Here is a 56,858-nt window from a genome sequence, read left to right as displayed (position 1 = left end):
CTGTAGGTCAACCATGCTTTCGCCGAAGGGGGTCACGCTGTGTGATCCCGTCAGGCAGCGAGGCGTTGTGTCCGCCGGTTCGGATGGTGTGAGCGGTGCAGGTGCTTCAGGTGCAGATCGAGGTGGGGGCCGACCCCTCGGAAGTGGGGCGGGCCCGTCGGTGGGCGCGGTCGCGGCTCGCCGGGTGCGGGATAGGGCTCGACGAGCCCCTGGCCGAGACGCTGATCCTGCTGATCTCGGAGCTGGTCACCAACGCCGTGGTGCACACCGGCTGTCCGGCCGTCCTGCGGATGCTCCTGCCGGGCGCCGCGAGCCCCGCCGGACGGGCGCTGGACGCCCGGCCCGGCACGGTCCGGGTCGAGGTGGCCGACATCAGCGCCCGGCCGCCGGCGCGGCGGTGGGCCGAGGGCGGTGACACGGGAGGCAGGGGGCTGGAGTTGGTGGACGGACTCGCCGACCGCTGGGGCTGGCAGCGCGAGGGCACCGGCAAGCGCGTCTGGTGCGAGGTCGACCGCGGCGGCCCCTGCTGGAGTAGTGCTTTCGAGCCACAACACGCCGCGACAAATCGGGCGTAGTCGACAAAGTCCAGACCAGGTGTTGACGTGAAGTGGTCACGTGATCACCCTTGGATGCAGCGATTCGTTGCGAGGGGACGTCGAGAGGTCCGGCTGTCCTGGGCTGCCTTGGCGAGTGCGGGTCGCGATCCGGCGCGACGACAGGGCTGAGGCGCCGGAGCTGGTTGGCGGCGCACGGTGCCGTGCTCGGGGTGCGCATCTGTGCGCCGCCGCCCACCCGTTGCCCCGGGAGTCTGCCCGCGCCCGGGCGCCGTCGTCAGAAGATCGCCACAGGCGCCACGGGTGTTCCCGTCCCGCCGACGAACGGCTCCGGCATGGCCGCCAGGAAGAAGGCGTAGCGCCGCTCTTCCGCGCATACGGCGGAGAGTTCCTCGAGATTCCAGTTCTGGCCCTGCGGCATCCCCATCTCCACCAGATCGAGCGCGTGTACGGGCATCCAGAGGTCCGTGATCTCCGGCGGGAAGATCTCGAACGTGAGGGTGTCGTTGGCGACGGCGGCCACGTCCCGGGCGTGGAACCACTCGGGCGTGCGGATCGACAGACCGGGGGAGGGGTGGGCGTACGCGTGCTTGTCGCCGGCCAGGAACCGCTGGATCTGCCCTGTTCTGACGAGCACGATGTCGCCCGGCCGGACCGCGACCCGGGCCATCTCCTCCGCCGCCTCCAGGTCCTCGGGCGTGACGGCGTGGTCGCCGTCGAGCCGGTCCACGCCCCTGGCGCGGGCGACGTCGAGCAGTACGCCGCGCGAGACGATGTGCCCGGCCTTCTCCACGCCGTTGAAGGCCGAGCGGCTCTGGGCGGTGATCGATTCCGCCGGGCGGCCGTTGTAGAGCTTCCCGCTGTGGGAGACGTGCGAGAGCCCGTCCCAGTGGGTACCGGCCTGCAGCCCCATGGTCACGATGTCGTCGCTGGTGGCGACGGTGCCCGGCCCGAACAGCTCCACGTTGATCGCCACCATGGTGTGCAGCGGGTTGATCCTGCCCGGGATCACGCCCGTCTGGACGCCGTCCTGGTGCAGGGGCAGCGCGAGTGGTACCCGCTTGCCGACCGTCACGGTCGCGGCGGCCTCGCGCACCACCTCGTCGGTGATGAGGTTGAGCGTGCCTATCTCGTCACCCTCGCCCCAACGACCCCAGTTGTTAAGTCGTTTGGCCAGTTCGTAGAAATCGGACGGCAGCGGCATGGATGTCCTCCCGGATGGCGGCTGTGCGGCTCCGCCGCGGCTTCGGCCGCGGGGCTTGTGCTCGCGCCCGTGCTGCCCAAAAATCTAACGGACCGTCAGAAACCGCGGGAGGGGGCCACGCCGTGGGGAACTTCTTGGCAGGCAAGGTGATCGCCGTCACCGGCGCCGGACGGGGGATCGGCAGGGCGGTCGCCCTTGCCTGCGCCGCCGAGGGTGCCCGGGTCGTCGTCAACGACTACGGGGTGTCCGTGGCGGGCGAGGAGCCCTCGAGCGAGATCGCCACCGCCGTCGCCAAGGAGATCGAGGCCCTCGGAGGCGAGGCCACGGCCGTCGCGGACGACGTCTCCACCATGGCCGGAGGCGGGCGGATCGTGGACACGGCGATCGCCCGGTACGGCCGCCTCGACGGCGTCGTCTGCGGAGCGGGCATCCTCCGCGAGCGCATGATCTTCAATATGACCGAAGAGGAATGGGACTCGGTCATCGCCACCCACCTGAAGGGCACCTTCACCGTCTTCCGCGCCGCCTCCGCCGTGATGCGCCGGCAGCGCTCCGGCACCCTCATCGGCTTCACCAGCGGCAACCACCAGGGAAGCGTGTCCCAGGCCAACTACGCCTCGGCCAAGGGCGGGATCATCTCCCTCGTCCGCAGCGCCGCCCTGGGCCTCCACAAGTACGGCGTCACCGCCAACTGCGTCGCGCCCGTGGCCCGCACCCGGATGTCCGCCGGCGTCCCCATGGAACTCAAGGAGATCGGCGAGCCCGAGGACGTGGCTCCCCTGGTCGTCTACCTGCTCGGCGACCGCGCCCGGGAGCAGGGCGTCACCGGCCAGGTCTACACCGTCGCCGGCCCCAAGATCGCCGTCTGGGCCCAGCCCCGCGAACTGCGCGCCGCCTACGCCGAGGGCCGCTGGACCCCCGAACGGATCGCCGAGGCCCTCCCGGAGACCATCGGCGTCGACCCGATGCCCCTGCTGGACCGGCTCCGGGACATGGCCGACGCGGCCGCCGCCGGCCGGCGCCCCAACGCGTGACGCGGCGGACCGCGAAGGGAGGGGCGCGACGCCATGGACTTCGCATTCGGGCCGGAGGACGAGGCCTTCCGCCAGGAGGCCCGGACCTGGCTGGCCGAGCACCTGCCCGGCCACACGGCCCGGCACCGGGACGATGACGGGCACCCCGCGCCCGGCCGCGCGTGGGAACGCGAACTCGGCACCGGAGGCTGGATCGGCCTCGGCTGGAGCCCCCACCGCGGCACCCACGGCAACCGCACGGCCTCCCTGACCCGGCAGGTCGTCTGGGCCGAGGAATACGCCCGCGCCGGAGCGCCCGCCCGCCTCGGCCACCTGGGCGAGAACCTCCTGGCGCCCACCCTCCTCGCCCACGGCGACGACGCCCAGTGCGCCCGCTTCCTCCCCGCCATCGCCCGCGGCGAGGAGATCTGGTGCCAGGGCTACAGCGAACCCGGCGCGGGCTCGGACCTCGCCGGTGTCCGGACCACCGCCACACGCGCCGACGGCGGACGCGTCTACCGGATCGACGGGCAGAAGATCTGGACCTCCCTCGCCCACGAGGCCGACTGGTGCTTCGTCCTCGCACGCACCACCAAGGGCTCACGGCGCCACCACGGACTCTCCTTCCTCCTCGTGCCGATGGACCAGCCCGGCCGCGTCGAGGTCCGGCCGATCCGCCAGCTGACCGGGACCGCCGACTTCAACGAGGTGTTCTTCGACGGCGCCGAGGCCGGCGCCGAACACCTCGTCGGAGGGGAGGGCGACGGCTGGCGGATCGCCCTGGGGCTCCTCGCCAGGGAACGCGGAGTGTCCACCCTCGTCCAGCAGATCGGCTTCGCGGCCGAACTGGCGCGAGTGGTCCGCCTGGCCGTGGAGACCGGCGCCGCAGAGGAGCCGGCGGTACGGGACCGGCTCGTACGGCAATGGGCCGAACTCCAGGTCATGCGCTGGAACGCCCTGCGGACCCTGGGGGCCGCGGACACCCCCGGGGCGCCCAGCGTCGCCAAGCTGCTGTGGGGCGGCTGGCACCAGCGGCTCGGCGAACTGGCGATGCGAGTGCGCGGCGCCCCCGCCACCCTGGGGCCGGACCCCTGGAGCGCCGACAGCCCGTACCGGCTGGACACCCTGCAACGCCTGTTCCTCTTCAGCCGAGCCGACACCATCTACGGCGGCTCGGACGAGATCCAGCGCAACATCATCGCCGAGCGCGTACTCGGTCTGCCCAAGGAGGCACGGACATGACGGAGTACGGGCACTGGATCGCCGGCGCCTGGCGCGCGCCGGAAAAAGGGCACTATCCAGTTGTCAATCCGGCGACCGAGAAGGTCGTCGGGGAGGCCCCGGAGTCGACTCCCGCCGAAGTCGCCGACGCCGTGGCCGCCGCGCGGGCCGCGCAGGACGGCTGGTCCCGTACACGACCGCGCGAGCGCGCGGCCGTACTGGACCGGATCGCTGATCTGATCACCGAGCGGAGCGAGGAGCTCGCGCCCCTCCTCCAGGCCGAGACCGGCGCGACGACACGCGTCACCTCGGCCATGCAACTCCCCACCGCCGCCGAACGCTTCCACCGGTACGCGCGGGGCGCGACGGAACCGCACGTCGTCCCGCTCGCGCCACGCCCCGTCAGGGCGAGCCCCCTCGCACCCGGCGGCCTGCTCGGCGCCGCCGCGGTGCGCCGCCCCGTGGGCGTCGTCGGCTGTATCACCTCCTACAACTTCCCTCTCGTCAATCTCGCGGGCAAGGTCGCGCCCGCCCTGGCCATGGGCAACGCGGTCGTCGCGAAGCCGGCGCCGCAGGACCCGCTCTGCTGCCTGGAGCTGGGCCCGTTGTGCCGCGAGGCCGGGCTTCCCGACGGGGTGTTCAACGTGGTCACCGGCTCGGGCGCGGGAGCCGGGGAGGCGCTCGTGGCGCACCCCGGCGTCGACATGATCAGCTTCACCGGTTCCAGCGCGGTGGGAAAGAAGATCGCCGAGGCCGCGGGGAGGTCGATGAAGCGCACCCTGATGGAGCTGGGCGGCAAGGGCGCGGCCATCGTCCTGGAGGACGCCGACGAAGCGGTGGTCACGTCGGCGGTCGGGGCGGTCGGTTCGGTCTGGTCCTTCCACAGTGGGCAGATCTGCACGGCGCCGACCCGACTGCTCGTCCACCGGTCGCTGTACGAGCGGGTCGTCGCCGGTCTCAGACACTACGCCGGGTCACTGATCGTCGGGGACCCTGTGGATAACTCCACGACCGTGGGCCCGTTGATCTCCGCCGAGCAGCGCGACCGCGTCGAGGCCCACATCGCCGGGGCCCGTGACCAGGGCGCCCGCATCGTCGTCGGCGGCACGCGCCCCGCCGTCCGCCCGGGGTTCTACGTCGCCCCCACCCTCATCACCGACGTCACCCCCGACATGGCCGTGGCGCGCGAGGAGATCTTCGGCCCCGTCGTGGTCGTGCTCGTCTTCGACGACGAGGACGAGGCGGTCCGTATCGCCAACGGCACCGCGTACGGCCTCCACGACTACGTCTTCAGCGCCGACGCCGGCCGCGCCTGGGCCCTCGCCGCCCGGCTCCGCAGCGGAAACGTCGGCGTGAACACCGTCCAGCGGCATCCCGAGACGCCCTTCGGCGGGTTCAAGGAGAGCGGGATCGGCCGCGACGGCGGCTCGTTCGCCCTCGACGCGTACAGCGAACTCCAGTCGGTCGTCTGGCCGTCCTGAGCCCTGCCCCGGAGAGGATCACCACTGATGAGAGGCGTCATCTTCGACGGCGAGCGGCCGCGTTTCGTCGACGACCTGGAGGTACGGGACCCGGGCCCCGGCGAGGTGCTCGTCGCCGTCGCCGCGGCCGGCCTCTGCCACAGCGATCTCGCGGTCGTCGACGGCACCATCCCGCATCCCCTCCCCGTGGTCCTCGGGCACGAGGGCGCGGGCGTGGTCGAGGCCGTCGGACCGGGCGTCGCGCACGTCTCACCCGGCGATCACGTCGCTCTGTCCACTCTGGCCTCCTGCGGCGCCTGCGCCGACTGCGACCGGGGGCGGCCGGCCATGTGCCGCGCCGCCTTCGGCAGGCCCGGCAGGCCCTTCCGGCGGAACGGGGAGAGGCTGTTCCACTTCGCGGCCACGTCCGTCTTCGCCGAGCGGACGGTCGTCAAGGCCGTCCAGGCCGTCAGGATTCCCGACGACGTCCCGCTGGTCCCGGCGGCCCTCCTCGGCTGCGGAGTCCTGACCGGCGTCGGCGCGGTACTCAACCGTGCCCGCGTGGGCCAGGGCGAGTCCGTCCTCGTCATCGGGGCGGGCGGGGTCGGCCTCAACGTGCTGCAGGGGGCCCGGATCGCCGGTGCCGCCCCGATCGTCGCCGTCGACGCCCATCCCGCGAAGGAGAAGACGGCCCGGCTCCTCGGCGCCACGCACTTCGTCCACGCCTCCGCCGGCCGCGACGTCCTCGCCGCCGTCCGGGAGGTCCTGCCCGCCGGAGCCGACCACGCCTTCGAATGCGTCGGCGACGTCCGGCTCGTCCGGCAAGCCGTGGACCTCCTCGGGCGGCACGGCCAGGCGGTCCTCCTGGGCGTGCCGCCCCTTGGCGCGGAGGCGTCGTTCCCGGTCTCGTCCCTCTATCTGGACAAGTCGATCCTGGGCTGCCGCTACGGCTCGTCCCGGCCGCAGCACGACATCGCGCTCTACGCCCGGCTGTACCGGGAGGGTCGCCTGATGCTCGACGAACTCGTCGGCCGGATCCATCCCGTCGAGGAGTTCGCGCAGGCCATGGACGACATGAACAACCATGCGGTGGCCCGGGGCGTCCTCTCCTTCGACCGGTGAGCCGGTCGTCCTCCATGTGATCCCCGCCGTGGGTCTTGCGCGGGCCGTCGCCTGAGTGTGGGGTTGGCCCGTGCCTTTCGTGCCGTTCAGGCCCGGATCCAGGCCAAGCCGGAACGGAACCTCGCGGCCTCTGGGGGAATCATTCTTGGAGAGAGGGGCTGACATGACACAGCAGGCTGAGCCGCACCCGATAGCGGAAGAGGCACCGGACGAGGCGACGGACGCCGTGTCCGGGCCGTGCTGCGGAGCGCCGCACCGGGCGCCGCGCGACGACGGGTTCGGCGCCGCGTTCTGCGCCTCGATGGCCACGCTCTGCGCGGAGATCGTCGTCGCCGCGACGGCCGCTGTGCTCGTCCTTCTCTCCCGGGAGCACGACGGGCTCCCCAAGGGACCCCTCCTGATCGCCGCCGTGGCCCTCGGTGCCCTGCTGCTGACCGTGCTGCTCAGCGGCTTCGTCACCGCGGCCGCCGTCATGCCCGCGCTGACGCTGGCCCGGCGGACGGCACGCGCCCGGAAGCGGAGCGACAGCGCGCTGTGGACCGCCGGGGCCGCGACCGCCGTCGCCGCGGCGGCCGTCGTCGTGTTCGGCGGCGTGGCCGCGCTCGGCAGCCTCTCCCTCGCGCGGCCGCTCAGCTACCCCATCTGGTGGGGTGCCCTCACGGTCGCACTGGTACCCGCCGCCTTGGCCGGCCGGGCGGCCGCCCGCAAGGTCCGTGAAAGCCGGTCCGGCAGCGTGGCCCGCCGGGTGACGCGTGACGGACTGCTGGCCTGGCTGGTCGTCGGCGTGCTCGGCGCCGGGGCGTACGGCACGGGCCTGGTGAGCGTGTACGAGCCGCCGCGCCTGACCAGGTCGGACCTCGCCGGCACCTGGACGGACGGCCGCGGCGGCACGGTCAAGCTGGACTCGGACGGCAACGCGATCGCCGAGGGGCTCGACAACTTCATCTGGGACGGCACGGGCAAGGACCGGCCCAAGGACTGCGACGGCTCCGGCACCTGGACGCCGGTCAAGGACGGCGGCCGGGTACAGGGCGTCTCCATGCGGATCAGCTCCTGCGAGCTGTCCCGCGACTGGAGCGTCATCGGCACGGAGAAGGAGCCGCGGATCTTCCACGAGATCGGCAAGCCCGGCTCCGGCAAGCGCTACGTGCTGACGAAGGTGGTCAAGCACAAGAAAAGGCACCGGGAGAAGTGACCGCAGGGGCGCGACAGGGCGGACGCGCCCGTCAGGGGCGGGACGCCCGCTCGTCGTACGTCCCGAACGCGTCGAAGGTGCCGAAGCCGCTCCGGTGGAACAGCAGGGGACCCGCGCTCGCCGCGTTCTCGTCCTCCCCCAGGGCCGCCACACGCCCCACGACGATGAGGTGGTCCCCGGCCGTGTGCACCGCGTGGATCACACAGTCGACCCAGGCGGGCACGCCCTCGATCCTGGGCGAACCGGTCGCCGGGGCGGGCGTGTGGGGAACTCCGGCGAACTTGTCGGCCGTTTGCGCGCCGCTCACCGCGAAACCTCGGCAGAGGGTTCCTTGCCCGGAGCCCAGGATGTTGACGCAGAAGACCCCCGCGCGGGCCACGCGGGGCCAGGTCGTGGACGTACGGCCCACCATGAAGACGACCAGGGGCGGGTCGAGGGACAGCGAGGCGAACGACTGACAGGCGAAGCCCGCCGGAGGCTCGCCGTCCGCTCCGGGCGCCGTGATCACGGTGACTCCGCTGGCGAAATGCCCCAGCACCGTCCGGAAGTCCTCCGTGTGCGGCGGAGGAGGTTCGTCCGCTCGTACGGCCCGCAAGGCCGGGCGGGGGAGCGGCTGAAGGCGCGGGGCGGCCGGGGCGGGTGAGCCGGCCGATCGCAGATAGCGCAGGGCGACGTCCGCCATACCGGCGTGTCCCATCATGGCCCCCATTGAAACTGATGGTGTGTGAGATCGGTACCCCGTGCGCGGGAGCCGGTGGCCATGGCGGTCACCGCCCGCGGAACGCGGGGCTCCGGCGTTCGAGGAAGGCGACGAGGCCCTCGGCCGCGTCCGCCGTCGTGGCGTTGATCTCCTGCGCGGCCGCCTCGGCGGCGAACGCCGTGCCGCGATCGGCGTCGAGCGAGGCGTTGACGAGCTGTTTCGTCAGGGCGAGGGCACGGGTCGGGCCGTCGGCGAGCCGCCGGGCCCACGCCCGTGCCATCTCGTCCAGTTCCTTGTCCGCGACGACGCGGTTGACCAGGCCGAAACGTTCCGCCTCGGTGGCGGAGAGCGCGTCGCCGAAGAACATCAGCTCCTTCGCCCGGCGCGGACCCACGAGGCGGGCCAGCAGGTACGCGCCGCCGCCGTCGGGGACCAGACCCCGGCGGACGAACACCTCGAGGAAACGGGCCGATTCCGCCGCCAGGACCAGGTCGCAGGCGAACGCGAGATGCGCGCCGAGCCCGGCGGCCGTGCCGTTCACGGCCGCGATCACGGGCTTCTCGCAGTCCAGCACCGCGCCGATGAGCCGCTGTGCGCCGTCCCGGATCGTCCGGGCCACATCGCCGGGGGCGCGGTCGGTGAGGGCCGTTCCCGGCACCGTCCGCAGGTCGGCGCCCGCGCAGAAACCCGGGCCGGTGCCGGTGAGGACCACGGCCCGGACGGCCGGGTCGGCCGAGGCCCGCGCGAAGTGGGAAATCAAGTGTTCGCGCTGGTCAGGGGTGATGGCGTTGAGTGCCTGGGGCCGGTTGAGGGTCAGCCACGCCACCCCGTTGTCAGTGGTGTGCAGTACCAATGACTCAGCGGATCCGGTGGACGCGGCGGACCCGTCCGGTTCGCCGCGTCCACCGGGCCCGGGGGATGTCTCACGGGGGGAGAGCGTCATGGGGGAGCTCCTTGTCCTACGGGCGGCCGGGCGCGGCCCGGCCGCGCGGGGTGCGGCGGTGATGCCCGATGCCTCAACGGCAGACGGCCAGCGCGTCGAGGGCCACGGCGCCCTGTCCGCGCTCCAGCACCACGAGCGGGTTGACGTCCAGCCCGGCGAGGCCGTCGCCCAGCTCCAGGGCCATGCGCTGGACGCGCAGGACGGTCTCGACGAGGGCGTCCACATCGGCCGGGGGAGCCCCCCGGACGCCGTCCAGCAGGGCCCGCCCGCGCAGTTCGCCGAGCATGGCCCGCGCGTGGTCCTCGCCGAACGGTGGCACGCGTACGGCGGTGTCGTCCAGGACCTCCACCAGGACGCCGCCCAGGCCCACCGTCACGGTGGGGCCGAAGAGGGGGTCGCGGGTGATGCCGACGGTCATCTCGACGCCCTGGTCGACGAGCTGGCAGACGAGCACTCCGTCCAGTGGCAGTCCCTCGTAGCGGGCGATCTCGGTCAGCTCCCGGTAGGTGTCGCGGACCTGGCTGGCCGAGGTCAGCCTGATCCGCACCAGGCCGAGCTCCGACTTGTGGCCGAGTCGCGGCCCCGAGGCCTTCATGACCACGGGATAGCCGATCTGGCCGGCCGCCCGGACGGCCGCGGCGGCGCTGGTCACCAGCTGTTCCCGGGGTACGCGTATGCCGTACGCGCGCAGGAGCTGTTTCGCCGCGTGCTCGCTCAGTTGCTCGCCCGGGCGCAGCAGCGCCCGCGCCTTGCGGGCGGACGGGGACAGGGTGCGCGGGGCGTCGTCGAAGGGGGAGCGGTAGCCGTCGGTGAAGCGGTGGTGGTCGAGGTAGGCGCGGACGGCGGTGACGCAGTTGGCGAACGTGCGGAAGGTGGCCACGCGCGAGGAGCCGAGGAGGGTGGTGCGATAGGCGTCCTCGGTGCCGACGGGCGAGCCCCACACCACGCACACGAGTTTGTCGGTCTTCTCCGCCGCGTCCACGAGGTCCCGTGCGAGCCGGTCGCTCAGGGGCGGGAAGGGGCCGGTGATCGGGCAGACGAGGACGCCGACGGACGGGTCGGCGAGGATCGCGTCGATGATCTTCGGGCCGCGCCAGTCACCGACGGGATGGCCGCCGTTGTCGACGGGGTTGGCCACGCTCAGATAGCCGGGGATCCACTGGTGGAGTTCGTTCTGCTTCGCGGTGGAGAGGAGGGGCAGGTCGAGGCCGGCCGCGGAGGCGAGGTCGGCGAAGTGGGCTCCCGTGCCACCGGAGATCGAATACACGGCGACGCCCTGGGCGCGCGGCGGGCGGGCGCGGGCGAGGAGGGCCGCGGTGTCCTGGAGCTCGTCCAGGCCGTTCACGCGGATCACGCCGTACTGCCGCATGGCCGCGTCCACCACGTCGTCCGCGCCGGTGAGCTTGCCGGTGTGGGTGGCGGCGGTGCGGGCGCCCGTCTCGGTCCGGCCGACCTTGACCATGACCACGGGCACCTTGTGGCGGGCGGCCCGGTCGGCGGCGAGCAGGAACGCGCGGCCGTCCTTGAGCCCTTCCACATAGGCGGCGATGGCGCCGACCTCGGGCCGGGTGGCGAAGTAGGAGAGGAAGTCGGCGCACTCCAGGTCCGCCTCGTTGCCGGTCGGCGCCCAGTGGGAGAGCCGGATGCCCAGCTCCTGGAGGGCGAAGACGGGCCGGCCCTGGTGGCCTGACTGGGTGATCAGGGCGATGGCGGGGCCGTCGAGGTCGTCGCGGAAGCGCTCGAAGGCGTTCAGGTTGGTGTTCGGGCCGAGCAGCCGGGTGCCGGAGCCCTGGAGCGCGGCGGTGAGCCGGGCCTGGGCGGTGGCGCCCTCGGTGCCCGTCTCGGCGAAGCCGGAGGCGAAGACGACGGCGAACCGGGGCCGGGTCTCCTTGAGTTCCTCGAGCACGGGGGCCGGGTCGCCGACGAGCAGGACGGCGAGGTCGATCCGCTCGGGGAGATCGCGGACGGAGGCGTGGCAGGGGAGGCCGAACACGGTCGTGCGGGTGGGGTGCACGGGGTGGACGCGGGCGCCGACACGCCCGGCCCAGTCGATGAGTTGGCGGGTGATGGCGGTGTTGGGCCTGCCCTCGGTCTCGGAGGCGCCGATGACGGCCATGGTCCGGGGGCGGAAGAGCCGGTCGAGGTCGGGGACGTCCGAGGAGAGGGGGCGCCCGCTGACGTCGGTGTCCTCGCCGGTGGTGGTCGTGCCATGGACAGCAGGGCCGGGGTGGCGGCCGCAGGCCGTCACCCGGGCGGGACGGGAGGTGGTGGTGAGTGTGCCGTGAGTAGATCCGAGCATCGTTCTCGCCCACTCCTGCTCAATGGCCGATAAGCTGACGGTAAGTCAGATTACTGAGCTGATGGTCCATCAGGAACAGGGTGTGCACCGGAACGATCGGAACGTGGAGGGAAGGAGTACCCCTTGACGCGACCGGCGAGAGCGGATGTGCCGGAGATCGACGACTTCACGCGCCCCTACTGGGACGCCGCGGCAGAGGGACGGCTGTTGATACGCCGCTGCCGCGCGGCCGGGTGCGGGCGGGCGCACCACTACCCACGGGAGTTCTGTCCGCACTGCTGGAGCGCGGACGCGGGCTGGGAGGAGGCGGGCGGGGGCGCGACGCTCTACACCTGGTCCGTCGTCCACCGGAACGACCTGCCGCCCTTCGGCTCGCGCCTGCCGTACGCGGCCGCCGTGGTCGACCTGGACGAGGGGCCGCGCATGACGACCGAGGTGGTCGACTGCCCCGAGGGGGAGCTGAGGATCGGCATGCGGCTGCGGGTGGCCTACCGGCGGCTGCCCGACGCCGGGGTGGTGGTGCCGGTCTTCCGCCCGGAGGGGGTGGCTGGGCCGGATAGGACGGCTGGGCCGGAGGGGGTGGGCGGGTAGTCCGTCGGTCTGGCAGGTTATTCGCGGGCGAGGACGACCGTCCCCGATGAGCAGAACCAGCCTCCCGTCCCCGAGGCGACGGCGAGCCGGGGAGGGCGGCCGTGGGCCCTGCGCACCTGGCGGGCCTCCTCCGCCTCGCCGCGCAACTGCCGTACGGCCTCGACCAGGAGGAACAGGCCGCGCATGCCCGGGTGGCAGGCGGAGAGGCCACCGCCGTCCGTGTTGACGGGCAGCTCGCCGCCGATGGTCAGCCTGCCCTTCGCCGCGAACGCGCCGCCCTCGCCCTTGGCGCAGAAGCCCAGGTCCTCCAGCGTCACGAGGGTCATATAGGTGAAGGCGTCGTAGAGCTCCGCCACCTCGATCTCCTGGGGTGTCACGCCCGCGCGCGCGAAGGCCTTCCGGCCGGAGAGCGCGGCCGGGGTGACGGTGAAGTCCTCCCAGGCGGACATCGTCGCGTGCGAGACGGCGGTTCCGGCGCCCAGTACCCACACGGGAGGCTTCGCCGTGTCCGGCACGTACTCCTCCGCGGCCAGCAGGACGGCGCACCCTCCGTCGGAGCGTACGCAGCAGTGCAGCGTGGTGAAGGGATCGGCGACCATCGGTCCGCCGAGGACGTCGTCGACCGTGAGGGGGGAGCGGTACAGGGCGTACGGGTTGTGAAAGGCGTTGGCGCGGGTTTGAACGGCGATGTCCGCCAACTGTTCCAGCGTGGTGCCGTACTCGTACATATGGCGGCGTGCGGCCATCGCGTACTTGGCGATGAGGGTGTGCCCGTACGGTGCCTCGAACTGGGCGGGGCCGCGCGTGCCGAAGGACAGGGCGGCGGTGCGCCGGCCGGCCTTGATGTCGGCGCGGGCGGTGGAGCCGTAGACGAGGAGCACGACCTCGGCGTGCCCCTGGGCGATGGCGTCGGCGGCGTGTGCGGCCATGACCTCCCAGGTCGCCCCGCCGACCGAGGTCGAGTCCACCCAGGAGGGCCGCAGCCCCAGGTATTCCGCGACCTCCACGGGCGCGAGCGTGCCGAGTCCGGCGGAGGCGAAGCCGTCGATCAGCGATCTGTCGAGTCCGGAGTCGGCGAGGGCGCGGCGGGCGGCCTGGGCGTGCAGTGCGTAGGGCGTGACCGCGTCGAGACGACCGCAGTCCGAGAGGGCGACGCCGACGACAGCGGCCTTGCGCGTGCCTGGGGTCATAAACCTGACGGTACATCAGATAAGGGTCCGCGCGGTCTGGGAAAGCGTGGCGGCCCTCTTTAATATGACGCCTCGTCAGTCAGGAGGTGGCTCTGTCGATGGACGCCGCGTTCAGTGACGAACAGGAAGAGATCCGCCGCACGTTGCGCGAGGTGCTGGCCAAGCACGCGGGCATGGCCGAGGTCAGGGCGGCGGTGCTGACCCCGGCCGGTCATGACACGGACCTGTGGCGGCGGCTCGCCGAGCGGCCGGGGCTGCCCGGCCTGGCCGTCGAGCGGCGGTACGGAGGGGCCGGTTGCGGCCTGCTGGAGCTGGCCCTGGCCTGCGAGGAGGCCGGACGGGTGCTCATGCCTTCGCCCCTGCTGGCCACGTCCGCCATGACCGTCCCCCTGATCGCCGCCCTGGGCACGCGAGAGCAGCGGGACGATCTGCTGCCGCGCTTGGCCTCCGGCGAGCTGACCGGGACGCTCGTCGTCCCCCGCGGCACGCTGTCGGCCGCGCTCGGGCTGACCGGGCCGGGCCCCGTAGACCGTTCGCGGGAGGGCGGTCGGTCGCGTATCGACGACGGGCCTTGGGACGGCGACTGGGCGGGCGGTGGTCGGGCGGGCGGGGTGCAGGCCCGGCGTTCCGGTGACGGCTGGCGGCTCTACGGGGAGGCCCCCCAGGTGCTCGACGGGCACAGCGCGGGTCTGCTGCTGGTCGCCGCGCGCACCGGAGGCTACGCCGACGCCCGCACCCTGCTCTTCGTCGTACGGCCCGCGACGGCCTCCGGGGTGACGCGGACCAGGCTGACCTCGCTGGACGAGACACGTCCCCAGGCCCGTGTCGAGCTCCGGGACACCGAGGCGGAGCCGCTCGGGCCGCCCGGTTCCCGTATGCGGGGGGCGCCGGCCGAGGTGGGCGCCGGGGTGGCGGCCGTCCTCGCGGCCGAGGCGGTGGGGGCGGCGGACCGGGCGCTGGAGCGAACGGTCGGGTACGCGCGCGTGCGTGAACAGTTCGGCAGGCCGATCGGCTCTTTCCAGGCGGTCAAGCACCGGCTGGCGGACCTGTACGTCGCCGTGGAGGCCGCCCGTTCCGCGGCCTACTACGCGGCGTGGTCCGGGCGGCCCGCCGTGGCGGGTCTCGCGCTCACGCAGGCGCTGGAGACCGCCAGGAGGGTCTCCGGTGAGGCCGTGCAGCTGCACGGCGGCATCGGGGTGACCTGGGAGCACGAGGCACAGCTGTACTTCAAACGAGCGGCTTCGGACGAGCTTCTGTTCGGCCCGGTGGACCGGCTGCGGGCCCGGGCGGCCGAGACGGCCGGGCTGTTCGACACGACAGGGCCGTTTGGCGTTCCGGGAGAGAGGGAAGCGGTGGTGTTGTGATGGCGACGGTCGAACGCCTCGTACAGAGAATCTCCTCGACCCGGTCGTTCGCGCGATTCGCTCCGCATGTCGTTCCGTCGCTCGACCGCGCGGTGCACCGGCTGACGGGCGGCAAGGTGCTGCTGAGCACCCGCCTGCTGCCGAGCTGTCTGCTGACCTCCACAGGCGCGAAGAGCGGCCTCTCCCGCAGGACGCCGCTCGCGTGCATGCCCCTGAAGGACGAGGACGGAACGGTCGGTGCCTGGATCCTCGTCGGCAGCAATTTCGGCCGCCCCGGGCATCCCGCCTGGTCGGCCAACCTGCTGAAGCACCCGGACGTCGTGATCAGCTGGAAGGGTCAGGAGATCCCGGTGCGCGCGCGGCTGCTGAAGGGCGCGGAACGGGGGGCCATGTGGTCGGCGGTGGTGAGGTTCTGGCCGCCGTACGCCCGCTACCAGGCGCGCGTGGAGCGGGAGATCCGGCTCTTCCGGCTGGAACGGCGGTAGCGGCGGCGACGACGCCGGGACCCTTCGCGGGAATGCGGCACGGCTGGGGCCGCCCGGGCTCGATGGCCCGGGCGGCCCCAGCCGCCACGATGACAGGACATGCGAAGGGCGGGCGACCTTGACGTGCCGGCACGTTCGAAGTGCCCGCACGCTGCGGGAACGCGGCGAGGAGCGCGGCACGCGGACGGGCCGGGTGGCCGCGGCGGGCGCGCGGTCGCTACTTGGTCGGCTTCTTGCCGGTGATGCCCAGGTGGACGATGAGGGCGAGGTTCGGCTTGAGCTCGGCCTGCTTGACTCCCCAGCTCTGGAAGCCCTTCTGGTGGGAGGCCACCGCGGCGAGCATGGCGACGAGCGAGCCCGCGACGGCCGCCGGGTTGAGGTCCTTGTCCACCTTCCCCTTGGACTGGAGCTCCTTGACGGAGTCCGTAAGGGAGTTGGTGACGGCGTTGAGGATCTTCATGCGGATCTTGTAGAACCGCTTGTCGCCCTCGGCCGCGCCCAGGTCCACGACACGAAGGATCGCGTCGTGTTTGCGCCAGAAGCCGAGGAAGCCGTCGACCAGTTCTTCGGCCGCCTGCCAGCCGGACTTGCCGACCCAGGAACGGCCCGCGACGAGATCGGTGAGCGTCGCGCCTTCCTTCGCCATTTCCTCGGCGATTTCGAGGACGGCGCCCTCGACGTCGGGGAAGTACTGGTAGAAGGTCGCCGGAGAAGTGCCGGCCCGGCGGGCGACATCGATGACCTTGACATCGCGGTAGGGCGAGGAGCTGAGCATTTCGCTGAGGCAGTCGAGCAGCTTCTGCCGCGTCGCCTGACCGCGCCGACCGGCCACGCGGCCGTCGACGGTGCGTACTTGTCCTGTCATGCCGTCAGCTTACCGAGGGGTGATCGGAGCGCGATTCGGCCGCATGCAAATGGGGGCAGGGGTGCGCGAAGGTATGTCATCGCAGGTCAGACGGTGTTGGAAGGGGGGACGGGAGAGCCGGACCGGATTGGCCCGTACCGGTGAATTGTCCTATCAACAAGCTGTGGACGGAGAAGCCGACGGCTCCGATTTCCGGTTATCCACAGGCCGAGCGAGATCGGCGATCTGCCTCTACCGTGGCTGCCAGAACACTCCGCGTAGCAGACGTCCCGCCCGCACGCGCGGAACCCGACCGCGCGGAAGGAGCCGCACCATGAGCGCAGCCACGGAAGCATTCCGCGAAGGCGCGCCGTGCTGGGCGGACGTCATGCTCGCAGATGTGGAAGCCGGCAAGCGCTTCTACGGCGGACTTCTCGGCTGGACATTCGAGGACAGCGGGGGCGAGTACGGGCACTACACCCACGCATTCCACGACGGGAAGAACGTCGCCGCGCTGGCACCCAAGCCGGACGGCCGGTTCCCGACGGCCTGGTCGATCTATTTCGCCTCCCATGACGCGGTGGCCACCGCGGACCGGATCAGGGCGGCCGGCGGGCAGATCTTCATGGGCCCGATGCCTATCGGTCCGTTCGGCACGATGCTGATGGCCGCCGACCCCGGCGGGGCCGCCTTCGGCGTCTGGGAGGCCGGCAGCCACCGGGGCTTCGAGAAGCGCGGTGAGCCGGGCTCGTACGGCTGGGCCGAGGTGTACACGTGGGACGCCCCGGCGGTCGATCCCTTCTACGAGGCGGTCTTCGGTTTCACCACGCACGACGTGAGCGAGGAGGCGGGCATCGAATTCGCCGTCTGGACGCCCGCCGGAACCCCGGGCACCCCGGAGAACGCGGTCGCGGGCAGAGCCGTCATGGACGAGCGGTTCCCCCGGGAGATGCCCGCGCACTTCCTCGCCTACTTCGTCGTCGAGGACTGCGACGCGGTGGTGCGCGAGGCGCTCCGGCTGCACGGGCGGGTGCGCAGGGAGCCGCAGGACACGCCGTACGGACGGTTCGCCGTTCTCGCCGACGACCAGGGTGCCGACTTCGCCGTGATCGACGTCGCGCACCCGGCGCCGGGATAGCCGACGGGCCCGGGAGCGCTGCGGAGCAGCAGGTGAGAGGGGTCGTTCCGCATGGCGGGGGATATGGCCCCATATGGCGGAGACACGGCGAAGCGCGCCCCGGGTTCGCAACCGAGGGCTTCGCCAGGAAGAATCTGGGGTGCGTACCCCGGGATAATTTCGCGGAGAGACGCTGCACGGGGCTGGAACCCTTCAAGCCCCCACGGGGAGGTGGCAGGTCAGTGGTGGAGCAGCTTACGCAGCACGACCCGAGACGGATCGGCCCGTTCGAGGTGCTCGGCCGACTCGGTGCCGGCGGCATGGGGCTGGTCTATCTCGCCCGCTCGGCGTCCGGCCGACGGGTGGCGATCAAGACGGTGCGCACGGAGCTCGCGGAGGACCAGCTCTTCCGCGTCCGCTTCACCCGTGAGGTGGAAGCGGCCCGTGCGGTCAGCGGCTTCTACACCGCCGCCGTCGTCGACGCCGACCCCAGGGCGGCCGTGCCCTGGCTGGCCACCGCCTATGTGCCCGCCCCCTCGCTCGAGGAGATCATCACCGAGTGCGGGCCGCTGCCGGCCCAGGCGGTGCGCTGGCTGGCCGCGGGCGTCGCGGAGGCGCTCCAGTCCATCCACGGCGCCGGGCTCGTCCACCGGGACCTCAAGCCGTCGAACGTGCTCGTGGTGGAGGACGGGCCGAGGGTCATCGACTTCGGCATCGCCTCGGGCGTCTCCAACACCCGGCTGACCATGACCAACGTCGCCGTCGGCACGCCCGCCTATATGTCGCCCGAGCAGGCGCGCGACTCCCGGAGCGTCACCGGGGCCAGCGACATCTTCTCCCTCGGCTCCACCCTGGTCTTCGCGGCGACCGGGCACGCCCCCTTCCACGGCGTCAACCCGGTCGAGACCGTGTTCATGCTGCTCAGGGAGGGGCCCGACCTGAGCGGGCTGCCGGACGAGCTCCGGCCCCTGATCGACTCCTGCATGCAGATGGCCGCCGAGAACCGGCCGAGCCCCGCCGACCTCCAGTCGCAGCTCGCCCCCCATCTGTTCGCCTCCGGCGGGGGCGACGACAGCGGCACGGCGTCGGCCTGGCTGCCCGACAACGCCGTCACCCTGATCGAGCAGCGCCGCGCGGGGCACCGCCCCACCGCGAAGGGCACCGGCGCGGCCGGCCGCGCCCGTCAGGCCGTCCCGCCCCGGCCCGCCGAGCCTCCGGCGCCGGAGCCCGTGGCCGCCTACGAGCCGCACGGCGGCCACAGCGGTCCCGGCGGTCACAGCGGCCCCGGCTGGAGCGACGGGCGCGCGGGTACCGGCACGCCCGACCCGCGCGGCGGGCTGAGCGGACCGCACAGCGTCAGGGCGGTGGCCGGTGCCGGAGCCGTCGCGCACGGGCGCCACGCCGGCGCGCCGTCCGCTTCCGAAGGGGCCATCCGGCTGGCCGGGTCGCAGGTGCCGATCGGCCCGGGCCCGAGGGTCGCCGACGCCCGGGACCCGCACGCGGGCACCGGCGCGGGCGCCACCACGGGGTGGGTCCGCCCCCCGGCCGGCGCGTCGGCCGCGGCCGTCCCCAGCCAGCCTCCGGTGGCCGCCCCCGCCCCCGACGGCGGGGCCACCGTGCAGGCGGATCAGGGCCGCTGGCGGCCGTGGCGGTTCCGGATGTCCAACGACGTCTGGGGCACCCCCGTCGTCTCCGGCGACCTGCTGTACGTCACGTCGTTCGAGGTACACGCCCTCGATGTGGCCAGCGGACGACGGCAGTTCAAGACCCGGGACGTGGCCTGGGCGATGGCCGTCGCCGATGGCCGCATACACGCCTCCGACGGTCCCACGCTGTACGCGCTCGACGCCTCCGACGGCACCGAGCGGTGGCGGCTGTCCACGGACGGCTGGGTCTACTCCCTCAAGGCCGACCGGGGCACCGTCGTCACCGGTACGCGCGGCGGGGGAGTCCAGGCGTGGGAGGCCGCCAACGGCGAGCTCCTGTGGGAGATGAACGGCGCCCAGGCCGACTTCGAGACCCCCGACTGCGGGCCCTTCGTCCACGACGGCACGGTGTACGTCTGGTCCGACGCGCGGCTGCGCGCGCTCGAGGCCCGTACGGGCGCGGAGCGCTGGTCGTACCCGGTGGGCGACGCGGCCTCGTGCGGCGGTGTGCCCGTACGGCTGCTGCCCGCGCCGGACGGCGTCGTCTATGTCGCGGCCGGCACGCGCGTGCTCGCCATCGACGTGGCGCGGGGGGACGTGCGCTGGCGCTTCGAGGCGCCCGCGGTCTTCCTGAGCCCGCCCGCCTTCGCCCCCGGCCCCGCCGTGACCGGTGGTGGCGTCTACATCGCCGACTACCTGGGCACCGTCTACGCCCTGGACGCGGCCACCGGCCGCGACCGCTGGCGCATCGCCACGGAGGCCCGGCAGACCACGGAGCCGGTGCTGGTCTCCGCGGGGTCGGTCCACCTGGGCAGCGGTGGCGCGCTCTACACGCTGGACGCGGTCACGGGCACGCCGAAGTGGCGCTTCGCGGCGGGCGGCGACATCATCGGCACGCCCGTCGTCGCCGACGGGCGGGTGCACTTCGGCTCCGCCGACCACTGTCTGTACACGGTGGACGCGGCGGGCGGCCAGCTGCGCTGGAAGCTCGCCACGGGCGGGGAGATCACGGGGTCGCCGGTGGCGGCGGGCGGGGTCGTCTACGCGTGCAGCAAGGACCGGTGCGTTTACGCGTTGGACGCGGGGAAGGGTACGGGGCACGTTCGGCGCTGACGCGCCGTTGTGCCCCCTAGGCACCCTGTTCGGGTGCGGGTCCGGTGGTCCGGTTGCGCCCACCCGTCCCGCCCTACGGGACGATTGCCCGCAACCTACCGCACCCGATGGTTCCGGGTGCGGCTGGTGAAGTGCTCGGCCTGTTCTGCGGGGGCGAGGTTCCCCAGTGCTATCAGGTGCTGGGCCAGCGACTCCGTATGGGATCTCGTCGGCTCCCTCGTCGACCACAAGGCGCGGACCGTGCCCTGGACCGGGTCGGGTGGGTAGGAAGCGATGACAGCCGCCGCGCGCAGGGCCGCCGCCGTGGCCTCTCCTGGCGGGGTCAGCTCCGAGACCAGGCCGATCTCATGGGCGCGGCGTGCCGAGAGGCGTTCGGCCGTGCCCATCAGCGCCGTCCGCGCGGCCTCGCCGAAAGGCATGAGCTGCGCCATGTACGCGGCCTCGTAGGCGCTGACCATCCCGTACGACGTGTGCGGGTCGAAGAATGTCGCGTTCTCGGCGGCGATGATGAACTCCGCCTCCCCCAGCAGGTAGAAGGCGCCCCCGCACGCCATGCCGCCCACCGCCGCGATGACGGGCTTCCACAGGTCGGCGGCCTTGGGGCCGACGGCGCGCAGCGGGTCGTCCAGGGAGTACGGGGAGCCCGGCTGGGGGACGTCGGCGGAGCGGTCGATGCCCGTGCAGAAGGCCCGGTCACCGGCGCCGGTCAGCACGATGGCGCGGACGTCGTCGTCGCGGCGGAACTCCGCCCAGAGGCCCTTGAGGCGCGTGGCTGTGGCGAGGTCGATGGCGTTGTGCCGCTCGGGCCGGTCGAGGGTGACGAGCGCTACGCCGTTCGGGCGGCGTTCGGTGCGGACGGTCATGGGCGCTCCAGCAGCCAGCGCGGCACGGTGACCCCGGGCGCGAGTTCGGCGAAGGCCACCCTGACCGGCGCCCCGACGCGCAGCCGGGACGGGTCGACGGAGTCGAGCGCGGCGTCCGGCGCGGCGACGAGGTTGCCGACGAGACGGATGCCGGGGGCGTCGGCGAGCTCCACGACGACGACGTTGTACGGGGCCTGATCGGCGTAGGCGGGCAGCAGCGGCGGGTGGGGCAGGACGTACGACCAGATCCGGCCGCGCCCGGAGACGCGGTGCCATTCGCCGACGAAGGACTGGCAGCGCGGGCAGCAGGGCCGGGGCGGGAAGCGGAGCCGGTGGCAGTCCGCGCAGGCCTGGACGCGCAGCTCGCCACGGGCGGCGAACTCCCAGAACGGGCGCCCGTCCTCGTCCTGGACGGGCAGCAGGAGGCCGTTGTCAGTGGTGCCCTGCATGATGGAGGACATGAGCACTCAACTCCTCAGCAGAAGTGCCGAAGTGGGGACGCCCTCGCCTGCCGTGACCAGGCAGGTCGCCGCGCCCGGCACCTGTGCCGTGGAGGTGCCGCGGAGCTGTCTGACCCCTTCGTTGATGAGGTTGAAGCCATGGACGTAGGCCTCGCTGAGACCGCCGCCGCCGGTGTTGAGGGGGAGCCGGCCACCGAGTTCGAGCGCGCCGCCCTCCGAGAAGGCCGCGCCCTCTCCGCGTCCGCAGAAGCCATAGCCCTCCAGGGACAGGGGGATCAGCGGGGTGAACGCGTCGTAGATCTGGGCGACATGGATGTCCTGGGGGCCGAAGTCCGCCGTCTTCCACAGCTGCCGGGCGGCGGTCCAGGACGGGCCGGACAGGGGGTCGTCCGTCCAGTAGTTGACCATGCCGTGGTGCTGGGCGGGCAGCCCCTGGGCGGCGGAGTGCACATAGACCGGGGTGGCGCGGCAGTCGCGGGCGCGTTCCGCGGCCACGACGACGCAGGCCAACGCACCGTCCGTCTCCAGGCAGTTGTCGAAGAGACAGAGGGGATCGCTGACCCAGCGGGAGGTCATATACATCTCGCGTGTCAGCGGCCGTTCGTACATCACGGCGGCGGGGTTCTGGTTGGCGCGGTTGCGGCAGGCCAGGGCGACGTTGAAGAAATGGTCGCGGGTGGCGCCGTACTCGTGCATATAGCGGCGGGCGAGCATCGCGATCTCGTCCACGGGGCGGAGTAGGCCGTACGGGCGGGTCCACTGCGCCGGGGTGGGGAGCTGCGTCCGGGTGTCCCGCCAGGGGCGCGGGCCGGAGCCGCGCTTGCGGGAGCGCCAGGCGACGCCGACGGTCGCCTGTCCCGTGGCGATCGCGGCGGCGAGGTGGGCGACGGTCGCGCAGGAGCCGCCCCCGCCGTAGCCGACGCGGGAGAAGAAGGTGACGTCCCCGGCGCCGATGGCCTTGGCGACCTCGACCTCGTCGGTGGTCTCCATGGTGTACGAGGCGAAGGCGTCGACCTGGGAGGGGGAGAGGCCGGCGTCGTCCAGCGCGGCGAGGACGGCGCGGCACGCCAAGGTTTTCTCGGATTCGGGGAGTTGTCGGGCGAAGGGGGTCTGGCCGATGCCGACGATCGCGGTGGTGTCCTTGAGCGTTGCCGTCATCGCCGCCTCCGTGCTGTCGATGCTGACAGCGCGGAAGGCTATCGCTAATCTGACGAAGCGTCAGCCCGCTGGTGGTGCGCCGGGATGGCCGGCGCGAAGCCGGGGACGGCAGGGGGAGGGCGTGCGATGCGTGGTGACCTGGAATTCGTCTCGATACCCCGGCTCGTCCGGATGGCCGCCGAGCGGTACGCCGCCCGTGAGGCCGTCGTCGAGGGCCGCACCCGGATTACCTACCGGCAGCTCGGCGAGCGTGTCGGGCGGGCCACGGCCGCGTGCGTGGCCGCCGGGGTGGAGGCGGGCGACCGGGTCGCGATCTGGGCGCCGAACAGTCTGGACTGGATCGTCGCCGCCCTCGGCGCGGTCGGCGCCGGCGCGGTGCTGGTGCCGGTCAACACCCGCTTCAAGGGCGCCGAGACGGTACAGGTGCTGGAGCGCACCCGGGCCCGGCTGCTCTTCGTCACGGGCACCTTCCTCGGCACGTCCTATGTGGCGGCACTGCGCGGTGCCGCGCGGGGGGAGCGGCACGGGACGGACGGCACCGCGCCCGGTCCCGGTCCCGGCCCTGGTCCCGGCCCTGGTCCCGGCCCTGGTTCCGGTCCTCGCCCCGGGACCGGCGGCGTGGCAGCGGCGCGGGCCGCCGCCACCGGCCAGTGGCCAGACGCCACCGGCGGACGGCCTGCCGTCACCGGCGAGTGGCCTGACGCCACCGCCGAGCGGCCTGCCGTCAGCAGCGAGCTGCCTGACGCCACCGCCAGTCGGCCTGCCGTCACCGGCGAACGGTCCGCTGCCACCGCCGCGCGGTCCGGCGCGCCGGGGGCCGGGCGGGGGCCGTTGCCCGGGTTGCCGCTGTTGCGGGACGTCGTCGTCCTGGCCGACGACGCCCCGGCCGACTTCCGGACGTGGAAGGAGTTCCTCGCCGCCGGGGACGGTGTGCCCGCCCGGACGGTACGGGCCCGGGCCGACGCCATACCCTCCGCGGCGCCCTCGGACATCCTCTTCACCTCGGGCACCACGGGCGAGCCCAAAGGGGCCGTCATCACCCATGGGCAGACGCTGCGCACGTTCGCCGTCTGGAGCGAGCTGGCCGGGCTGCGGGAAGGAGACCGCTATCTGATCGTCAACCCGTTCTTCCACACCTTCGGCTACAAGGCGGGCGTCATCGCCTGTCTGATGCGGGGCGCCACGATGGTGCCGCAGCCCGTCTTCGCGGCGGAGACGGTGCTGGCCCGGATCGCCGCCGAGCGGATCACGGTCCTGCCCGGGCCGCCGACGCTCCACCAGTCGCTCCTGGACCACCCCGACCGGGCGGCGTACGACCTGTCGTCGCTGCGGGTGGTGGTGACGGGCGCGGCCATGGTGCCCCGGCGGCTGATCGACCGGCTCCGCGGCGAGCTGGGCATAGCCACCGTGCTCACCGCCTACGGGATGAGCGAGGCGACGGGCGTCGTCACGATGTGCCGGCGCGGCGACCCTCCGGAGGTCGTCGCGGGCACCTCGGGCCGGGCCATCCCGGGCACCGAGGTCAAGGTGGCGGGTCCCGACGGGCGGGCGCGGGCGGCCGGTGTGCCCGGGGAGATCATGGTCCGTGGCCCCCAGGTGATGTCCGGCTACTTCGAGGACCCGGCCGCCACGGCACGGGCCCTCGACGCCGAGGGCTGGCTGCACACCGGTGACGTGGGCGTGCTGGACGCGCGGGGCAATCTGCGGGTCACCGACCGGCTGAAGGACATGTTTGTCGTCGGCGGCTTCAACGCCTACCCGGCGGAGATCGAGCGGGTCCTGGCGCGGCACCCGGGGATAGCCGAGGTCGCGGTGGTCGGTGTGCCGGACGGCCGGCTCGGCGAGGTCGGCAAGGCGTTCGCGGTCCGCCGGGCGGGTACCGGGGACGCGGTCACGGCGGACGGTCTGATCGCCTGGGCGCGCCGCGAGATGGCGAACTACAAGGTGCCACGCGAGGTGGAGTTCGTCCGGGAGCTGCCGCGCAACGCCTCCGGGAAGGTGCTCAAGGGGTTGCTGCGGCGCCGGGCGGAATAACCGGGCGGACTGAGCGGAACAGCGGGAGCGATGCGGCGGGCGCGGCGCGGCGCGGCCGGGAGTGACGCGGGCGGTGGGCATGGGGCGCGGCGCGGCCCGGGGTGCGGCCGTGGCCGTCCACCGGAGGTCTCCGGCCGCGCTCGGCCGCCATCGCCTGCCGTTGCCTGCCGTCGGCCGCACCCCCTGGCCCGCGCGCCGGGCTCCGCCCCGGGCGACCCGGGCGGTCCGAGCGCCGGGGCTCAGCGGCGGCTCGGCTCCGGGCCGGAGGCGTGGTCGTCCCCGACCAGCGTGCCGCCCGACGCGTGGTCGTCCAGGATCAGCGGGTTGTCCGAGGCGTGGTCGTCCAGGATCAGGGGGCTGTCGGACGCGTGGTCGTCGAGGAACCGGGGGCTGACCGAGGCGTGGTCGTCCCCGACCAGGGGGGCGCCGGACGCGTGGTCGTCCCCGATCAGCGTGGTGCCGGAGGCGTGGTCGTCGAGGAACCGGGGAGCGGTCGACGCGTGGTCGTCGTGGACCCGCAGGACGTGCGCCGGCCGGGCGCGCAGCGCCGCGGGGCCGGAGGCGTGGTCGTCGGCGGCCGCCGGTACCGAGCCGAGGACCGCCGCCGCGGCGGCGAGGCCGAGTATGGCGAACGTCTGCTTCCCGCGCTTCCCGTAATTCCCGCGCGCCGTCGGGGTGGTCTTGGTGCGGATGCGGATCATGGTGGCTCCTCTGATCGGGGGTTGCCGTGCGTGGGTCGGTGGTGCTGTGCCGGAGAACGTACCGGCGGGTTGCCGTGAAGTACGGGTGTTCGGGCGGAAAACTCATGGAATCGGGGAATCCCCCGCCGAAGGACGTATCCGCCTCTGGACGCCCGCACCCGTGGCAGGACGAAAGGCAGACGAAAGGCAGGGACCGGGGCCGACGGCTCCCCCTCCGTGCCGTCGGCTCCGGCCCCTGCCTCTCCCACCCGGGTCCCCCACCGGACTGTCCCCCGTCAAGTGCTCCGCGAGGCGGTGTCGTTCCCCCGTGTCCGCCTCGTCGGCGCGTTCGCCGGTTCCCCCGTCGGTCGCCCACGCCCCCCGTGGGTTCCCGCCGCCGGACAGCCCGCCCCCTCGGTTCCCCCGGAGGACCCTGGGCTCCGGGAGCTTCCGGCCGATGTCTGGCGGAAGCTCCCCATGCGCGATGTGCTCAGAGTGGTGCTGTTCGAGGTGGTGCTGTTCGAGGTGGTGCTGTTCGAGGTGGTGCTTCTCGGTACGGCGCTGTTCCCTCAGTACCGCGTTCAGTACCGCATTCAGTACCGCGTTCTCAGAACGGCTTCTCGATCGTGGCGTGGTCGTCCATGGCCATGAACTTCGGCGGGTTCGTGGCGTGGTCGTCCATCGTCACGAACTTCGGCGGGTTGGTCGCGTGGTCGTCCATCGCGACCACCGCCGGAGTGTCCGTCGCGTGGTCGTCCTGCGGCGTGGCCGGCACGCCGGCCAGCTTCCGTGCGGTGAGCGGCGCCCCCGTGGCGTGGTCGTCCTGCGGCGTTGCCGCTATGGGCGAGTTGAGATTGCTGTCGTCGCTCATGATGCTGTCTCCCGTTGGCACTGCGAGTCGTTGGGACGGTCAGGGATCGCAGAACCCGCCCGGCGACTCCCCCGAGGGCCGCCGGACGGGTTGTGAGGGCTGCTCGCCCTGAGGTGAAGGTCTCACCTACGACCCGCCTGCCCCCCGACGCGACGGATCGACATCCCTTAGATTGACGGGTCACGATAAACGATCGATGAACGGGCACGTAAGCGGCCTAGTTCCGCTTGTTTGTGACGTCCGGTAAGGCGGTAAGCCCGCACGGAACGGCCCCTCCGGATACGCCGGAATGCCTCACTCCGGCAGCCTGTCACCCGCCGCCGCGCAGGCGCTCCACGCCCGTGGGTACGCCTTCGGGCCCCCATGGACTCCCGCACCCCGCTGGGGAAATCTACGCCGCCGCGGCAGGCGTCAGCAGGTCCCGTACGTCGGCGGCCTCCGCCGAGCCCAGCGCCTCGTAGATGGCCAGTGCCTCCGTCCAGCAGGCGTGCGCGCGTCCCTGCTGCCCGAGCGCGTCCAGGGAGCGGCCCAGCACGGTGAGGATGTTGCCGCGCCGCCACTCGCCGCCGATGCCCCGTACCTGGACCAGCGCCTGCTCGGCGTAGGAGGCCGCCTGGGCGTGCCGGCGGGTGGCGAGGTAGAGCTCGGCCATCCGGTAGAGGGTCATGCCCTCCCACAGCCGCTGCCGGTTGTCGTGGAAGACCGGCAGGGCCTCGGCGAGCCGGCCCAGGGCCTCCTCGTAGCGCCCGGCGCGGCTGAGCGCGAGCCCGTAGGCGTAGAGGCCGTTGGCGAGCCGCCAGGAGACGTTGACCTCGCGGTAGAGCGCCAGGGCCTGCTCGGCGAGGCGGACGGCCGACTGGGTGCGGCCGGTCTCCTGGTGGACCCGGGAGAGGTTGCTCAGCGCGCTGGCCTCGCCCGGGCGGTTGCCGTCGGCGCGGAAGGCGCTGAGCGCCTGGCCGATGTGGGCCTCGGCGTCCTCGTAGCGGTGCTCGTAGATGGCGATGATGCCGCGGTTGTTGGAGGCGTAGCAGCAGGGGATGGGGTCCGCGCAGGAGCGCCCCAGCAGCACGGCGTGCCGCGCCTGCTCCTCGGCGTGCCCGAACCGGCCCGCGATGCTGTGGGCGTGCGTCAGCACGGTCCGCGCGCGGCCCTCGGCCCGGAGGTCGCCGGCTTCCTGGGCGGCGGCCAGCAGGGCGGACGCCGCCTGCTCGTACTGGCGGGAGTCGGCTCCGGACTCGGCGAGGTCCTTCGCGGCCAGCAGCAGGTCGACCGCGCGCCGCAGGGTGTCGCCGGTGGCGCTCGCGTGCTGGCGCACGCAGGCGAGCAGGCAGCCGGCCTCGGCGAACAGCCAGTCGCCGGCGGCCGTGCGGTCGGTGAAGGTCAGGCCCGGGTGGGTGGTGGGCGTCAGGTGGGCGAGCAGCTGGTCGCCGGGGCGCTCCAGGACGTACACCCCGGCGGCCGTCGCCAGGTAGAAGTCCAGCAGGCGGGACATGGCGGCGTCGCGTTCGGCGGGCGGCTGCTCGTCGCGCTCGGCGCAGGCGCGGGCGTAGAGGCGGACGAGGTCGTGGAAGCGGTAGCGGCCCGGCGCGGCGGATTCCAGGAGCGAGGTGTCGACGAGGGACTCCAGCAGCTCCTCGGTGGCGTCGGGGCCCAGGTCGAGGACGGCCGCCGCGGCGGCCAGGGAGATGTCGGGCCCGTCGGCGAGGCCGAGGAGGCGGAAGGCGCGGGCCTGGCCGGGCTCGAGCTGGCCGTAGCCGAGCTCGAAGGTGGCCTTGACGGCGAGGTCGCCGGCGCGGAGCTCGTCCAGGCGGCGGCGTTCGTCGGCGAGCTTGCGGGCGAGGACGGAGACGGTCCAGGTGCGGCGGGCGGCGAGGCGGGAGGCGGCGATGCGGATGGCGAGCGGCAGGAAGCCGCAGGCGGCCACGACGTCCATGGCGGCGTCCCGCTCGGCGCTGACGCGCTCGGAGCCGACGATCCGGGTGAACAGGACGAGCGCTTCCTCGGGGCTCATCACGTCCAGGTCGACGAGGTGGGCGCCGGCGAGGTCGACCATGCGGACGCGGCTGGTGACGAGCGCGGCGCAGCCCTCGTTGCCGGGCAGCAGCGGGCGGACCTGGGCGGCGTCGCGCGCGTTGTCCAGCAGGGTCAGTACGCGGCGCCCGTCGAGCGTGGAGCGGAACAGGGCGGCGCGCTCCTCCATCCCGTCCGGAATAGCGGAATCCGGGATTCCGAGGGCGCGGAGGAAGGACCCCAGCACGGCCTCCGGCTCGGCGACCACGGGCCCCGCGCCCTGGAGGTCGACATAGAGCTGGCCGTCGGGGAAGTGGTGCCGGGCGGCGTGCGCGACGTGCACGGCGAGCGTCGTCTTGCCGACGCCGCCGATGCCCGCGACGGCGGAGACCGCCATCACGCTGCCCTCCGCCGTGGCCAGCTGGTCGCCCAGCTCCTGGACGAAGGAGGCGCGCCCGGTGAAGTCCGGGACGGTCGCGGGCAGCTGCGCGGGCCGGATGAAGGTGGGGCCGAGGCTGGGACGGTCGCCCGCGGGGTGGACGTTGAGCTCGGTGTCGGCGTTGAGGATGCGCTGCTGGAGCTCGGAGAGCTCGGAGCAGGGGTCGACGCCCAGCTCGTCGGCGAGCAGCCGGCGGGTGTCGGCGTAGACGGCGAGGGCCTCGGCCTGGCGGCCGCTGCGGTAGAGGGCAAGCATCAGGAGCTCGCGCAGCCGCTCGCGCAGCGGGTAGGCGGCGGTCAGCGCGGTGAGCTCGGAGACGGCCTCGGCGTGCCCGCCGACCTCCAGGTCCACGTCGAGGCGGGTCTCCAGGAGCGTGAGGTGCCACTCCTCCAGCCGGGCGCGCTGGGTGTCGGCGTACGGGCCGGACAGCCCGGCCAGCGGCTCGCCGTCCCACAGGGCCAGGGCCTGGTTCATCAGGTCGCGGGCGCGGAAGCGGTCGCCGCTCGCCCGGGCCTTCTCCGCGTCGGCGGCAAGGCGTTCGGCCTCGTCCGCGTCCAGGCCGCCGTCGGTGACCCGTATCGCGTAGCCGCCCGCCTCGCTGACCAGGGCGTCCGCGTCCGGACCGAAGGCCTTCCGCAGCCGGGAGGCGTAGGTGCGCAGGGCCGCCAGGGCGGCGTGCGGGGGCTCCTCGCCCCACAGGGCGTCGACGAGCTCGGGCGCGGTGGCCGTGCGCCCGCCGCGCAGCAGCAGGGCGGCCAGCAGCGCCCGCTGCTGGGGTGAACCGGTGTTCAGCGCTTCGTCGCCGCGCCAGGCGCGGACGGGCCCGAGCACGGTGAAGCGCAGCGCCTGCCCGTGCCCTGTATCCCCGGCCATGGTGACCCCCTGCCTGTCCTGCTCGGTCGCACCGGCCAGTCTGCCTTGTTCAGGGCTGCTACGTCAGCAGGGGTCCGGCCCTCTCTGCACGGTCCGCGAGCGCCCGGGCACGGGCCGGATCCGCCCTGTCCTGACGAACCGTCAGTTCGGCGCTACGGTGTCGGCCATGGTGAGCTTCCCCAAGATAATCTCGGTGGACGACCACACAGTGGAACCCTCCGACGTCTGGCGGAACCGGTTACCGGCGAAATTCCACGGCGTCGGGCCACGCATCGTGAGGGCCCCGGTGAAGGGCATGACCTTCGAGGGAGGGCGCTTCGCGCCCGTCATGGGCACCCCGGGTGACGACGGCCCGGAAGCGGACTGGTGGGTCTATGAGGATTTGTGCCGTCCTCTCACGCGGCTTGATACCGCCGTCGGATGCTCCAGGGACGAGGTCAGGCTGGAAGGGATCACCTACGGACGGATGCGGCCGGGCTCCTACAGCGTGCCCGACCGGCTGGCCGACATGGACCTCAATCACGTCCAGTCCGCGCTCTGCTTCCCCACCTTCCCCCGCTTCTGCGGCCAGACCTTCGCCGAGGCCGCCGACCGGGAGCTGGCCCTGCTGTGCGTACGGGCCTACAACGACTGGATGGTCGACGAATGGTGCGGCCCCGAGGCGCACGGGCGCCTGATCCCGCTGGCGATCGTGCCGCTGTGGGACGCGGAGCTCGCCGCCGCCGAGGTGCGGCGCAACGCCGCGCGCGGCGTGCGCGCCGTCTGCTTCTCCGAGATCCCGCCACATCTGGGCCTGCCGTCCGTCCACAGCGACGCCTGGGACCCGTTCCTGCGCGCCTGCGAGGAGACCGGCACCGTCCTCGCCATGCACATCGGCTCCTCCTCCCGGATGCCCTCCACGTCGGCCGACGCTCCGCCCGCCGTGAGCTCCGTCCTCACCTTCGGCAACTGCTGCTTCTCGCTGGCCGACTGGCTGATGTCCGGCAAGCTCGACCGTTTCCCCGGCCTGCGCCTGATGTACGCGGAGGGGCAGATCGGCTGGATCCCGTACGTCCTGGAGCGCGCGGACACGGTGTGGGAGGAGAACCGCGGCTGGGGCGGCGTCGCGGACAAGGTGTTCACCCCGCCCTCCGAGCTCTTCGCCCGCCAGGTGTACGGCTGCTTCTTCGACGACGCCTTCGGGCTGCGCAACCTTGACGCCGTCGGGGTGGGGAACGTGCTGTACGAGACCGACTACCCGCACTCCGACTCCACCTGGCCCCGCTCGCGGCAGGTCGCCGAGGAGCAGATGGCGCACCTGGCGCCGGAGGTCGTGGAGCGCGTCGTCCGGGGCAATGCCATCGAGCTGCTCGGCCTCACGCCGGAGGGACTCTGGGCGGGCGCCGTACCGGCGTGAGGCGGGGACCATCCCGGGGCCGCCCCAGTGCTGCCCCGGTGCCGCCCCAATGCCGTCCGGTGTGACCGGCGGTACGCGGTGGCCTTGACGGTGGGTGTGGCCGGTGCCACAGTCGCATCGCGTCAGTCGATCTGATGAGGCGTCAGATACCGGAAACAGCGAAGTCGGGCGGTGACCTCCGTGGAATTCGGGATCTTCGTGCAGGGCTATGTGCCGGCGAGCCGGTCGCGCACCGACCCCCGGGCCGAGCACCACGCGCTGATGGAGGAGGCCGCCTACGTCGTCCAGGCGGACAAGTCGGGCTTCAAGTACGCCTGGGCCACCGAGCACCACTTCCTGGAGGAGTACTCCCATCTCTCCGCCAGCGACGTCTACCTCGGCTACCTCGCCCACGCCACCGAGCGCATCCACCTCGGCTCCGGCATCTTCAACCCCCTGCCCAAGGTCAACCACCCGGTGAAGCTGGCCGAGAAGGCCGCGATGCTGGACCACCTCTCCGGCGGACGCTTCGAGTTCGGCACCGGGCGGGGCGCGGGCAGTCACGAGATCCTCGGCTTCCTGCCGGACGTGACCGACATGGACGCCACCAAGGCGATGTGGGAGGAGACCATCGCCGAGTTCCCGAAGATGTGGCGGGAGGGGGTTTACGAGGGATTCACCGGCAAACACTGGTCCCTTCCGCCGCGCACGGTCCTGCCCAAGCCGTACGGACCCTCCCACCCCGCCATGTGGTACGCCGCCGGGTCGCCCTCCTCGTACGCGATGGCGGCCGGCAAGGGGCTGGGCGTCCTCGGCTTCAGCGTCCAGAAGGTCTCCGACATGGAGTGGGTCGTCGACTCGTACAAGACCGCGATCGGCAAGGCCCGGCCCGTCGGCGACTACGTCAACGACAACGTCATGGTCACCTCGACCGCCATCTGCGCGGAGACCCACGCCAAGGCCGTCGAGATCGCGGTCGGCGGCGGACTCAACTACCTTCAGTCGCTGCTCTTCCGCTACCACGACACGTTCCCCCGCCCCGAGGGCATCCCCCGGTGGCCCGAACTGCTGCCGGAGTACACCGAGGAGATCATCGAGCTGCTCATCGCCGAGGAGCTGATGATCTGCGGCGACCCCGACGAGGTCTTCCGGCAGTGCAAGCGCTGGGAGCAGGCCGGCGCCGACCAGCTGTCCTTCGGGCTGCCGATCGGCATCTCCCCCGGGGACACGATGACGACCATCCGGCTCATCGGTGAGCACGTCATCCCGAAGATAGACACCGATCCGGTCCACCGCACCACGCGCTACCGCCAGGCCGCCGGGCACGCCTGAGCGGCCGCCCACGCCCCGGGGCGGCGCCTCCCGGGCCGCCGCCCCGGTCCCGCTCGTCGCGAGAGGAGCCGACCGTGCTGGACCACCTCATCCGCCGCGCCACCGTCGTCGACGGCACCGGAGGTCCCGCGTACGTCGCCGACGTCGGCGTCCGCGACGGCCGGATCGCGCTGATCGACCGGGACACGGGCGGGGTGAAAGCGGGCGGCCGGGTCGGGCACCGGGCCCGCACCGAGGAGAACGCCACCGGCCTCGTCCTCGCCCCCGGCTTCGTCGACCCGCACACCCACTACGACGCCCAGCTCTTCTGGGACCCCTACGCCGCGCCCTCCCTCAGCCACGGCGTCACCACCGTCGTCGGCGGCAACTGCGGCTTCAGCCTCGCCCCGCTCCACCCCGGCCGCCCGGCCGACGCCGACTACACCCGGCGGATGATGAGCAAGGTCGAGGGCATGTCGCTCGCCGCCCTGGAACAGGGCGCGCCCTGGGACTGGTCTTCTTTCGGCGATTATCTCGACGCGCTGGACGGCCGGATCGCGGTCAACGCGGGTTTCATGGTGGGCCACTGCGCGCTGCGGCGATACGCGATGGGCCCGTCCGCCATCGGCGGCACGCCGGGCGCACAGGAGTTACGGCAGATGACCGCGCTGCTCCACGACGCCATGGACGCCGGCGCCTGGGGCCTGTCCACCACCCGCTCGACCACCCACACCGACGGCGACGGCCGGCCCGTCGCCTCCCGGCACGCCCGCCCCGACGAGCTCCTCGCCCTCGCCCGCGCTGTCGGCGAGCACGAGGGCACCCAACTGGAAGCCATCGTCCCCGGCTGCCTGGACCACTTCTCGGCGGAGGAGAGCGCACTCCTGGTGGAGCTGACGGCCGCCGCCGGACGCCCGCTGAACTGGAACGTCCTCACCATCGAGTCCACCGTCCCCGGCCGGGTGCCGCACCAGCTGGCCACCAGCGAGCGCGCCCGCGCGGCGGGCGGCCGGATCGTCGCTCTGACCATGCCGATCCTCACCCCCATGAACATGTCGCTGGGCACCTTCTGCGCCCTCCACCTCCTCCCCGGCTGGGGCGAAATCCTGGGGCTTCCGCTGCCGGAACGGATCGACCGACTGCGCGACCCGGCCGTCCGCGACCGGCTGCTGCACGGCGCGGCGAGCCCGGCCGCCGGCCCCTTCCGCCGGCTCACCGACTTCGGCCGGTACGTCATCGGCGACACCTACGCCCCCGAGAACGACGGCCTCACGGGCCGCGTCGTCGAGGACATCGCCGCCGAACGCGGCACCGACCCCTTCGCCACGCTGGTCGCCGTCTGCGTCGCGGACGACCTGCGCACCGTCCTGTGGCCGATGCCCACCGACGACGACCCCGCCAGCTGGGAGCTGCGCCGCCGCGCCTGGGACCACGAGGACGTCCTCCTCGGCGGCTCGGACGCCGGGGCCCACCTGGACCGGATGTGCGGCGCCCCCTACCCGACGCGCTTCCTGGGCGACTGTCTGCGCGGACGGAAGCTCGTGCCGCTGGAACGGGCGGTGCGGATGCTCACCGACGACCCCGCGCGCCTCTTCGGCCTGCGCGAGCGCGGCCGGATCGCCGAGGGGTGGTGCGCCGACCTCGTCCTCTTCGACCCCGAGCGCGTCGACGCGGGCCCGGCGACGCTGGTCCGGGACCTGCCGGGCGACGGCGGCCGGCTGGACTCGCGGGCCGTGGGGGTGGTGAGCGTACGCGTCAACGGCGTGGAGACCGTCCGGCACGACGTGGTGACGGGAGCGGTGCCGGGTCGGGTGCTGCGGTCGGGGCGGGACACGGAGACGGTGGCGACGGCGGCGACGGGAAAATTTTGAATCGGGACAAAAAGGGCGGAGGTGCGGTTCTCGCATCCGGCGAGGGTCGCGGTTACCCCTTGGTGTTACCTGGCGTAAGGCTGCGGCGACCTTTATTAAGAAGATCAACTCACGTTTTGTCGACGGTGGTTGAAGGTTGGTCGCCCGGAGGTTCGTTCTCCGGATGCGGATACAGCAGCGCTTAACGTCCTCGCCATGGTTCACGTGCAGCCGCGGCCGGGGGCCGGAGAAACGGCAGAGGTGGCAGAGGCTGAAGAGGCGGTAGGGGGCGTCGCGGGCCGCGGTGCCGGGCAACGGCCCCGGGCCAAGGGCCTGAGCGGCGGTTCCGTCGGCCTGCTGGGCAGCTCCGTCATCGGGATCTCGACCGTCGCGCCCGTCTACTGCCTGACCTCCACGCTGGGCCCGACCGTGGGCAAGGCGGGGGTCCAGATGCCCGCCGTCTTCCTCGCGGGCTTCCTCCCGATGCTGCTGGTCGCCTTCGCCTACCGCGAGCTCAACAAGGCCCTCCCGGACTGCGGCACGTCCTTCACCTGGACCGTACGGGCCTTCGGGCCCCGGGTCGGCTGGATGTGCGGCTGGGGCCTGGTCATCGCGACCATCATCGTGCTGTCGAACCTCGCGGGCGTCGCGACGTCCTTCTTCTACCTGCTGCTCGGCCGGCTCACCGGCAGCGACTCCATCGCGGCCCTCGACGGCGACCGGCTCGTCCACGTCGTGACGTGCCTGGTGTTCATCGCCGCCGCGACGGCCGTCAGCTATCGCGGCATGACCGCCACCAAAGGGGTGCAGTACGCGCTGGTCGGGCTGCAGCTGGCCGTGCTCGCCCTGTTCGTGGCCATGGCGTTCACGAAGGCGCGGTCCGGCGGCCTGCCCGGCTCCGGCTCCCTCGGCTTCTCGTGGACGTGGCTGAACCCCTTCGAGGTCGCCTCTTTCGGCGCCTTCACGGCGGGGTTGTCCTTGTCCATCTTCATGTACTGGGGCTGGGACGCATGCCTGACCGTCAACGAGGAGACGGAGGGCAGCGCCAGGACGCCGGGCCGGGCGGCGCTGCTGGCGATGGTCGTGCTGGTCGGCTCGTACCTGCTGACCGCCGTCGCCGCCCAGATGTTCGCCGGCGTCGGCGGCGAGGGCCCCGGGCTGGGAGATCCCGCGACCGCCGACAACGTCTTCGCCGCGCTCGCCGATCCCGTCCTGGGCCCCGCTCTCGGCGTCCTGCTCTTCGTGGCCGTGCTGGCGTCCGCCGCGGCGAGCCTCCAGACGACCTTCCTGCCGGTGGCGCGGACGGTCCTCGCGATGAGCGCCTACCAGGCGCTCCCGCCGTCCTTCGCCCGCGTCCACCCGCGCTTCCGCTCGCCCGGCCGGGCCACGGTGGCGGCGGGCGTCGCCACCGGGGTCTTCTACGCCGGGATGAGCTTCCTCAGCCGCAACGTGCTGGTCGACACCATCTATGCGCTGGGGCTGATGATCTGCTTCTACTACTCGATCACGGCGTTCGCCTGTGTCTGGTTCTTCCGGAGCGAACTGCGGAATTCGGTGCGGGACGCGTGTTTCAAAGGCGTCTTCCCGCTAACGGGCGGGCTGTTGCTGGCGTCGGTCTTCTGCAAGACGCTCCACGACATGTGGAACCCGGACTACGGCAGCGGCAGCGCGGTGCTCGGCGTCGGCTCGGTCTTCGTCATCGGAGTGGGGCTGCTGCTCCTGGGCGTGGTGCTGATGGAGCTGATGCGGCGGCGCAGCCCGGCGTTCTTCCGGGGTGAAGTGCTGACGCGCTCCACCCCGGTGATCGAGGACTGATGCCGGCCGGCGATCAGAAGACGGTCAGAAGTCGACGAGCTCGTTGTCGTCGACGCGGGCCACGGACTCCTGGGCGAAGCGCTTGTTGTACGTGGCGCGGATCTGCTCGATCTTGGCACCGGCGGTCCGGGCCTCGCCCTTCGGGTAGAGGAGGGTGAGCTTGTACGAGCGCTCGTGCTCGATCTTCCCGTGGGCGTCGCGGTACTGGCCGTAGGCGTTCTCGACCGTCAGGCCCGCCGGGAAGCGCGGGGTGACGATCTCGTCGACGAAGGCGCGGAACTCCTTGTCGGTGACCGGGGAACCACCGTTGGGCTTGGCCGTGCCGAAGAGCAGCTCGGTCTTCACGTACGGCTTGCCGACCGCCCGCACCGGCGCGCTCGCAGCGGCCTTGGGGTCCGGATCGTCGAAGGCGGCGTAGGCGACGGGGGCGCTCGCGCCGAACAGGGCGGCGGTGAGGGCGACGGCGGCGAGCCGGACGCGGGGGGAGGACTTCGGCATGGTGACGGCTGTTCCCTTCGACGAGATCGACAGGATTCGACAGGAGGTGATGCCAGAGAAAGTGATGCCAGAAGCGATGCCGGAAGTGACGAAGCGCCAGAACTCTAGCGGTGGAAGGCCAGGGCTGTGGTGCTGTTCGTGGTGCTGTTCCGGCCGTCAGCCGGCCGCGCTCAGGAACACCGGGTTCGTCATCGCCGCCATCGCCCCCGGCAGCCCCGACGCCCCGCCGTCGCTCGCGGGGTGCCGCACCTCGGCCCGTACGTACGCCGCCTGGGAGGGCGTCGTGCGCCACTCCAGCGCGCCGTCCGCCGGCACGGGCGCGGTGAACATCCGTCCCTGGTCCGTGACGAAGGACGCCGAGCAGCCCGTCGTGCCGGTGACTTTCAGCCGTACGGTGATCTGCTCGCCCGGCGCGGCCCGCAGCCGCTCGCCGATGCCCGCGTGCGCGCCGCGCCCGCCGAGGACGGTGAACGACAGATCGACGGCCGACGACTCCGCGATCCAGCTGCGCCCCGCGCGGATGCCCGCCAGCAGGGCCTCGCGGGAGAGCGCGTCGGCCAGGACGACCGTCTGGGGCAGCCCCACGACCTGCGGTTCGCGGTGGGCGTCGCTGTTGCCCATGGCGGGCAGCCAGCGGCCGCCGGAGCGGGCGGCGGCGACCAGCGTGTTGTCCCACGCGGCGACGGCCATCTCGTCGTCCGGGGTGTACGGGCCGTTCCACACCTCCACCACGTCCGCCTCGTCGAAGCCGAACTTCCAGCCGCAGCCGACGCACGTCGCGTACGGGTGGGCCGGGACGACCAGTCCGCCCGTTTGCCGGATTCTCCGCGCGAAACGTCCGAAGGCGTTGTCTCTCGCGCGGTAGCGCCAGTCGATGAAGGCACCGGGATCGGTACCGAGGGCGAGGACGTGGCCGTTGCGCGTGGTGACCTCCTCGCCCGTGAGGATCAGGAGGTCCTCGCCCCACAGGCCCTCCCACGCCCCGTGCGCGGCGGTCGTGTTGTGCTCCGTCGTCGTGATCCAGTCGAGCCCGGCGGCGCGGGCGGCGGCGGCGATCTGCGCGGGGGTGCGCAGTCCGTCGGAGTGGACGCTGTGGAGGTGGTTGTCGCCCCGGTACCAGGCGCGGCCCCGGCCCCGGGCCCGTCGCGGCGGGTACACCGGCTTCGGCGTGGCCCCCGGCGTCCCGTACCGTAGGGTGACCGCGACCTCGTAGGCGAGCCCCTGCGGTGCGACCGTGTACGGGCCGAGGACGACGTGCCAGGTGCCGGGACGGACGGGCCCGGCCAGGTAGCCGGGCGTGGCCCGTTCGGCGCCCACGAAGAACTCCGAGCGGGCGCCGCCCGACCAGCCCCGGAAGCCGGCTCCGCCCAGCGCGGTGCCGCGTTCGTCGAAGATGCCGATGTCGCAGGCGTTGCCCTGGGTGCCGGTGGGCACGGAGGGTCTGTCGTAGCTGTACGAGACGGCGATCTCGCGGACGCCGCGCGGTACTTCCACGGGGAGGTGGACGAAGTCCGGGGCGCCGGCGGGGAGCCGTCCGGTGACCCTGCGGGTCTCCTCGCCGGAGGCGGGTCCCCCGCCCGCGGCGTGCGCGAAGCTCACTCCTTCGAGCGTCAGAATGCTCGCCGCTCCCGCGGCTGCCGCTCCCTTGAGTATGTCGCGCCTGAGTACGTCGCGCCGGTGCATCCCCGCCTCCTCGCGTGGGCCGTGTCCGACTGTGCCGAATGCCTGCGCCGATGCGTGTGTCGACGCCTGTGGCGATGCGCTGTGACTGTCGTGACCCACTGTTGTACGCCCGGGTGGCGGGCGGTGGAACACCCGCCGACGCGTGTGGCGGCCGGTATACGAACACGCGTCGACACCCGACCGCGCGTGGCGCCCCCACGGCCGCCTCCCAAGGCATACCGTGGGTCACACGCGAGACCGCCGCGACGACGGAGGTGCCCGGGATGCGGATCGCCACGACGATCTTTCTCACCGATGAGACGATCAGCCCGGTCCGGCTGGCCCGTGAGCTGGAGCAACGGGGCTTCGCCGGGCTCTATCTGCCCCAGCACACCCACATCCCGGTGAGCCGCAAGACCCCGGCGCCGGCCGGCGACCCGCTGCCGCGCGAGTACGGCCGCGCCGTCGACCCCTTCCTGGCGCTCGCCCAGGCGGCCGCCGTCACCCACCGGATCGAGCTGGGGACCGGCGTCGCGCTCGTGGCCCAGCAGGACCCGATCGTTCTGGCCAAGCAGGCGGCCACCCTGGACTTCCTCAGCGGCGGCCGGTTCACCCTCGGCATCGGCTACGGCTGGAACGTGGAGGAGGCCGAGGACCACGGCGTCGACTGGCACACCCGCCGGGAGCTGGTGCGCGACCGGATGGCGCTGATGCGCGCGCTGTGGTCGCCCGAACCGACGGCATACGACGGCGAATTCGGCTCGGTGCAGGCGAGCTGGGCGCACCCCAAGCCCGTCCGCCGCCCGCGCCGGCTCCGGGGCACGGACTCACTGGTGGGGCCGCGCACCCTGATCGGCGGCGCGGCCGGCCCGAAGCTCTTCGCCCACATCGCCGAGTACGCGGACGGCTGGATGCCGGTGGGCGGCAGCGGACTCCGCGAGACGCTGCCGGAGCTGCGCCGGGTCTGGACGGAGGCGGGGCGGCCGGGCGAGCCGGAGGTCATGCCGTACGCCGTCCACCCCTCCGCGGGCAAGCTCGCGCACTACGCCGACCTGGGCGTCGAGGAGGTCGCGGTCGGGCTGCCGTCGGCCCCGGAGGCGGAGGTTCTGAGGGCGTTGGACGCCCACGCGGAGTTCCTGTAGGCGCGGCGGAGGCGACGCCTCCGGGGCATTCCGGAGGATGCCTCCGTCTGACGTGACGAGAGGCACATGGAACGTCCGCTTCCAGTACATGGCGGTGTCAGTGTCCGCTCGTATGCTCGGACAATGACTTCGAGCGCACCGCGTCCCGAACAGCCGAACACCCCGGTCGCCCCGACCGCCAACGCCATGCGGCGCGCGCTCAAACGCGCCCGCGACGGTGTCGCGCTGGACGTCACCGAGGCCGCCGTGCTGCTCCGGGCGCGCGGCGCCGATCTGGAAGACCTGTGCGCCTCCGCCGCCCGGGTGCGGGACGCGGGCCTGGAGGCCGCCGGCCGGCCCGGTGTCATCACCTACTCCAAGAGCGTCTTCATCCCGCTCACCCGGCTCTGCCGCGACCGCTGCCACTACTGCACCTTCGCCACCGTCCCCGGCAAGCTCCGCCGCGCGGGTGAGGGCATGTTCATGTCGCCGGACGAGGTGCTGGCAATCGCCCGGCGCGGCGCCGAACTCGGGTGCAAGGAAGCGCTGATCACCCTCGGCGACAAGCCGGAGGACCGCTGGCCCGAGGCCCGCGAGTGGCTCGACGCCCACGGCTACGACGACACCATCGCCTACGTCCGCGCCGTCTCCATCCGCATCCTGGAGGAGACGGGCCTGCTGCCCCACCTCAACCCGGGCGTCATGACCTGGACGGACTTCCAGCGCCTCAAGCCGGTGTCCCCCTCCATGGGCCTGATGCTGGAGACCACCGCCCAGCGGCTGTGGAGCGAGCCGGGCATGCCGCACCACGGCTCGCCCGACAAGGAACCCGCCGTCCGGCTGCGCCACCTGGAGGACGCGGGCCGCAGCTCCGTCCCCCTCACCAGCGGCCTGCTGATCGGCATCGGGGAGACGCCCGAGGAGCGCGCCGAGTCCCTGTTCGCCCTGCGCCGGATCTCCCGCGCCTACCACGGCATCCAGGAACTCATCATCCAGAACTTCCGCGCCAAGTCGGACACGGCCATGCGCCGCATGCCGGACGCCACCCTCGACGACCTCGTCGCCACCGTCGCCGTCGCCCGGCTCATCATGGGCCCCTCCGGCTGCCTCCAGGCCCCGCCCAACCTGGTGGACGACGAGTACGCCCGTCTCATCGGCGCCGGCATCGACGACTGGGGCGGCGTCTCCCCGGTCACCCCCGACCACGTCAACCCCGAGCGCCCCTGGCCCGCCATCGAGGAGCTCGCCGAGCGCTCGGCCGCCGCCGGCTTCCGCCTCAGGGAACGCCTCGCCGTCTACCCGGAGTTCGTCCAGCGCGGCGAGCCCTGGCTGGACCCCCGCATCCTGCCCCACGTCCGCGCCCTGGCCGACCCCGAGACCGGCCTGGCCGACGAGAACGCCGAGGTCAAGGGCATCCCCTGGCAGGAACCCGAAGAGGTCTTCACCGCCTCCGGCCGTACGGACCTCCACCGCGCCATCGACACCGAGGGCCGCACCTCCGACCGCCGCGAGGACTTCGACGACGTCTACGGCGACTGGGACGCCCTCCGCGAGGCCGCCGCCCCCGGCATGGCGCCCGAGCGCATCGACGGCGACGTCCGCGAAGCACTGCGCCAGGCCGCCGCCGACCCGACCGGGCTGACGGACGACCAGGCGCTCGCCCTGCTCCACGCCGACGGCCCCGCCCTGGACGCCCTCTGCCGCGTCGCCGACGACCTCCGTCGCGACGTCGTGGGGGACGAGGTCACCTACATCGTCACGCGGAACATCAACTTCACCAACGTCTGCTACACCGGCTGCCGTTTCTGCGCCTTCGCCCAGCGGCGCACCGACGCCGACGCCTACACCCTCTCGCTCACCCAGGTCGCCGACCGCGCCGCGCAGGCGTGGGACGTGGGCGCGGTCGAGGTGTGCATGCAGGGCGGCATCCACCCCGACCTGCCCGGCACGGCCTACTTCGACATCGCCCGCGCGGTGAAGGAGCGGGTGCCCGGGATGCACGTCCACGCCTTCTCGCCGATGGAGGTCGTCAACGGCGCGACGCGCACGGGCATGTCCATCCGGGAATGGCTGACCGCCGCCAAGGAGGCCGGGCTCGACTCCATCCCCGGCACCGCCGCCGAGATCCTGGACGACGAGGTCCGCTGGGTCCTCACCAAGGGCAAGCTCCCCACCGCCACCTGGGTCGAGGTCATCAAGACGGCACACGAGCTGGGCATCCGCTCGTCCTCCACGATGATGTACGGGCACGTGGACCAGCCCCGGCACTGGCTGGGCCACTTCCGGCTGCTCGCCGAGATCCAGCGGTCCGCGCTCGACAAGGGCGTCGACGGTTTCACCGAATTCGTCACCCTCCCCTTCATCCACACCAACGCCCCCGTCTATCTCGCGGGCATCGCCCGGCCCGGCCCGACCATGCGGGACAACCGCGCGGTCACCGCGATGGCCCGGCTGCTGCTCCACCCCCATATCCCCAACATCCAGACGAGCTGGGTCAAGCTGGGCGCGGACGGTGCGGCGGAGATGCTCCGCTCGGGCGCCAACGACCTCGGCGGCACCCTGATGGAGGAGACCATCTCCCGGATGGCCGGCTCCTCGTACGGCTCGTACCGCTCCATCCAGGACCTCGTCGCGATAGCCGACGCCGCCGGGCGCCCCGCGCGGCCCCGCACGACGCTCTACGGCGAGGTGCCCAAGGAGCGGCAGGAGGCCGCCCTCTCCTCGGACGGTCATCTGCCCACACTGCTCCCGGTACTGGACGTTCTTCCGGCGTCCGGCCCCGGCGAGGAGTGATGGTCGTTTGATCTTCGTTCGTACAAGTGTTGCGGATCTGTCGCCGACCGCCGACCGGCCGACGACAGTCCCCGCATAGGGTGTCCCGCATGTCTTGGCCCCAGAACCCCCAGCAGCCGCAGCAGCCTGAGCAGCCGCAGAACCCCTCGACGTCGCCGCAGGGCGGCTTCGGCCCGCCGCCCACGTGGGGTCCGGACGGCGACGGGCACGCCCAGCCCACGATGATCTCCCAGCCCGCCGTGCCGCCGCCGCCCGGCCCGGCGCAGGGCGGCGCCCCGGGCGCGGTCCCGCCGCCCCCGCCGCCCGCCCCGGGGCCCGTCCCCGGTGCCCAGGGCCCCGGCGCTCCCGGCCCGGTGCCCGGCCCCGGCATGGCTCCGCCGCCCGGTATGCCCCCGGCGCCGATGGGCCACCAGCCGATGGCCCCGCAGCCGATGGGTCAGCAGCAGCCGTGGCCGCCGCAGCCGCACGCCCCCCAGGGCCAGGCCGGGCAGGGCGCGCAGTCGGGCAAGAGCAACAAGACGCTGATGGCCGTCATCGGCGGCGTCGTGGCCCTCGCCGTCATCGGCGGCGGCGCGTTCGCCCTCAGCGCCGGCAGCGGCGGTGACGACGACAAGAAGAACGGCAAGGCCCAGGCCGGCCAGGCCCAGTCGCAGGCCCCGGCCGCGCCCGGCCAGCAGTCGGACAAGCCGGCGGACGGCGCCGCCTCCGCCGACCCGTCCGCCCAGCAGCCCACCGTCCCCGGCTGGCAGACGCAGACCCGCGCGGACCACTACTTCCAGTACGACGTGCCGGGCAAGGCCGACAAGTGGAAGGTCTTCCCGACGGACACGGCCATCTCGTACACCGAGGACGGCAAGCCGGTCGTCGTGATGACCGGTACGTCCAACTACAAGGAGGGCGGCTGCTCCTCGCAGCCCAACCCCGACGCCGTCGGCGAGGCCGGCCAGGGCCAGCTCGCCACCGTCGGCACCACCGGCGGCGGCAAGGACGGCGACCTCAAGACGAACGCCAAGAACTGGGCGGGCAACTGGGGCTTCATGGCCTACGGCGGCAAGGACCACAAGCCCAAGCTGGAGTTCACCGACGAGAAGGAGTGGAAGCACAACGGCATCGACGGCTGGACGGCGACCGCCAAGGTCACCGTCACCAACCGCCCGAGCCCGTGCGTGCCGCCCACCGCGATCGTGAAGTCCATCGCCCAGAAGATGCCCGACGGCACCTTCCACGGCTGGGTCATCTACGCAGACCAGGGCGTTCCGGACGCGCTCACCGAGGCCCAGATCGACAAGATCATGAACACGGTGCGCCCGGCCAAGGGGCCTGGCGCGTAATCGCCGCCGGCCCGGTGTCCCGGACGCCGGGCCGGCCTCGGCGCACTACAGTGCTGTGCCGACACAGCGCTTTGCCGACACAGCCCTGTGGCGACACGGCGCTGTACCGATCGACGCGGGCCCGGCGAACGGGCCCGCGGCCCGCTCGCACCTCTCCCGTCCAGGAGGCCGGACACGTGACCACGACCGCCGCGACGGGCACCGCCGGAGCCCCCGGGCCGCTGCCCCGGGGCCGGGCCGAACAGCAGGACTTCCGCTCCCGGGTGCGCGGCTGCCTGCTCGGCGGGGCGATCGGGGACGCGCTGGGCGCGGGCATCGAGTTCGACTCCCTGGAGGCGATCCGCGCCGCGCACGGCCCCGCGGGCGTGACCGACTACGTCCCGGCCTACGGCCGGCGCGGCGCAGTCACCGACGACACCCAGATGACGCTCTTCACGGTGGAGGGGCTGATCAGGGCCCACGTCCGCCGGGACACCGGGGCCTGGCACCCGCCGGCCGACGTCCACCGCGCGCACCTGCGCTGGGCCGCCACGCAGGAGGGCTGGGGCCCCGACGAGCGGGTGCGGGACGCGGGCTGGCTCGCCGGGCAGGAGTGGCTCTACGCCCGCCGGGCCCCCGGCGGGGCGTGCCTCTCCGGCCTCGCCGACCACCGGATGGGCACCCTGGCGGCGCCCAAGAACCCGGGCTCCAAGGGCTGTGGCGCGGTGATGCGCTCCGCGCCGTTCGGGCTGCTGGCGGACTGGGCGCCCGGCCTCGTCCTCCAGCTGGCCGACGAGTGCGCGGCGCAGACCCACGGCCACCCCACCGGCCGGCTCTCGGCGGCCGCCTTCGCCGTCATCGTCCATGGCGCGGTGCGGGGCGAGCCGCTGGAGGCCGCCGCCCTGCGGGCCCTGGAGCTGCTGGCCGCCCGGCCGGGCCACGAGGAGACCACCGCGGCGCTGCGGGGCGCCCTGGCCGCCGTGCGGCAGGGGCCGCCGTCGGCCGAGCGGCTCCAGTCGCTGGGCGAGGGGTGGGTGGCCGAGGAGGCCCTGGCGATGGGGCTGTACTGCGCGCTGGTCGCCGAGGACGTCCGCCACGGCCTGCTGCTGGCGGTCAACCACGGCGGGGACTCGGACTCCACGGGGTCGATCTGCGGCAATCTGCTGGGTGCCGTACACGGGGAGACCGCGCTGCCGGCCGGGTGGGTGGCGGAGCTGGAGGGCCGGGGCACGATCCTCGAACTCGCCGACGACTTCGCCATGGAGCTCACCCAGGGGCCCGCGCTGCACGGCCCGCCCGGCACCGTCTCGTCGGCGGCCTGGCTGGCGCGGTACCCCCGCGCGTAGGAGATGGCCGCGTAGGAGGTGGATCCGGACGTGGCGGAGCCCTCTCGGCCGGGACGGGATGCCAGGCGCCAAGAGGGCTCTCTGCGGAAATATCGATACGGCGGTTTTACGTCGCTGTGCCGGGTGATCCGCGTTCAACGCGGTCGGTCAGAGGGACTGCGCGCTGTCGCCGACGACCGTCACGAACGCGGACCAGGACTCCGAGGAGAAGGCGAGGGCGGGGCCCTGCGGGTCCTTCGAGTCACGGACCGCGATGGACCGCACGAGCGGGGAGGCGACCTCGACGCAGTCGCCGTGGGCCAGCGAGTAGGAGGACTTCCGCCACGTGGTCTTTCCCTGCTGAATCGCCATGAATTGCTCCGATGCCTATGAGTGCTGCCTGGTTCGGCCGGGAATCGCCCGGGTGCCGGCCGGAAGACGGCCGGGAACCCACTGGCCGGACCGGTGGGGCCGGTGTCCCGACGCGATCGACGTTACGCGCCAACATCACCTGATGAACGGCCCGTTCACTCGACCGGATGGCATATATCCATCACCCCTTCCTCCATGGCGGGAAGGGGTGTACGGTCCCGCCCCTCGCATCCCACGGCTACTGGCCGGGCTCCTCTTTTTGCCCCTCGACCGCCCAGTCCTCCGCGACCTGGAGGATGAACCGCCGTGAGTCCTCGGCGTTGAGCGCCTGCATCCGCAAATGCTCGTACATCACGCTGTACGCCTGGACGTCGTTGGGCTTCTCCAGGTACAGATCGCTGGTGATGCCCTCGAGGTAGACCGTGCTCGCGTCCTGCGGATCGTGGAACTCGAGGATGGAGAACTTCCCGTACATGCCCGGGTGCGCGCCCACCGCGTAGGGCAGCACCTGCACGGTGATGTGCGGCTGGAGGCTGAACTCCACGAGGTGTTCCATCTGTTCGCGCATGATGGCGCCGCTGCCGACGATCCTGCGCAGCGCGGACTCGTCGATGACCGCCCACAGGCGCAGCGGGTTCTCCGGGTCGGTGATCCGTTCCTGACGGCGCATCCGCACCTGTACGCGCCGCTCGACGTCCGCGGCGGTGGCCTCCGGCCACGAGCCCTCGGTCACGGCGTTGGCGTAGTTGGGCGTCTGGAGCAACCCGGGGACGAGCGACGCCTCGTAGACGCGCAGCGACGCCGCGTCGGTCTCGAGTCCGATGTAGACGCTGTACGGGATGTCGCCGAAGGCATGCCACCAGCCTTGCTGTCGTGACTCCTTCGCCATCTGCATCAGCGAATCGACGATGCGGTGGTCCTCGACTCCGTACACGCCGCACAGATCGCGGACATCGCGCTGACTGATGCTGCGGCGGCCGTTCTCCAGTCGGCTGATCTTCGACTGCGAGACCAGGAGCCGCTCGGCCACCTCCTCGGCGGTCATGCCCTTGAGCTCACGGAGCTTGCGTAGCTCCTGCCCCAATCGGCGCCGCCTTACGGTGGGGTTGACACTGGACGCCACGGGACGCACCTCCGGCTCCGTCATGCTGCTGTCTCCTGCTCCGGCAGCCTGCCACCACCGGCCGGGGCGGCGCTGGGAAATGCTTACACCGTGTCCGCTTGTGGTGACCCTGATGCGGATGCGCGTGACGTAGTCGTTACTACGCATGACCGCGCGACCCCCTACGACCGCGCGCGCCCGGGCGCGCGTACGCGCACGCGGGGCGGCGGGCCGTACCACCGTGCTCGGGCGGTACGGCCCGCCGCCCCGCGCTGCTGCGGCTCCCGGACCGGGTCAGATGGACCCCGGTGCGGTCGGTGGAGCGGAAGTGGTGCGTGGGTTGGTGCGTGAGGTGGTGCCAAAGGTGATGCGTGGGGTCGTGCCAAGGGTGATGCGTGGGTTGGTGCGTAGGGTCGTGCTCGCGGTCGTACGACCGCGGTCAGCGGCTGCGGAACCGTTTCACGAGGCGCCCGCGCGGGCCATGACCCCACCTCGATGCGCGGTCGTCCGGCCCGTGCCGACCGCCGCCGGCTCGACCGGCGCCCGCACGGCGGCACGCCGGCCCGAACCGCCGCCACCCGTCGCGCCGGCCGCGGCCGGCGCCCGGCGCGGCTGCGCACCGACCCCGTTCTGCACGTCCATCACGGCGTGCGCGACGAGCCCGCCCATCGGGTCGTGCCGGATGAGATCGCGCAACCGGGACCGTGAGGAACGGCCCTCGTTGCCCGGGTAGAGGTGCTTGCCCAGGCCGACCGCGTGGGCCAGGGCGGCGAGCGCGGCGGTCCGCGGGTCCGGCGGGACGCCGGTGCGGATCGCGCTGTCCAACCGGGCCCTGATCTCCCGGTTGATCGCCGTGTCCGTCGCCTGATAGCGCGTGGTCGGCAGCACCCCGCACATCTGGCCCGCCACGGCATGCACCATGCCGCACCGTTCCAGATGCGTGAGATACGTCTGACGCAGCCCCAGCCGGGGCCCGCCGATCCAGTGGACGGCGCGCACCGGGCTGCCGCGGCGGCGCAACAGCTCGAGCGCGGTGTCCAGGGTCGGATCACCAGTCGGCCGTGGGTGCACCACGGCGATACGATCCCCGTCTGGGGCTATCCGTCCGGCCAGAGCCAGCTCCACGAGCTGCGCTCCGGCGAGACCGAGGTCGAGCGACTGCGGCTGCGCCGTGGTACCCGTGGCCGGGTCCAGGGCGAGCAGCAGAAGCTCCTCCGGAATTGTTCTGCGGCTCCTGCCCATCCATGCCTCCCCGCGTGGATGAGTGACAGGGTGACCCCTCTCACATTGGTCTGTCGAGAGCGCGTGGTGACTTCGGGTGGGAACCGGTAGGTATGTCGTCTCGTCTTGCACGTGGGTGAAGGCGGACACCGCTCTCTGACCCGCTAGCTGTGCCCTGACGCGACGGCGGCAGAGGACACTGATAGACGTTGAGAGGATCCGGGCAGCGGGACACTTGTCGTCCCGCCTCGGTGTACGGCGCGGAATTCGAGGAGGCATCGGTGGCGGGCGAGTCCCCCGGCAAGTCGGAGCAGCGGAAGTCGTCGGGGGAGACGACTGGCACCACTGGTACGACCGGCAGCGAACGCGACCCCCGGCTCGGAGTCTTCCGGGCCGGCACGGATACGACCGAGGACCGTACGGACGGCAAGTCCGGCGGGTCGGATTCATCGGATTCATCGGGTTCGGATTCGGATAAGGACCGTCAGGGCCGCGAGGCCGACACGGCCGATTCCGCGAAGCCCGTTGAGCCGGCTGAGCCCGCCGGGAACGGCGGTGTCAAGCGTGACGCCCGGCTGAAGGCCGCCGTCGCCGCCTGGGTGGCGAGCGCGGAAGAGGACGCTCCGGAGGCCGGTGCCGAGGACGACGCCGCAGGTGAGAAGCCGTCGGCCGACCGAGCCGACGCCACCGCGGACGCCCCTGCCGGTACGGCCGCTGACGCCCCGGCAGAAGCGGCGCGCACGGCGAAGGACGAGTCCGGCGCCGACCAGGCGACGGCCGTTTTCCACACGGTGCGCCCGAAGGCGGACGAAAACAGCGGCGACGCGGCCCCCGAGGCGAAGAAGCCCGCTGCCAAGGACGAGAAGGACGGCGAGCCCGCCGCCGACCAGGCGACGGCCGTCTTCCGCACCGTGCGCCCGAAGCCCTCCGCCACCGATGCCGACGAGGAAAAGAACGGCAAGGACGGCAAGGACGGCAAGGACGGCGTCGACCAGGCCACGGCCGTCTTCGGCGCCGTGCGCCCGAAGGCCGACACCGCCGCCCCCGGGGCGAAGAAGCCCGCCGCCGACGGCGAGAAGGACGGCAAGGGCGGCAAGGACGAGCCCGCCGCCGACCAGGCGACCGCCGTCTTCCGTACCGTGCGCCCCAAGGCGGACGCGCCGAAGGCCGACGCCGGTGCCCCCAAGCTCGACAACGGCGACCAGCCGACCGAGCTGATGAAGGCCCCCACCCCGCAGCCGACGCCCGGTGGCGAGCGCAAGAGCCAGTTCGTCCCGCTGAAGAAGGACGACGAGGCCGCGCCCGCCAAGCAGGCCGCCAAGGCCGCCCCGGCCCCGGCGAAGCCGCAGCCCGCGAAGCCGCAGCCCGAGTCGGCCAAGCCCGAGCCCGGGAAGTCCAAGGTCCCGCCGCCCCCGGGCCGTCCCGCCGCCCCGGCCGCGCCCGCGGAGCCGGCCGCGCCGCTCGACCTGCTCGCCCAGCTGACGAACACCCCGCCGCCGCCGGAGACGCCCGTGCGGATGGCCGTCCGGCGCGTCAAGATCTGGACGCCGCTCGTCGTGCTGCTCGGGATCATCTTCGTGGTCGTGCAGTCCTTCCGGCCGCTGCCCGACCCGAAGCTCTCCCTCGGCGCGCAGAAGTCGTTCACCTTCGAGGGCGGCAAGGCGCCCTTCGTCTGGCCGGACGAGGGTCAGTCCGCGGCCAAGGTCGTGGGCGCCGGTGACGTGGGCACGTTCGGCCCGCAGAAGCCCGTGCCGACGGCCAGCGTCGCCAAGGTCATGACCGCCTACGTGATCCTGAAGGACCACCCCCTGCAGAAGGGGGACAAGACCAGCAACAAGATCATGGCCGACGAGGCGGCGGAGAAGGAGTCCAACGCCGAGGGCGAGTCGACGGCGAAGGTCAAGGCGGGGCAGGAGTTCTCCGAGTACGACATGCTCCGCATGCTGCTCATCCCGTCGGGCAACAACATCGCCCGCCTGCTCGCCCGGTGGGACACCAATGGTTCCGAGGAGGCGTTCGTCAAGAAGATGAACGACGCCGCCAAGGAACTCGGCATGACCAACACCACCTACACCGACCCCAGCGGTCTGACGGCGACGACCAAGAGCACGGCCGTGGACCAGGTGAAGCTCGCCGAGGTGATGATCAAGAACCCGGTCGTCCGGGAGATCACCCAGCAGCCCAACGCCGACATCCCCGGCGGCCCGCACATCAACAACAACAACGACTCCCTGCTGGTGAAGGGCACCGGTGTGCTCGGCATCAAGACGGGTTCCAGCACCGCGGCCGGCGGTGCGCTGATGTGGGCGGCGCGGCGGGTGCTCGACGGCAAGGAGTACCTGATCGTCGGCGCCACCATGGACCAGCACTTCAAGGGTCTGGACCCCGACGCCGCCAACAGCCTCACCAAGGTCAAGAACAAGAGCTACGAGCAGCTCACGTCGATCCAGAACGCTCTGAAGACGGTCACCGTGGTGAAGAAGGGCGACGTCGTCGGCCACGTCGACGACGGTCTCGGCGGGCAGACGCCCATCGTCGCCACCAAGGACGTCGTGGCCGTCGGCTGGGCCGGTTTCGACACGAAGTTCGCGCTGTCCGACGTCGGCCGGAAGATCCCGCACTCGGCGAAGGCCGGTACGGAGGTCGGCGAGCTGGTCGTGGGCAGCGGCCCCGACGCGGTGAAGGTCCCGGTCGTGCTGAAGACGGCCCTGGCCGAGCCCTCCTTCGGCGCCAAGCTGACCCGCCTGGGCTGAGGCCGGCCGGCCCGGCCGTGGCGGCTCCTGGTCCGTACGAGTGGGTGCGGACCGGGGGCCGCTTTCGCGGTCGCCGCGATGGGCGGGGCGGCCCGACGACGCGTGCTAGCGTCGCCAGGGTTTGCTCGTCACAGCCGGAGCATGCGTGAAGATGGGGGAGAAGACCGCAGGGGGAAGACGGGGAGAGCCGCAGTGACCACCGTGGGGCCGGCGCGGCCCAGAGACCCGGAGCAGCCGGAACGACCGGAACGGCTCGCACGTCCGGAGCGCCCGGGAGCACCGGACGAGACCGGTGACACCGGCACACCCGTGACGGGACGTACCGCCGTGACCCGTGGGGCCGGCTGGCGGCGCCCGTCGTGGGCCGTCGTCCCGCACCACCGCAAGGGCGGGCGGTACGCGGCCCTCACCGGGACGGTCGGGATCACCCTCTTCGTGGCCGCGGCGCTGCACATCCTCTGGATCTGCATTTTCGCCAACAGCGGCGGCGACCTCGCCGCGCAGGACGCGTGGGCGGAGTTCGCGCTGCAGCATCCGGCCTCGGCGTACAACCTCGCCTGGTACGGCGGGATGCACCCGGTGTCGTACAGCGTGATCTCGCCCTACATCATGGCCGCGATCGGTGTCCGCACCACGATGATGATCGCGGGCACGGTCGCCTCCGGCCTGATCGCGCTGCTGCTGGTCCGCAGCCGGGTCGTGCGCCGGCCGCTGTGGCCGGCGCTCTACGGCACGTTCGCGCTGATGTGCAACGCCATATCGGGCCGGGTGACCTTCGGGCTCGGTGCGATGTTCGGGCTGGCGGCGGTGGCCGCGATCTTCGCCTGGCCGGCGCGCTGGCGCGCCACGGGCCGCTACCGCTGGGGCCGGGCCGCGCTGGCCGGGACGATGGCGGGGCTGGCGACGGCGTCGAGCCCGGTGGCCGGTCTGTTCGTCGGCATCGTGGCGGCGGCGCTGTGGCTGAGCCGGCGCCGGCCGGCGGCGTACGCGCTGGGGGTGACCCCGGTGGTGGTGGTGGCGCTGTCGGCGTGGCTGTTCCCGTTCTCCGGGCAGCAGCCGATGGCCTTCGCCTCGGCGATCCTGCCGCTGCTCGCCGGGCTCTTCGGCGTCTTCATGACCCCCTCGTCCTGGCGCACGGTGCGGGCCGTCTCGTCGCTCTACGTGCTGGGTGTGCTGCTGGTCTGGCTGATCCCCTCGCAGATCGGCACGAACATCTCGCGGCTCGGGATGATCTTCGGTGGTGTGGTGCTGGTCGCCGCGCTGACCGGGATGGAGGTGCCGCCGAGAGCCGAGCTGCTGCGGCGCGGCAAGGTCTGGCTCGCGACCGTGTGCGGCGTGCTGACCCTCACCGGCTGGCAGCTCGCCAACTCCATCAGCGACATAGTGCACACCACCCCCGCCGCCTCCTGGGCCCGTGAGCTCGCCCCCCTCGTCGACCAGCTCCAGAAGCTGGACGCGGCGGGCGGTCGCGTCGAGGTCGTCCCGGCCCGCAGCCACCGCGAGGCATCGGCCCTGGCCCCGTACGTCAATCTCGCGCGCGGCTGGAACCGGCAGGCGGACCTCAAGCGGAACCCGCTCTTCTATGAGGAGGGCATGCTCACCCCGGACAGCTACCGCGCCTGGCTCAGCCGCTGGGCCGTGGCCTACGTGGTGCTGCCCAAGGACGAGCCGGACAACGCGGCCGTCGAGGAGGCCAAGCTCGTCCAGCGCGGCCAGCCGTATCTGCGCGAGGTGTGGTCCGACGAGAACTGGCGCGTCTTCGCCGTGAAGGACCCCACGCCGCTCGCCGACCCGCCCGCCGTGGTGGACCGCTCGGACGCCGAGGGGCTGACGGTCACGGTGGGCAAGCCGGGCCCGGTGCTGATCCGCGTCCCGTACTCGCCGTGGCTGGGCCTGGTGGACGCGCAGGGCAAGGACATCCAGCCGCCCAAGGCCGGGCCGGGCGGCGAGCCGCCGGTCAACGTCAACGGCTGTCTGGCCAAGCAGGTCCAGGACGCCCGCGCGGGCCAGCCGGAGGACGACTGGACCCTGCTGCGTGCCCCGCACGCCGGCACGTACCGGATCGTGGCCAAGTACAAGCTGCCGCGCGGCACGGGCTGCCCGGACGACCTGGCGCGCTAGCCCCGGCACCGCGCCGGCTGTGACCTCGAACGGGTGACCGGGAGTGTTCTCTCGGTCACCCGTTCGCAGTCTCGGCGGGGAGGCCGTCCGGATGATCTCGCGCCCCCGGGGTGACCTGCCCATACGGCCGTATCCCGGGCCGCCCCGGGCCTCCGGCGGCCCGTCCCGCCGGGTGCGGGCCCCCGCCGGCCCGGTTTCCCTCGGCAGAGAGGAGCGCGGAAATCCGACTCCCGCTGCGGCACATCGGCGTGCCGCGCCCGCGCTCACGGAGGAAGCATGCGTAACGCACGAGTGCTCGCCGGGGCCGCGCTGACCATAGCCGCGCTGGGGACGGCCGCCGCCCCCGCGCTCGCCGCCGATCACTTCGGGAAGCTGGAGGTCACCCCGGGCACCGTCCAGCCGGGCGCCACGGTCACGGTGAACACCACCGCCTGCGGTCCCGACGGCAAGGGCACGGGTGACGCCAGCGCCGTGGGCGGCCCGGCGTCGTTCGAGCTCAAGCCGGGCACGACCAAGGAGACCGTGGTCGGCCAGTTCATGGTCCCGAAGTCGGCGAAACCCGGCACCTACGGGATCGGCGCCAAGTGCGCCAACGGCAAGGAGGCCACCGGCGACGTGGTCGTCAAGGCGGGCGCGGGCATGAAGAGCTCGCCCACCGCCGCGCCGAGCATGTCGCCCATGACCCCGAAGGGCGGCATGAAGACCGGCGTGGGCGGCACCAGCGACGACTCCGGCACCGCCGAGGTCATCGCCGGCGCGGCCGTCCTGGGCACGTCGGCCGTCGTCGGCGTCTGGTTCCTGCGGCGCCGCGGCGGCGGCGACCGGCCCGACCAGGCCTGACCGGACCGAGGACCGCTCCCGGTGCCGGCCGGACCGCCCCTGGGCCCCCGGACGCGCGCGCTGCGCCCGGGGGCCGGGGACCCGGCCCCCGGCACGGGCGGCGGCGTGGTGCGGTGGGCGAACGCGTACCTGCGGAGCGCGCCTTCGTACGGGTCACGCGACTCGCGTCGCTCACGTCATCCACATCACTCGCATCGCTCGCGCCACAAGACCGTGCTCGCCGTCGTCCTGGCGGTGGCGCTGCTGGTGGGCAGCTGGCTGATCGAACACGGGGCGAAGGACCAGCGGCCGCCCCCGCAGCCGTCCCGGGCCCAGGCGTTCCCCACCCCCGGGGAGCCGCTGCTCGGCCCGCGCCGCGACGACCACGCCGTACCGCCCCTGCCGCGGGCCCAGCCCACGCGCGTCCGCATCCCCGGTATCCAGGTCGACGCGCCCATGACCCCCCTCGGCCTCGGCCCCGACGGCACGCTCGCGAGCCCGCCCGAGGACGACGGCAACCTCGCCGGCTGGTACGCGGACGGCACACCGCCCGGCGCCGCCGGCACCGCCGTCGTCGCCGGTCACGTCGACCTGGCCAACGGCCCGGCCGTCTTCTACAACCTCGGCGCGCTGAAGAAGGGCGACACGGTGGAGGTGGCCCGCTCCGACGCCCTCACAGCCGTCTTCACCATCGACGCGATCGAGGTCTACGACCGGGCGGACTTCCCCTCCGAGAAGGTCTACGGGACGGTCGGCCCTCCGGGCCACGGGCGGGCGGAGCTCCGCGTGATCACCTGCGGCGGCGGCTTCTCGGCGGAGGCGGACGAGTACCTGGGCAACGTGGTGGTCTACGCCCACCTCACCGGGGTCCGGCACCCTCCGGGGCTGCTGAGCTGAGGGAGGATGCCGGTGCCCGTGCCGGGCGCGCTTGTCAGTGGGCCCGGCGCTGGTGGACCCCCATCGCGGCCGTCATCCGCGCGGCTTCCTGACGGTCGTCGACGCGCAGGGCGGCGGCGCGGCGGCGCTTGATGTCCCGGCACGTTTCGCAACGAGGGGTCGGCGGTTCGGGGGGATTTCCGCTGGCGGAGAGCCGCTGCCGACTCTGGTGATTGGTATCGGCCACCTTCGCGCGCAGCGCGTCGCCGTCGGCGGCGGTCATCGGACCGCCTCCGTGTCGTGGTGCGGCACGCGGGGGCGGAGGTCGATGCCGTGCGCGGTGATCCACACCCAGTACGACGCGTCGCCGACGGGCGGGGTCTCGGACTTCGGCGCCACGAGCCCCGCGCAGGCGGGGCACGTACGGTCGCCGCCTGCGCGGGAGTTGTTCGTACGGAAAACCGCCCTCGCCCACGCGAGCCACCGGCGGATAAGGTCATGCATTGCTGACGCTCCTCTCTAGCGTTGGCCACGCCCCCGGACCGGTCGCACGGTCGCGGGGGTTCTCCCTTTTGGGTACGCCACACACCAAGATCACCTCTGCGTGACGGTGTCGTCGCGCCGAGCGATCGCGGGATTAGAATGCACCCGCCGACTATGCGTGTGCAAGGCGTGAGAATGCATAGAGTGCATGTGCGAACTTGCCTTGCAGGTGGGGGGTGTTGGCGGACAGAATCGCCGTGCCTCCTGTGCAGATGAAAGGTGGAGGGCATGCCTACGAAGCGGCAGATGCCGACGGTCCGCCTCCGGCGTCTGGCCGCCGAACTCCGACGGCTGCGCGCTGGTGCCGACTTGACCAGGGAGGACGTCACCGAACAGACGGGCATCAACACGGCGACGCTCTACCGGATCGAGACCGCACGTGTCCGGCCGCAGCGGCGGACCTTGGTCGCGCTTCTCGACCTGTACGGCGTGCGCGAGCCGCAGCGAGATGAGGTTCTGGCTCTGTCGCAAGGCGCGAGTGCGCAGGGTTGGCTGCGCCCGTATCACAGCGAACTCCCCGAGGAATACACTGCTTACATCAGCTTCGAGGCTGAGGCGCGTGCAGTGCGAAACTACGAATCCCTATTCGTCCCAGGTCTGTTGCAGACCGAGGACTATGCGCGTGCCGTGATCAAGGGCGTATTGCCGATGGCGAGTGCCAGGGAAATCGAGCAGCGAGTTCAGGCTCGGGTGGAGCGGCAGGCGGTGCTTGTCAAAAACGACCCGCTGCACCTCTGGGCAATCATGGATGAGGCGGCCCTGCGGCGCATGGTGGGTGGCCGCGATGTCATGCACAAGCAGTTGCAGCACTTGACGGCAGCGACCAGGGAGCCGCACATGACGCTCCAGGTCATCCCGTTCGGCGCTGGCGCGCATGCCGGGATGCCTGGCTCCTTCGTGCTCATGAGCTTTCCCGAGGCCGAAGACCCTGAGATCGTCTACATCGACAGCATGGCTGGAGACCTCTTCCTCGAAGCCGAGGCGGACATTCGGCGGTACGGCGCGATCTTCGACAACCTGCGTGCGGTGGCGCTTAGCCCTGACGAAACATCGAATTTGATCGCCGCACTGGCCAAGGAAACGCAGTGAGAGAAGAGGTGGCGGTAGTGGGCCGAGCGATGACTCCCGACGGCATATGGCGCAAGAGTTCCTACAGCAGCGGGAACGGCCAGTGTTTCGAGATCGCAGTCTGGCAGGGGGCGGTGGCAACCCGCGACAGCAAGAACTTAACCGGCTCGTCGCTGATTTTCGCGGTGGGCGCCTGGTCGGCGTTCCTCGCCGGCCTCCGGGCCGGGGGGTTCGGGGCCGCCGGCTGAGGCGACCCGCCCCCGGCGGGCGGCCCCGGCCGCCTACGGCTGGATCTCCAGCTGAACCCCGTTGCTCCAGCCCCGGAGGCCGGACGTGAGGCAGTCCGTGGGGAGTTCGCGGGGTGGCCCCGCGACGGTTCGCCGGACGGGGTGTCCCTTGCCGCGGCCTTCCACGACGTGGCCCGACTGTTCGAGGAGCAGGACGCCCGCCGTACGGACGGTCGTGGCGTTGTCGTAGACGATCAGGGACCGGCGGCCGTCGGCGTAGCGGACGGTTTCCACGCCGCTCCCACCGGACACCGCGACGCAGACCGCTTCCGGCAGGTCCGAGTCGGAGGAGCCGGTGGCCGGGACGGTGTGGCCGGGGGCGACGGTGCAGGTGTAGGTGATGTCCCCGTGGACATGGGTGGGTTGGGGAACGAGTGTGAGCGGCGGGGCGTAGCGGCTCTCGCCGCTGCCCGTGCAGGTGACGCCCCGGCCCTCTCCCTCGCCCGTTCCTGCCTGGCCGGCCGGCGCCCACACCACCGTCGAGCCCACGAGCAGCAGGGAACCCAGCGCCACCGCCATGCCGCGCTTACCGAACACATGCCCTCCAGGACGTCCTGTGCGGAAATATCGGACCTTGGCTACCCGGAGGTGCATCCGCTGCCCAGGCGTCCCGAAGCGCACCACCCGCGCGTGCCCCGCTGGGCGCGCCGTCGCGCGCGCTGCTGCCCCCGCCCGGCGCATGGCCCCAGCAGCGCGCCGGGTAGGAAGCGACGGACGAACCCTCGTCGAGCAGAAGGGGATCCCTGTGAGCCGTACGACCGCCACCGCCGCCACCGCCGCGCGCAGGCGCGTCTTCGCCATGATGGACGCGGACGGCGACGGGGTCGTCTCGGCGCGGGAATACCTCTCCCGGGTCGACCGGACAGTCCGGGCCGCCGGCCGCACGGAGGACGATCCGCTCGTCGTCGTCGCCCGTGCCGAGGGCCGGAAGGTCTGGGCGGAGATGGACGCGGACGGCGACGGGAAGCTGACGTTCGACGAATACGACGCGTGGGCGGGTGCCGGAACGTTCGACAACGTCTGCCGGCCCGTGCTCGGCTCGCTGTTCGACCTCGCCGACACCGACGGCGACGGCGCCCTGGACAAGGCCGAGTTCACGGCGCTGCGCACCGCGCTCAACAACCCGCCGGGGAACGCCGCCGCCGCGTTCGACGCACTCGACACCGACGGCGACGGCCGGGTCGGC

Annotated in this window: 47 protein-coding genes (1 of these 47 cut by a window edge); 27 read left to right on the top strand and 20 right to left on the bottom strand. The window is 72.6% G+C overall.

Annotation, left to right across the window (positions count from 1 at the left end; all coding sequences use genetic code 11):
* Positions 1-95: 95 nt before the first annotated feature.
* A complete protein-coding gene (locus IE096_RS22910) occupies positions 96-575 on the top strand; it encodes an ATP-binding protein (RefSeq protein ID WP_189454682.1) in 480 nt (159 codons plus the stop codon).
* A 256-nt stretch (positions 576-831) separates the two neighbouring features.
* Here the strand turns inward: IE096_RS22910 and IE096_RS22905 are convergent, their stop codons facing one another.
* Entirely contained in the window at positions 832-1,758 is a 927-nt protein-coding gene (locus IE096_RS22905) for a cyclase family protein (protein ID WP_189454680.1), read from the bottom strand.
* Positions 1,759-1,880: 122 nt separating this feature from the next.
* Here IE096_RS22905 and IE096_RS22900 point away from each other — a divergent pair, with 122 nt between their 5' ends.
* The 5 genes from IE096_RS22900 to IE096_RS22880 all read left to right on the top strand — a co-directional run bounded on the left by IE096_RS22900 (position 1,881) and on the right by IE096_RS22880 (position 7,769).
* Positions 1,881-2,792: an SDR family NAD(P)-dependent oxidoreductase gene (locus IE096_RS22900; protein WP_189454678.1), complete on the top strand. Its 912-nt coding sequence runs from the start codon at positions 1,881-1,883 to the stop codon at positions 2,790-2,792.
* Positions 2,793-2,825: 33 nt separating this feature from the next.
* The gene (locus IE096_RS22895) at positions 2,826-4,013 is read left to right on the top strand and encodes an acyl-CoA dehydrogenase family protein (RefSeq protein WP_189454676.1); all 1,188 of its coding nucleotides are present in this window, start codon (positions 2,826-2,828) and stop codon (positions 4,011-4,013) included.
* Positions 4,010-5,473: an aldehyde dehydrogenase family protein gene (locus tag IE096_RS22890; protein ID WP_189454674.1), complete on the top strand. Its 1,464-nt coding sequence runs from the start codon at positions 4,010-4,012 to the stop codon at positions 5,471-5,473. The genes IE096_RS22895 and IE096_RS22890 overlap by 4 nt, the downstream gene beginning before the upstream one ends.
* A 27-nt stretch (positions 5,474-5,500) precedes the next feature.
* Positions 5,501-6,574 (top strand): Zn-dependent alcohol dehydrogenase, encoded by a 1,074-nt coding sequence (locus IE096_RS22885; protein WP_189454673.1) that lies wholly within the window; start codon positions 5,501-5,503, stop codon positions 6,572-6,574.
* A gap of 163 nt (positions 6,575-6,737) precedes the next feature.
* The gene (locus tag IE096_RS22880) at positions 6,738-7,769 is read left to right on the top strand and encodes a hypothetical protein (RefSeq protein ID WP_189454670.1); all 1,032 of its coding nucleotides are present in this window, start codon (positions 6,738-6,740) and stop codon (positions 7,767-7,769) included.
* Positions 7,770-7,800: 31 nt separating this feature from the next.
* Here the strand turns inward: IE096_RS22880 and IE096_RS22875 are convergent, their stop codons facing one another.
* From IE096_RS22875 to IE096_RS22865, 3 genes are all read right to left on the bottom strand, one after another.
* A complete protein-coding gene (locus tag IE096_RS22875; protein WP_229820528.1) occupies positions 7,801-8,478 on the bottom strand; it encodes a flavin reductase family protein in 678 nt (225 codons plus the stop codon).
* Positions 8,479-8,536: 58 nt separating this feature from the next.
* Positions 8,537-9,412, bottom strand: coding sequence for an enoyl-CoA hydratase/isomerase family protein (locus IE096_RS22870; protein WP_189454668.1), 876 nt, complete (start codon positions 9,410-9,412; stop codon positions 8,537-8,539).
* A 73-nt stretch (positions 9,413-9,485) separates the two neighbouring features.
* Complete coding sequence (locus tag IE096_RS22865; protein WP_189454666.1) at positions 9,486-11,711, bottom strand: acetate--CoA ligase family protein; 2,226 nt, start codon at positions 11,709-11,711, stop codon at positions 9,486-9,488.
* Between the two features lie 123 nt (positions 11,712-11,834).
* Here IE096_RS22865 and IE096_RS22860 point away from each other — a divergent pair, with 123 nt between their 5' ends.
* Complete coding sequence (locus tag IE096_RS22860) at positions 11,835-12,302, top strand: Zn-ribbon domain-containing OB-fold protein (RefSeq protein ID WP_189454664.1); 468 nt, start codon at positions 11,835-11,837, stop codon at positions 12,300-12,302.
* 17 nt (positions 12,303-12,319) lie between these two features.
* Here IE096_RS22860 and IE096_RS22855 read toward each other — a convergent pair whose 3' ends face one another.
* Positions 12,320-13,492, bottom strand: a complete 1,173-nt coding sequence (locus IE096_RS22855; protein ID WP_189454662.1) for a thiolase C-terminal domain-containing protein — start codon at positions 13,490-13,492, stop codon at positions 12,320-12,322.
* A 98-nt stretch (positions 13,493-13,590) separates the two neighbouring features.
* Between IE096_RS22855 and IE096_RS22850 the strand changes: the two genes are divergently transcribed.
* Positions 13,591-14,856: an acyl-CoA dehydrogenase family protein gene (locus IE096_RS22850; protein ID WP_189454660.1), complete on the top strand. Its 1,266-nt coding sequence runs from the start codon at positions 13,591-13,593 to the stop codon at positions 14,854-14,856.
* Positions 14,856-15,341: a nitroreductase family deazaflavin-dependent oxidoreductase gene (locus IE096_RS22845; RefSeq protein WP_189454658.1), complete on the top strand. Its 486-nt coding sequence runs from the start codon at positions 14,856-14,858 to the stop codon at positions 15,339-15,341. Before IE096_RS22850 ends, IE096_RS22845 begins: the two co-directional genes overlap by 1 nt.
* A gap of 217 nt (positions 15,342-15,558) precedes the next feature.
* Here the strand turns inward: IE096_RS22845 and IE096_RS22840 are convergent, their stop codons facing one another.
* Positions 15,559-16,206, bottom strand: a complete 648-nt coding sequence (locus IE096_RS22840; protein WP_126914621.1) for a TetR/AcrR family transcriptional regulator — start codon at positions 16,204-16,206, stop codon at positions 15,559-15,561.
* A 313-nt stretch (positions 16,207-16,519) separates the two neighbouring features.
* On the opposite strand from IE096_RS22840, the gene IE096_RS22835 reads away from it, so the two are divergent.
* The gene (locus tag IE096_RS22835) at positions 16,520-17,323 is read left to right on the top strand and encodes a VOC family protein (protein ID WP_189454656.1); all 804 of its coding nucleotides are present in this window, start codon (positions 16,520-16,522) and stop codon (positions 17,321-17,323) included.
* A gap of 221 nt (positions 17,324-17,544) precedes the next feature.
* Positions 17,545-20,061 (top strand): protein serine/threonine kinase AfsK, encoded by a 2,517-nt coding sequence (gene afsK, locus IE096_RS22830; RefSeq protein WP_189454654.1) that lies wholly within the window; start codon positions 17,545-17,547, stop codon positions 20,059-20,061.
* A gap of 95 nt (positions 20,062-20,156) precedes the next feature.
* Here afsK and IE096_RS22825 read toward each other — a convergent pair whose 3' ends face one another.
* From IE096_RS22825 to IE096_RS22815, 3 genes are read right to left on the bottom strand one after another with little or no spacing between them, the layout of a single operon-like run.
* Positions 20,157-20,924, bottom strand: coding sequence for an enoyl-CoA hydratase/isomerase family protein (locus tag IE096_RS22825; protein ID WP_189454651.1), 768 nt, complete (start codon positions 20,922-20,924; stop codon positions 20,157-20,159).
* On the bottom strand, positions 20,921-21,385 hold the full coding sequence (locus IE096_RS22820) for a Zn-ribbon domain-containing OB-fold protein (protein WP_189454649.1): 465 nt from the start codon (positions 21,383-21,385) through the stop codon (positions 20,921-20,923). Before IE096_RS22820 ends, IE096_RS22825 begins: the two co-directional genes overlap by 4 nt.
* Before the next feature lie 6 nt (positions 21,386-21,391).
* Positions 21,392-22,543, bottom strand: coding sequence for a lipid-transfer protein (locus IE096_RS22815; RefSeq protein ID WP_189454647.1), 1,152 nt, complete (start codon positions 22,541-22,543; stop codon positions 21,392-21,394).
* Between the two features lie 126 nt (positions 22,544-22,669).
* Here IE096_RS22815 and IE096_RS22805 point away from each other — a divergent pair, with 126 nt between their 5' ends.
* Complete coding sequence (locus tag IE096_RS22805) at positions 22,670-24,577, top strand: AMP-binding protein (RefSeq protein ID WP_229820527.1); 1,908 nt, start codon at positions 22,670-22,672, stop codon at positions 24,575-24,577.
* 239 nt (positions 24,578-24,816) lie between these two features.
* Here the strand turns inward: IE096_RS22805 and IE096_RS22800 are convergent, their stop codons facing one another.
* The 3 genes from IE096_RS22800 to afsR all read right to left on the bottom strand — a co-directional run bounded on the left by IE096_RS22800 (position 24,817) and on the right by afsR (position 29,450).
* Positions 24,817-25,278 (bottom strand): hypothetical protein, encoded by a 462-nt coding sequence (locus IE096_RS22800; protein WP_189454645.1) that lies wholly within the window; start codon positions 25,276-25,278, stop codon positions 24,817-24,819.
* A gap of 586 nt (positions 25,279-25,864) precedes the next feature.
* Positions 25,865-26,128, bottom strand: a complete 264-nt coding sequence (locus IE096_RS22795; protein WP_189454644.1) for a hypothetical protein — start codon at positions 26,126-26,128, stop codon at positions 25,865-25,867.
* Between the two features lie 391 nt (positions 26,129-26,519).
* On the bottom strand, positions 26,520-29,450 hold the full coding sequence (afsR, locus tag IE096_RS22790) for an SARP-family global regulator AfsR (RefSeq protein ID WP_189454642.1): 2,931 nt from the start codon (positions 29,448-29,450) through the stop codon (positions 26,520-26,522).
* Between the two features lie 166 nt (positions 29,451-29,616).
* Here afsR and IE096_RS22785 point away from each other — a divergent pair, with 166 nt between their 5' ends.
* The 4 genes from IE096_RS22785 to IE096_RS22770 all read left to right on the top strand — a co-directional run bounded on the left by IE096_RS22785 (position 29,617) and on the right by IE096_RS22770 (position 35,801).
* Positions 29,617-30,846, top strand: a complete 1,230-nt coding sequence (locus IE096_RS22785) for an amidohydrolase family protein (protein WP_189454640.1) — start codon at positions 29,617-29,619, stop codon at positions 30,844-30,846.
* A gap of 180 nt (positions 30,847-31,026) precedes the next feature.
* A complete protein-coding gene (locus IE096_RS22780) occupies positions 31,027-32,157 on the top strand; it encodes an LLM class flavin-dependent oxidoreductase (protein WP_189454808.1) in 1,131 nt (376 codons plus the stop codon).
* A 74-nt stretch (positions 32,158-32,231) separates the two neighbouring features.
* Positions 32,232-34,007 carry an N-acyl-D-amino-acid deacylase family protein gene (locus tag IE096_RS22775; protein WP_189454638.1) on the top strand — a complete coding sequence of 592 codons (1,776 nt, stop codon included), beginning with the start codon at positions 32,232-32,234 and terminating at the stop codon, positions 34,005-34,007.
* Between the two features lie 195 nt (positions 34,008-34,202).
* Positions 34,203-35,801, top strand: coding sequence for an APC family permease (locus tag IE096_RS22770; RefSeq protein WP_189454635.1), 1,599 nt, complete (start codon positions 34,203-34,205; stop codon positions 35,799-35,801).
* Between the two features lie 24 nt (positions 35,802-35,825).
* Here IE096_RS22770 and IE096_RS22765 read toward each other — a convergent pair whose 3' ends face one another.
* Together IE096_RS22765 and IE096_RS22760 are read right to left on the bottom strand one after the other, a co-directional pair.
* Positions 35,826-36,299, bottom strand: coding sequence for a DUF3574 domain-containing protein (locus IE096_RS22765; protein ID WP_189454633.1), 474 nt, complete (start codon positions 36,297-36,299; stop codon positions 35,826-35,828).
* A gap of 156 nt (positions 36,300-36,455) precedes the next feature.
* Positions 36,456-37,982, bottom strand: coding sequence for a CehA/McbA family metallohydrolase (locus IE096_RS22760; RefSeq protein ID WP_189454631.1), 1,527 nt, complete (start codon positions 37,980-37,982; stop codon positions 36,456-36,458).
* Between the two features lie 263 nt (positions 37,983-38,245).
* On the opposite strand from IE096_RS22760, the gene IE096_RS22755 reads away from it, so the two are divergent.
* The 4 genes from IE096_RS22755 (at position 38,246) to IE096_RS22740 (ending at position 44,531) form a co-directional block, all read left to right on the top strand.
* Positions 38,246-39,103 (top strand): TIGR03619 family F420-dependent LLM class oxidoreductase, encoded by an 858-nt coding sequence (locus IE096_RS22755; protein ID WP_189454629.1) that lies wholly within the window; start codon positions 38,246-38,248, stop codon positions 39,101-39,103.
* 123 nt (positions 39,104-39,226) lie between these two features.
* Positions 39,227-41,875 carry a bifunctional FO biosynthesis protein CofGH gene (locus IE096_RS22750; RefSeq protein WP_189454627.1) on the top strand — a complete coding sequence of 883 codons (2,649 nt, stop codon included), beginning with the start codon at positions 39,227-39,229 and terminating at the stop codon, positions 41,873-41,875.
* Between the two features lie 89 nt (positions 41,876-41,964).
* Positions 41,965-43,206, top strand: a complete 1,242-nt coding sequence (locus IE096_RS31570) for a DUF8017 domain-containing protein (protein ID WP_229820525.1) — start codon at positions 41,965-41,967, stop codon at positions 43,204-43,206.
* 176 nt (positions 43,207-43,382) lie between these two features.
* Positions 43,383-44,531, top strand: a complete 1,149-nt coding sequence (locus IE096_RS22740) for an ADP-ribosylglycohydrolase family protein (protein WP_229820523.1) — start codon at positions 43,383-43,385, stop codon at positions 44,529-44,531.
* A 147-nt stretch (positions 44,532-44,678) separates the two neighbouring features.
* Here IE096_RS22740 and IE096_RS22735 read toward each other — a convergent pair whose 3' ends face one another.
* From IE096_RS22735 to IE096_RS22725, 3 genes are all read right to left on the bottom strand, one after another.
* Positions 44,679-44,882, bottom strand: coding sequence for a DUF397 domain-containing protein (locus tag IE096_RS22735; RefSeq protein ID WP_126914603.1), 204 nt, complete (start codon positions 44,880-44,882; stop codon positions 44,679-44,681).
* Positions 44,883-45,120: 238 nt separating this feature from the next.
* Entirely contained in the window at positions 45,121-46,005 is an 885-nt protein-coding gene (locus IE096_RS22730; RefSeq protein ID WP_189454625.1) for a helix-turn-helix domain-containing protein, read from the bottom strand.
* A 438-nt stretch (positions 46,006-46,443) separates the two neighbouring features.
* Complete coding sequence (locus IE096_RS22725) at positions 46,444-47,226, bottom strand: GOLPH3/VPS74 family protein (RefSeq protein WP_189454624.1); 783 nt, start codon at positions 47,224-47,226, stop codon at positions 46,444-46,446.
* A gap of 260 nt (positions 47,227-47,486) precedes the next feature.
* Here IE096_RS22725 and IE096_RS22720 point away from each other — a divergent pair, with 260 nt between their 5' ends.
* The 4 genes from IE096_RS22720 (at position 47,487) to IE096_RS22705 (ending at position 53,795) form a co-directional block, all read left to right on the top strand.
* Positions 47,487-49,958, top strand: coding sequence for a D-alanyl-D-alanine carboxypeptidase family protein (locus IE096_RS22720; protein WP_189454622.1), 2,472 nt, complete (start codon positions 47,487-47,489; stop codon positions 49,956-49,958).
* 141 nt (positions 49,959-50,099) lie between these two features.
* The gene (locus IE096_RS22715) at positions 50,100-52,079 is read left to right on the top strand and encodes a glycosyltransferase family 87 protein (protein WP_373298192.1); all 1,980 of its coding nucleotides are present in this window, start codon (positions 50,100-50,102) and stop codon (positions 52,077-52,079) included.
* Between the two features lie 276 nt (positions 52,080-52,355).
* On the top strand, positions 52,356-52,919 hold the full coding sequence (locus IE096_RS22710) for a GVDTG sorting domain-containing protein (RefSeq protein WP_189454620.1): 564 nt from the start codon (positions 52,356-52,358) through the stop codon (positions 52,917-52,919).
* A gap of 213 nt (positions 52,920-53,132) precedes the next feature.
* Positions 53,133-53,795, top strand: coding sequence for a class F sortase (locus IE096_RS22705; RefSeq protein ID WP_189454618.1), 663 nt, complete (start codon positions 53,133-53,135; stop codon positions 53,793-53,795).
* Between the two features lie 34 nt (positions 53,796-53,829).
* Here the strand turns inward: IE096_RS22705 and IE096_RS22700 are convergent, their stop codons facing one another.
* Complete coding sequence (locus IE096_RS22700; RefSeq protein ID WP_189454616.1) at positions 53,830-54,057, bottom strand: hypothetical protein; 228 nt, start codon at positions 54,055-54,057, stop codon at positions 53,830-53,832.
* Positions 54,054-54,278 carry a hypothetical protein gene (locus IE096_RS22695; protein ID WP_189454614.1) on the bottom strand — a complete coding sequence of 75 codons (225 nt, stop codon included), beginning with the start codon at positions 54,276-54,278 and terminating at the stop codon, positions 54,054-54,056. Before IE096_RS22695 ends, IE096_RS22700 begins: the two co-directional genes overlap by 4 nt.
* A gap of 267 nt (positions 54,279-54,545) precedes the next feature.
* Here IE096_RS22695 and IE096_RS22690 point away from each other — a divergent pair, with 267 nt between their 5' ends.
* Positions 54,546-55,406, top strand: a complete 861-nt coding sequence (locus IE096_RS22690; RefSeq protein WP_189454612.1) for a helix-turn-helix domain-containing protein — start codon at positions 54,546-54,548, stop codon at positions 55,404-55,406.
* Positions 55,403-55,633, top strand: a complete 231-nt coding sequence (locus IE096_RS22685; RefSeq protein ID WP_308430373.1) for a DUF397 domain-containing protein — start codon at positions 55,403-55,405, stop codon at positions 55,631-55,633. The genes IE096_RS22690 and IE096_RS22685 overlap by 4 nt, the downstream gene beginning before the upstream one ends.
* Before the next feature lie 33 nt (positions 55,634-55,666).
* On the opposite strand, the gene IE096_RS22680 is transcribed toward IE096_RS22685, so the two are convergent.
* Complete coding sequence (locus IE096_RS22680) at positions 55,667-56,209, bottom strand: hypothetical protein (protein ID WP_189454610.1); 543 nt, start codon at positions 56,207-56,209, stop codon at positions 55,667-55,669.
* 208 nt (positions 56,210-56,417) lie between these two features.
* Here IE096_RS22680 and IE096_RS22675 point away from each other — a divergent pair, with 208 nt between their 5' ends.
* Positions 56,418-56,858, top strand: partial view of an EF-hand domain-containing protein gene (locus IE096_RS22675; RefSeq protein ID WP_189454608.1) — the 5' portion only. Its footprint extends 75 nt past the window's final position; the window shows 441 of its 516 coding nt (coding positions 1-441); its start codon is at positions 56,418-56,420; the stop codon falls past the right edge of the window.

It is taken from the genome of Streptomyces abikoensis (assembly GCF_014648775.1).
GTDB lineage: Bacteria > Actinomycetota > Actinomycetes > Streptomycetales > Streptomycetaceae > Streptomyces > Streptomyces abikoensis.
This window is presented reverse-complemented; position numbering and strand designations above follow the sequence as displayed.

What these genes read in the sequence shown, in the direction of transcription:
- IE096_RS22905 (WP_189454680.1), bottom strand. Translation starts at nt 1,758, where the DNA reads ATGCCGCTGCCGTCCGATTTCTACGAACTGGCCAAACGACTTAACAAC.
- IE096_RS22895 (WP_189454676.1), top strand. Translation starts at nt 2,826, where the DNA reads ATGGACTTCGCATTCGGGCCGGAGGACGAGGCCTTCCGCCAGGAGGCC.
- IE096_RS22890 (WP_189454674.1), top strand. Translation starts at nt 4,010, where the DNA reads ATGACGGAGTACGGGCACTGGATCGCCGGCGCCTGGCGCGCGCCGGAA.
- IE096_RS22885 (WP_189454673.1), top strand. Translation starts at nt 5,501, where the DNA reads ATGAGAGGCGTCATCTTCGACGGCGAGCGGCCGCGTTTCGTCGACGAC.
- IE096_RS22880 (WP_189454670.1), top strand. Translation starts at nt 6,738, where the DNA reads ATGACACAGCAGGCTGAGCCGCACCCGATAGCGGAAGAGGCACCGGAC.
- IE096_RS22875 (WP_229820528.1), bottom strand. Translation starts at nt 8,478, where the DNA reads ATGGGGGCCATGATGGGACACGCCGGTATGGCGGACGTCGCCCTGCGC.
- IE096_RS22870 (WP_189454668.1), bottom strand. Translation starts at nt 9,412, where the DNA reads ATGACGCTCTCCCCCCGTGAGACATCCCCCGGGCCCGGTGGACGCGGC.
- IE096_RS22865 (WP_189454666.1), bottom strand. Translation starts at nt 11,711, where the DNA reads ATGCTCGGATCTACTCACGGCACACTCACCACCACCTCCCGTCCCGCC.
- IE096_RS22855 (WP_189454662.1), bottom strand. Translation starts at nt 13,492, where the DNA reads ATGACCCCAGGCACGCGCAAGGCCGCTGTCGTCGGCGTCGCCCTCTCG.
- IE096_RS22850 (WP_189454660.1), top strand. Translation starts at nt 13,591, where the DNA reads ATGGACGCCGCGTTCAGTGACGAACAGGAAGAGATCCGCCGCACGTTG.
- IE096_RS22845 (WP_189454658.1), top strand. Translation starts at nt 14,856, where the DNA reads ATGGCGACGGTCGAACGCCTCGTACAGAGAATCTCCTCGACCCGGTCG.
- IE096_RS22840 (WP_126914621.1), bottom strand. Translation starts at nt 16,206, where the DNA reads ATGACAGGACAAGTACGCACCGTCGACGGCCGCGTGGCCGGTCGGCGC.
- IE096_RS22835 (WP_189454656.1), top strand. Translation starts at nt 16,520, where the DNA reads ATGAGCGCAGCCACGGAAGCATTCCGCGAAGGCGCGCCGTGCTGGGCG.
- IE096_RS22825 (WP_189454651.1), bottom strand. Translation starts at nt 20,924, where the DNA reads ATGACCGTCCGCACCGAACGCCGCCCGAACGGCGTAGCGCTCGTCACC.
- IE096_RS22820 (WP_189454649.1), bottom strand. Translation starts at nt 21,385, where the DNA reads ATGTCCTCCATCATGCAGGGCACCACTGACAACGGCCTCCTGCTGCCC.
- IE096_RS22815 (WP_189454647.1), bottom strand. Translation starts at nt 22,543, where the DNA reads ATGACGGCAACGCTCAAGGACACCACCGCGATCGTCGGCATCGGCCAG.
- IE096_RS22805 (WP_229820527.1), top strand. Translation starts at nt 22,670, where the DNA reads ATGCGTGGTGACCTGGAATTCGTCTCGATACCCCGGCTCGTCCGGATG.
- IE096_RS22800 (WP_189454645.1), bottom strand. Translation starts at nt 25,278, where the DNA reads ATGATCCGCATCCGCACCAAGACCACCCCGACGGCGCGCGGGAATTAC.
- IE096_RS22795 (WP_189454644.1), bottom strand. Translation starts at nt 26,128, where the DNA reads ATGAGCGACGACAGCAATCTCAACTCGCCCATAGCGGCAACGCCGCAG.
- afsR (WP_189454642.1), bottom strand. Translation starts at nt 29,450, where the DNA reads ATGGCCGGGGATACAGGGCACGGGCAGGCGCTGCGCTTCACCGTGCTC.
- IE096_RS22785 (WP_189454640.1), top strand. Translation starts at nt 29,617, where the DNA reads ATGGTGAGCTTCCCCAAGATAATCTCGGTGGACGACCACACAGTGGAA.
- IE096_RS22770 (WP_189454635.1), top strand. Translation starts at nt 34,203, where the DNA reads ATGGTTCACGTGCAGCCGCGGCCGGGGGCCGGAGAAACGGCAGAGGTG.
- IE096_RS22765 (WP_189454633.1), bottom strand. Translation starts at nt 36,299, where the DNA reads ATGCCGAAGTCCTCCCCCCGCGTCCGGCTCGCCGCCGTCGCCCTCACC.
- IE096_RS22760 (WP_189454631.1), bottom strand. Translation starts at nt 37,982, where the DNA reads ATGCACCGGCGCGACGTACTCAGGCGCGACATACTCAAGGGAGCGGCA.
- IE096_RS22755 (WP_189454629.1), top strand. Translation starts at nt 38,246, where the DNA reads ATGCGGATCGCCACGACGATCTTTCTCACCGATGAGACGATCAGCCCG.
- IE096_RS22750 (WP_189454627.1), top strand. Translation starts at nt 39,227, where the DNA reads ATGACTTCGAGCGCACCGCGTCCCGAACAGCCGAACACCCCGGTCGCC.
- IE096_RS31570 (WP_229820525.1), top strand. Translation starts at nt 41,965, where the DNA reads ATGTCTTGGCCCCAGAACCCCCAGCAGCCGCAGCAGCCTGAGCAGCCG.
- IE096_RS22735 (WP_126914603.1), bottom strand. Translation starts at nt 44,882, where the DNA reads ATGGCGATTCAGCAGGGAAAGACCACGTGGCGGAAGTCCTCCTACTCG.
- IE096_RS22725 (WP_189454624.1), bottom strand. Translation starts at nt 47,226, where the DNA reads ATGGGCAGGAGCCGCAGAACAATTCCGGAGGAGCTTCTGCTGCTCGCC.
- IE096_RS22715 (WP_373298192.1), top strand. Translation starts at nt 50,100, where the DNA reads ATGCGTGAAGATGGGGGAGAAGACCGCAGGGGGAAGACGGGGAGAGCC.
- IE096_RS22710 (WP_189454620.1), top strand. Translation starts at nt 52,356, where the DNA reads ATGCGTAACGCACGAGTGCTCGCCGGGGCCGCGCTGACCATAGCCGCG.
- IE096_RS22700 (WP_189454616.1), bottom strand. Translation starts at nt 54,057, where the DNA reads ATGACCGCCGCCGACGGCGACGCGCTGCGCGCGAAGGTGGCCGATACC.
- IE096_RS22695 (WP_189454614.1), bottom strand. Translation starts at nt 54,278, where the DNA reads ATGCATGACCTTATCCGCCGGTGGCTCGCGTGGGCGAGGGCGGTTTTC.
- IE096_RS22690 (WP_189454612.1), top strand. Translation starts at nt 54,546, where the DNA reads ATGCCTACGAAGCGGCAGATGCCGACGGTCCGCCTCCGGCGTCTGGCC.